The following is a 57,671-nucleotide window of genomic DNA, read 5'->3' as shown; positions in this document are numbered from 1 at the left end:
CCGATGGCCGTGGACCAGGCCTCGGTCCAGTTGTAGCCCACCGAGATCAGTCCCTGCGATGTCAGCTTGGAGCTGGAGGGGAGCCCGAAGCCGCCCACGTCGGCAAGGGCGTTGAGGAACCACTTCTCGTTGATGCGATATTGCAGGGCGAGGCCGAACACCGGATCCAGCCAGTCCTTAACGTCGGTTTCGGAAACGGACAGGATGCCGCCGAAAGAGGAGAGCGTGGTGTCGGCGGTCAGGCGCTGGTAGCGGAAGCCCGCCGTGGCGCTGAGGTCGAAGCCCGGCCCGCCGATGGGCAGGCGATAGCCGGCAGCGCCGGAGACGATGAGGAGGCGCTGCGAGAGGTCGAGCTGCGTGCCCCGGCCGTCATCGATGGACTTGCTGGCGCTCAGCTGCGACCAGAACAGGTCGGCGAACAGGGTCCAGTTGTCCTTCTTGGCGAGGAAGCTGCCCATCACCGCGCCGTCGAAATGGGACAGGATGTCGGCGAACGAGGCATCCACCGGAAAGGTCGGCAGGTCGCGGATGCCGAGGTTACCGTTGATGCCCGTGGCCCAGCCGTAAAGCACCGCCGAGAACTGCCATTTGGATTCCGGCGGCGGCGAAAATGCGGTCGCGGCCGGGGCCGGGGCGGTCGCGAGGTCGGCGGCGCGGGCGGGAGCGGCAAGCGACAGGATGGCAAGAGACAGGACCGCGCAGCAGGCGGCAGCAAGGGGGCCGGCGCGGCGGCGCGGAGGCCTTGGCGTGCGCGAAGGGGGCAGGGTCATGATCTCGGCTTCCTTATCGCTCGGGGCTGGTTCGGCAATGCTCCGCAGCTGTGGCTTCGAAAATGTCGCTTCGCAAGTCTCGCTGTCGCAAAAGTCGCTGCTCAGGTCTCGCTTCGCACGTCTCGTCTGGCCGCATGAGCGGTGGCCCGCGCACCGGAGGATATCCGGAGCGCGGGCGATGGTGGGGCGCCGGTCCGCCTATTTCGACGGGCCGTCGGCAGCCTTGGCAGCGGCGTCGCGCAGCTTGGCGATATCCTCCGGCGTCAGCTTCGGATGATCAAGCGCGAGCGTGATCTTGTTGATCTTGCCGGTGAAGGCGAACGGCACCTGGTAATCGGCATCGTCCACCGGCGTGCCGGTGTCGGAGCCCACGTCCAGATTCTCGTCCCAGGCGAGGATGAGCGGGATGGTGTGGGGCATGGACTGGGTCGCCACCACCTTGCCGTCCACGCTCAGCGTCCCGGTGCCGCTCTGGCCGAGCCCGCTGCCCGAGCCGAAGGCCAGCGTCGCCGCGCCGAGGCCGTCATACTTGAAGTCGAAAACCAGGGTGTGCTTGCCCGGCGCCAGCGGCTCGGTGCCCTGCCATTTCACCTTCTTCAGGCCCACGAGGTTCCAGGTGAAGGTGGGCTTGCCCTTGAGCAGGTAGAAGCCATAGCCGGCGAACCGCCCGCCCTGGGTGATGAGCATGCCGTCGCCGCCGCCCTCCGGCACCACCACGTCCGCGGTGAAGCGGTAGGAGGTGTTCAGCACCGACGGCGCGTCGCCATTGGGCGTGCCGGTGAGCGGAGCGGTCCAGGTGAACACGTCGCGACCCGCGGTGATGCTCGGGCGCGACGTCACCAGCCGGGTGGCGACGGTGGCGTCCAGCGGGAGCACCTGGTATTTCCTGGCCTCGGACCAGAACAGGTCCGCCATCGCCTTCACCTTGTCGGGATGCTTGGCGGCAACGTCCTCGTACTGGGTCCAGTCTTCCGAAATATTGTAGAGTTCCCACGGGTACTTGGACGGGTCGAGGCCGAGGCCGGCCTGGACCTCCCACGGCGGACGCACCACCTTGCTGCTCAGCATCCAGCCGTCGTTATAGATGGCATGGTCGCCCATCATCTCGAAATACTGGGTCTTGTGGGTGGAGGGTGCGGTCGCATTGGCCTTGTCGAAGGTATAGGTCATGCTGACCCCCTCGATGGGAGCCTGCTTGATGCCGTCCACTATATTGGGAGCCTTGATGCCGGTGGCCTCCAGGATGGTCGGCGCGATGTCGATCACATGGTGGAACTGGGAGCGGATGCCGCCCTTGTCCTTGATCACCTTGGGCCAGGAGATGGCCATGCCCTGCCGGGTGCCGCCGAAATGGGAGGCGACCTGCTTGGTCCAGGAGAAGGGGGTGGAAAAGGCCCAGGTCCAGCCCACCGCCATGTGGTTGTAGGTCTTGTCCGAGCCCCAGACATCATAGAAATACTTCAGCTGGTCTGCGACCGGCACGTCGACGCCGTTGAACATGGCGACTTCGTTGGGGGTGCCGATGAGCGTGCCTTCGGCGCTGGAGCCGTTGTCGCCGCTGATATAGATGACCAGCGTGTTGTCCAGCTTGCCCATGTCCTCGACAGCCTGGATGACGCGGCCGATCTCATGGTCCGTATACATCAGGTAGGCGGCGTAGACATCAACCTGGCGCTTGAACATCTTCTGTTCGTCGTCGGTGAGCTTGTCCCAGCGCTTCAGCAGGTCGTCCGGCCAGGGCGTCATCTTCGCGTTCTGGGGGATGACGCCGAGCTTCTTCTGGTTCTCGAAGATCTGCTCGCGCAGCGCGTTCCAGCCCTTGTCGAACAGGTGGAGCTGCGTCGCCTTCTCGATCCATTCGGGGGTGGGGTGGTGCGGGGCGTGGGTGCCGCCGGGGACGTAATAGACGAAGAACGGCTGGTCCGGCGTCAGGGTGTTGATCTTGTTCATGTAGGCGATGGCTTCGTCCGCCATGGCCGTGGTCAGGTTGAACGAAGGATTGCCCTGGAACGGATAGATATAGGTGGTGTTGCGGGCCAGGTTGTCCGGCTGCCACTGGCTGGTGTCGCCCCCCATGAACCCGTAGAAATACTCAAACCCCATGCCCGTGGGCCACTGGTCGAACGGGCCGGTGGAGATGGCCTGGAACGACGGCGTGTTGTGGTTCTTGCCGAACCACGAGGTGCGGTAGCCGTTGTCCTTCAGGATCCGGCCGATGGTGGCCTTGTCCTTGGTGATGATGCTGTCGTAGCCCGGATAGCCCGTGGCCATCTCGGACACCACTGCGAAGCCGGCGGAATGGTGGTTGCGTCCGGTGATCAGCGCCGCGCGGGTGGGCGAGCACAGGGCGGTGGAGTGGAAATTGGTGTAGCGCAGCCCGTCATTGGCGATGCGGTCGAGGCTGGGCGTGGGAATGACGCCGCCGAAGGTGGACGGCGCGCCGAAGCCCACGTCGTCGGTCATGATGAGCAGGACGTTGGGCGCGCCGGTAGGCGGCACGATCCGCGCCGGCCAGTACGGCTTGGAGTCCTGCGCCAGCTCCTTGATCACGCCCTCGAACTTCTGCGGCGGCGCCGGGATCTGGCTGCCGTCGATGACGATGCTGGCATCCGGGGCGCCGGGCACGCCGTTGATCTTCTGTGCGCCGGCGGGCGCGGCGGCGGGGATCGCGCCGAGCACGGTCAGGCTGGCCGTCAGGACCAGCGCAAAGATGCGGGACATGTCTTGTTTCCTCCGGAAAGAGGTCCACCCCTGCTTTGGGCCGGTTTTGCTGACCGTGGGTCAGTATAAGCCGGTACCGGCAGGCTTTGGATCAGTATCGGGCGCGGAGGAGCGCATATCCCACGAACCAGGTCAATGCGCGCGGTCAACCCATGGATGCAGAATTATACCGCACGCGCCACCACGTATCTGAGCCGCGTCAGGACATGGGTCGGAAGACCGGGCGCGGCCGGATCAGGCGAGAGCGATCCGCCGGGGCTTACGCCACCAGCGACACCACGGCGGCATTGAGCAGGCTTGCCGCCTCGCGCGGGTTGAGGCGCACCTGAAGGCCCCGCTGGCCGCCGTTGATGAAGACGGCATCGTGGTGCACCGCCTGCTCTTCCATGGCGGCCGGCACCTTCTTCATCTGCCCGAACGGGCTGATGCCGCCCACCTTGTAGCCGCTCATGCGCTCGGCGTCGGCCGGCTTCATCATCTGGGCGGACTTGCCGCCGAACGCAGCGGCGAGCTTCTTCATGGACACTTCGTGGTCGGATGGCACGATCACGCAGACCGCCTTGCCGTCCACCAGCGCCATCAGCGTCTTGAGCACGCGCTCCGGCGCTTCCCCCAGAGCCTCGGCGGCCTGGATGCCGATGCGGTCCGCGTCGGGATCATAATCGTAGCTGTGCACGGTGAAGGCGATCTTCGCCTGTTCCAGCATCTTGGTGGCCCGAGTCGCCTTCGACATCCCGATACATCCTGTCCCGATCCGGCGGGGACCCATGTTGGTCCGCGCCGACGGTGTTGGGAAGATGCCGGAGCCGTCACGCGGGCCGCATGCCGGTACCCTCGTGCGGCGAACCTACAGCGCCGGGGCTTCTTGTTTCACCTCCGTGAAAGTGCGGACCGCGCCCTCAAGAGCGAACAGGCGCGCCCCGCCGATGGGTGGCTTCCGTGGGGGGCCGGAAGCCGTCCATCCGCGGGGCGTGCCCGTGGGGTCCGTTGCTGGAATGCCTGCCCGGGGCGGCCTCGGGTCCGACCGCCCTGGGCAAGCCTGGCGTCAGCCGTTGCCGAGGCCGCGGTCACCCTGCTCCAGGAACAGGCGGTCCTGCTCGGTGATGGCGTGCTGGTCGTTCTTTTCCGAGAGGGAGTTGAAGGGCTGGGCAGCCCTGGTGTTCTGGTGGGTGGCCGGGGCGTAGGCGCGGGGCGCCTCCCGCGAGGTGTTCTGGCCGTTCTCCTGGGCCAGGGCGGCGGTGGAGGTGAGGGCGAGAGCCGAAACGGCGGCGATGATCAGATGACGCATGGGACTTATTCCTTATGTGATCTCAATCCGTCGAGGCAGGCTGGCTGTGGAAGCGAGTGCGCTGCCCGATGCCCAGAACCTAGGGGGCGCCTGTCGCAGAACTGTCCCCGAAAACCGCCCGGATCGTCGCCGAATGTCGCGTCCGGCCGCCTCGGGACAGGCCGTTACATTTGGGACCGGCGGGGCCTTTCGATCGGCGGTTTTCGTCCCCCTCGACGCGCAGAGGTACCGGCGGCCGCGGGGCGCGAAACCGACGCAGGCACAGGCGAAAGCGCCACGCCTGCGCGCCGCGGCACCGGCGGGATCGCAAATCCGTGAACGGTTACAGTCTGATACACTTTTGCAGTGGGCAAGGCGCGCGCTCGGCCTATGGTCCTTGAAGGAGCAGAGGAAATGGACAGCGCACCCCACATTGCCATCGTGGACGACCATCGCGACATCCGCGATCTCGTCGGCAAGTACCTGACCCAGCATGGCTATCGCACCAGCCTCGCGGACAGCGCGGCGGCCCTGCGGCGCCAGCTGGAGCGCGGTGCCGCGCCCGACCTCGTGGTGCTGGACGTGATGATGCCGGGCGAGGATGGCCTGTCCCTGTGCCGCTTCCTGCGTAGCACCACCGACCTGCCGGTAATCCTGCTCACCGCCATGGCGGAGGAGACCGACCGCATCGTGGGCCTCGAGATCGGTGCCGACGATTATGTGACCAAGCCGTTCAGCCCGCGCGAGCTCTTGGCGCGCATCAAGGCGGTGCTGCGCCGCGTCCACAGCCTGCCGCCGCAGAAGGGGCACATCGCCGCCAAGACCGTGCGCTTCGACCGCTGGCGGCTGGACGTGGGCCGCCGCGAGCTGATGGCGGAAGACGACGTGGCGGTGCCTCTGAGCACCGCCGAGTTTCGCCTGCTGTGCGCCTTCCTCGACCATCCCGGCATCGTGCTGAGCCGCGACCAACTGCTCGACCTGACCGCCGGCCGCAGCGCCGATCCGTTCGACCGCAGCATCGACAACCAGGTCAGCCGCCTGCGCAAGAAGGTGGAGGCCGATCCCAAGGTGCCGGCCCTCATCAAGACCCACTGGGGCGGGGGCTACAGCCTCGCAGCGGAGGTGGAACGCGCATGATCCGCCTGTTCCGGCGCAGCCTCGCGGCGCGCTTCATCTGTTTCACCCTGGTCATTCTCGCCCTGTCGCAGGTGGTGGCGTTCTGCATCTCGTGGGACCAGCACGGCCAGTCCCTGCGCAAGGTGGCCAAGGGCGAGATGCTGAGCCGCTGCGCCGCGCTGGTGCGGGTGCTGGAGGCGACGCCGCCGTCGCTTCAGGGCGACATCCTGCGCGCCAGCGATACCAGCCTCACCCGCTACTGGATCTCGCCGGATGCGCCCAAGCCGCCCAAAGACTGGCGCGCCGCCGCCTGGAGGGAGCTTCGCCGGCCGCTGCCGCGGGTCCAGCTGCCCATGCACAGCAGCGCGGGGGAGCCGGAGCAGCCGGTGTACCAGCTGCCGAAGGAACCCACGACGGGCGGCTCGACCGAATGGTTCCCGCTTTCGGGGGAGGCGTGGCCGCTGCCGACCCCGGCCAAGTTCATCTATCTCGATGACGAGAACGGCATGGGCATCGCGGCGCAGCTGTCCAACGGGTCATGGCTCAACGCGGCGTTCGTGAAGCCCGGCCACGAGTGGTTCTGGACCGCCCGCTCGCTCACCTTCCTGGCCGCCGCCGGCCTGTTCTTCTGTGTCCTTGCTGTGGTCGCGGCGCAGGGCATCACCCGGCCGCTGCGGCGCCTTGCCAATGCGGCGGAAGCCCTCGGCCGGGGCGAGAAGATCGAGCCTTTGCCCGAGAGCGGCCCGGATGATGTGACCGCCATCGCCTTCAACCGCATGCAGGAGCGCCTGACGCGCTTCGTCGACGACCGCACCCGCATGTTCGCGGCCCTGAGCCACGACCTGCGCACGCCGCTCACCTCCCTGCGCCTGCGCGCCGAGTTCGTCGCCGACGACGAGCTGCGGGAGAAGATGCTCGGCACCATCGCCGAGATCCAGGGCATGGCGGAGGCAAGCCTTGCCTTCGTGCGCGCCGACGCCACCGCCGAGACCACCCGCACCGTGGACCTGTCGGCGCTGGTGGAGAGCCTGTGCGACGACCTCGCCGAGATCGGCTGGGACGTGACCTTCGAGGAGTCCCCCAAGGTCGGTTGCCGCTGCCGGCCGGATGCGGTGCGCCGCGCCTGCCGCAACCTGGTGGAGAATGCCGTGCGCTACGGCAAGCGGGCGCGGGTGCGGGTGGAGCGCAGCGGGGATGCCGCGCTGATCGTGGTGGAGGACGACGGGCCGGGCATCGCCGAGGAACTGAAGGAGCAGGTGTTTGCCCCCTTCTTCCGGCTGGAAAGCTCGCGGTGCATGGAGACCGGCGGCCATGGCCTCGGCCTTGCCATCGTGCGCACGGTGGCGCGCCGCCACGGCGGCGATGTCACCCTCGCCAACCGGCCAAGCGGGCTCACCGCCATCTTCAGCCTGCCGCTCGACGGCAGCGCGCCGGTGCTGGAGGCGGAGCCTGTCGGCCGGCCGGAGCCCGAGCCGCAGGGCCTCGCCGCGACCTCGTGACCTGAGGCGGGCCGAGGCCGTTCCAAGGGGCGGCACGCCCGCCGCTTCTCCTGAAATCCCAGGCGGTTGCCGTCGGCTGTCACCGGCCTAACGGGGTGGCGGTCCGGCGGCAGCGGGGGCTTGCGAGGAGCTGCTATGGCCTGCGCGCCCTTTCCCGCGGGCGCCTGATGGCCTATTTGCGCGCACAAGCTCCCCATCTCCCCGAGATCCCCGCGCATGATACGCCTCGACAATATCGGCAAGCAGAACGGCAAGCAGATCGTCTTCATCGAAGCCTCGGCGGCGCTGCTGAAGGGCGAGAAGATCGGCCTCGTCGGCCCCAACGGCGCCGGCAAGACCACGCTGTTCCGCATGATCACCGGCGAGGAGCCCCCGGACGAGGGGCAGGTGAGCGTCGATCGCGGCATCACCATCGGCTATTTCAGCCAGGACGTGGGCGAGATGGAAGGCCGCAGCGCTCTGGCCGAGGTGATGGACGGCGCCGGCCCGGTGAGCGTCGTCGCCGCCGAGCTGAAAGAGCTGGAGACGGCCATGGCCGACCCCGAGCGCGCCGACGAGATGGACGCCATCATCGAGCGCTACGGCGAGGTGCAGGGCCGGTTCGAGGAACTGGGCGGCTATGCGTTGGAGGGCCGTGCCGCCGAGGTGCTGGCCGGCCTCGGCTTCAGCCAGGAGATGATGGACGGCGACGTGGGCAAGCTCTCCGGCGGCTGGAAGATGCGGGTGGCGCTGGCCCGCATCCTGCTCATGCGCCCCGACGTGATGCTGCTGGACGAGCCCTCCAACCATCTCGACATCGAGAGCCTGATCTGGCTGGAAGCCTTCCTGAAGGGCTTCGACGGCGCGCTGATGATGACCTCCCACGACCGCGCCTTCATGAACCGCATCGTCACCAAGATCGTGGAGATCGACGCCGGTGCCCTCACCACCTATTCGGGCGACTATGAGTTCTACGCCCAGCAGCGGGCGCTGAACGAGAAGCAGCAGCAGGCCCAGTTCGAGCGCCAGCAGGCCATGCTGGCCAAGGAGATCCAGTTCATCGAGCGGTTCAAGGCCCGCGCCTCCCATGCCGCGCAGGTGCAGAGCCGGGTCAAGAAGCTGGACAAGATCGACCGGGTGGAACCGCCCCGCCGCCGCGAGAGCGTGTCGTTCGAGTTCCAGCCGGCGCCGCGCTCCGGCGAGGACGTGGCGAGCCTGAAGGGCGTGCACAAAAGCTATGGCAGCCGCACCATCTATGAGGGGCTGGATTTCCACGTGCGCCGCCGCGAGCGCTGGTGCGTCATGGGGGTCAACGGCGCCGGCAAGTCCACCCTGCTGAAGCTGGTGACGGGCGCCACGGAGCCGGACGCCGGCACGGTGGCGGTGGGCGGCAGCGTGAAGATGGCCTATTTCGCCCAGCACGCCATGGAGGTGCTGGACGGCGAGCGTACCGTGTTCGAGACCCTGGAGGATTCATTCCCCCAGGCCGGGCAGGGTGCCCTGCGGGCGCTGGCCGGCTGCTTCGGCTTCTCGGGCGACGATGCCGACAAGCGCTGCCGGGTGCTGTCGGGCGGCGAGAAGGCACGCCTCGCCATGGCGCGGATGCTGTACGATCCGCCCAACTTCCTGGTGCTGGACGAGCCCACCAACCATCTCGACATCGCCACCAAGGAAATGCTCATCGCCGCGCTGGCGGACTACGAGGGCACCATGCTGTTCGTCTCGCACGACCGGCACTTCCTCGCCGCCTTGTCCAACCGGGTGCTGGAGCTGACCCCCGACGGTATCCACCAATATGGCGGCGGCTACACCGAATATGTGGCCCGCACCGGCCAGGAAGCGCCCGGCCTGCGGAGCTGACGCCGCGGACCGTCATGGCCGGGCTTGTCCCGGAAGTCGGCTGTTGCCGACTTCCGACTCTGAGAGCGGAACCCGCAAACATGCGGGTTCCGGCCATCCACGCGGTGCGGCCGGGACAGGTTTTCGCAAGCATTCCCAGCTGGTCAGGCGTGGATGCCCGGGTCAAGCCCGGGCATGACGGGGGATTTGCGGCAACACCCCGTGTGACCTTTCAACCCATCTCTGGGTGAAACCCGTGCGCGCCGGCTGACGGCGGGATCCCTTGGACTCAATAGCGCAGGCGCGCGTAATAGGAGGTCTGCGCCGCCGCGCGGGCCTGCCCGAGGGTGACGATGCCGCGCTGGCGCAGCAGCGGCAGCAGCTTCAGGAAGATTTCGGCGGTGGCCAGTGCGTCGCCCAGCGCCGTGTGGCGGCCGGAGACGGCGATGCCGAGGCGCGCCGCCATGGCCTCCAGTCCATGGCTGTCCTCCCCGGGATGGACGATGGCGGCGAGCAGCAGGGTGTCGAGCACCGGCTGGTCGAAGCGCACCCCGCTCGCATTTTCCTTGAGGGTCAAAAAGCGCATGTCGAAGGCCACGTTGTGGCCCACGAGAACGGTGTCGGCGGCGAAGGCGTGGAAGGCGGGGAGCACCTGGGGAAGGGTCGGCTTGCCGCGCACCATCTCCGGCCGGATGCCGTGCACCGCGATGCCGGCCTCCGGGATGGAGCGCTGCGGGTCCACCAACTGGTCGAAGCATTCGCTGGCCAGCAGCCGGCCGTTGACGATGCGGGTCGCGCCGATCTGGAGGATTTCGTCGCCGCCGGCGGGATCAAGGCCGGTGGTCTCGGTGTCGAACACCGTATAGGCGATCTCGCCCAGCGGACGGTCGTCGCTCTCGCGGCTCTGCGCGCTCGCGGCGAACAGGTCGAAATCATAATAGGCCGGGCGGCTGTCGCCGGGGGCCGGCACCGGCGCCACCGTGCCGGCGGCCACCGGCAGCAGGAAGCGGAACAGGGCCCCCGAGCCGTCGCGCGCATGCTCCAGCCACAATTCGCCGCCGTGCCGTTCCACCACGTCGCGCACCGTGAGGGGGGAGGGGGCATCCCCCGTCTGCATGGGGCGGGTCTGCCAGCCGGCGAGGTCGAGGCCAGGCCCAAGGCCGGCCCCGGTGCCCTGGAACGCGAGGTCGAGATGGGCGCGCCCGCCGGCCGGCGCGAGGCGCAGGGCGAGATTTGGGGCCTTCAGCGTCTCGGACAGGCGCGCGGCGAGGAAGGCAAGGGCCTGGATCAGGGCGAAGCTGTCCACGCTGAGCCAGAGGTCGGCGTCCACCCCAGCCGTGTCCACCGCCTGCCCGGTCTCGGTGGTGATGCGCTGGGCGGCGGCGACGGCAAGGTCGGCGCCCAGCATGTCCTGCAGTGGCCAGCGGGTCTTCATGTCGTGGGATGCGTCGGCGGCGAGCGTGGTGAGGCGCCCGCTCATGACGCCCACCTCGTCGCGCACCACGGCTTGGAAGCGCTCCCGGTCGGCGGGTTCGAGGTCCGGATAATCCAGCATGTCGAGGGCCGCCTGCATGCTGGCGAAGGAGGCCCGGCTCGCTTCCGAGAGGTCGAGCCAGCGGCGGTCCTGCCGGGAGCGCGCCTCGTATTCGTCGGTGATGTCGTCCAGCAGCAGCACGAAGCCGGTGACATCGCCCCTGTCGTCGGCCGCCGCGCGCACCGGGGCGAGCAACACCTGGATGAGATGGCCAAGCGGCGTCGTGGTCACGAAGCGCGCCGAGGCCTGGGCGTCGCCGCGGGCGATGCGCCGGGCGATGCCTTCGCGGGCATGGTCGATGAGGGCACGGTCGATGACCGCATGGATGGAGCGGCCAAGACCGATCAATTCTGCGCCGGCCACGCCCCCCGGCGCCTGCGAGAGGGTGCGAAAGAGGGCGCGGGCGCGGGCATTGTAGAGCAGGATCCGCCCTTCGAGATTGAGCACCACCACCGATTGCTCCAGCTCCGCCATCAGGGCGGCGAGCTGGTCGCGCTGGAGCGCCACGTCGCGGCTGGCCTCGGCGATGAGGCGGGCCATGTCGTCCTGTAGGGCGCGGCGCTGGCCGGCGAGGGCGTTGATGGCTTCGCCGAGCGCGCGCATGCCGGTACCGGACTGCGGGGGAAGGGGCGGGGCGGCGGCGTCGCCGGCCAGCACGCGGGTGGCATCGGCGAGACGGGCCGGCGCCTCCCCATAGATGGCATGCAGGCGCAGGGCGACGACGCCGGTGCCGAGCGCGGCCAGGAACCACCACAGCACCACCAGCATGCCGTGGCTGTCGATCAGCGGCGCGACGGTGTCGGTGACGGCGGCGCGGTCGGCGGGGCCGAGAGCCGCATAAAGCAAGCCGGCGCCGCCGAGGAGCCAGAGCCCGAGAAGTGCGCCCGGCGCCAGCACGATCAGCGCCAGGCGCCGGTCGAAGCTCATGCCGGCAGGTCCTTCGGCATTTCGCCGGCCGCCGCGTTGCTGGCCGCCACGGCCCTGGCGGCGGAATCCCGGGCCAGCATGTCCTTCACCTGCTGCACCAGATCGCGGGTGGAGAAGGGCTTGGTGACATAGGCGTCCGCTCCGGCGCCGACACCGCGCGCCATGTCGGTCTCGCGGCCCTTGGCGGTGAGCATGACGATGCAGGTGGAGCGCACGTCGGCATCGGCGCGCACCGCCTCGCACACGTCGAAGCCGGACATGCCGGGCATGGTGGCGTCGAGCAAAACGAGGCGCGGGTGCTCGCGGCGGATGGTGTCGAGCGCCTGGCGGCCGTCACGGGCCACCAGCACATCGAAGCCCTCGCGTTTCATCATGAATTCCAGCGAGACGACAATATTGGGTTCGTCGTCGGCGATGAGCACCTTGGTGCAGGCGACGGCGCCGATGGTCGGGGCGGGGCCGGATTGCGGGGTCATGGCGTTTCCTCCCTCGTGTTGCCGCCGGCCAGGGCTTTCACCTTGCCTGCGGGTTCGGATGCGGCAGGGCGAGGCCCTTCCGCTCCGGCATCTGGCTGGAAGGGCAGTCGGAACGCGAAGCATGCGCCGCTGCCGTCTTGGTTCTCCAGCCACATCCTGCCGCCGAAATGATCCACGATCCGGCGGCTGATCGGAAGCCCCAGCCCGGTGCCGGGGGGGCGGGTCAGGGCGTCGCCGCCCTGACGGAACTTCTCGAATATGGTGTCGCGCTCGGCCTCTGGCACCCCCGGGCCATTGTCTTTCACCCGAACGACGAGGCCGTCGCCCTCCACATGAAGGCTGACGTGGACGCGCCCGCCCTCGGCCGGGACGAATTTAACCGCATTGGAGATGAGGTTCAGCACCACCTGCGTCAGCCGGTCGGGGTCGGCGCGCAGCAGTGGCACCGTCTCCGGCGCCTCGAACACGATTTCCGCCCCCCGGCTGCGCGCCAGCTCGGTGGTGGCGGTGACGGCGTCGCGCACGAGGCGGCGCAGGTCCACGTCGGCATTGTGCCATTCGCCATGGCCGGATTCGAGCTTGGCCATGTCCAGCACCTGGTTGACGAGCCGGCCCAGCCGCTCGCTCTCGCCCACGATGATGGCGAGGAACTCCTGGCGCTGGGCCTCCTCCATGTCCGGGGCGTCCAGCATCAGCTCCGACAGGGCGCGGATGGCGGTGAGCGGGGTGCGCAATTCGTGGGTGACGGAGGAGACGAAATCGTCCTTCAGCTCGTCCAGAGTGCGCAACTGGGCGTTGGCGGCGGACAGTTCCGCCGACGCGATCTCCAGCGAGCGGGATTTCTCCTCCAGCGCCAGCGCATACACGCGCAGTTGCGATGCCTCGTTGAGGATCTCCAGCACATCGGCGGGGCTCAGCGGCTCCTCCTCCGCCACCGCCGCCACCAGCACCCGCGCCGAGGCGCTGCCCACGGCGCCGGCGAGGCGCCGCTCAACCTTGTCCACCAGCCGGGCGTCGGCGGTGAGGTCGGTGCCGACGGCGACGCCGCTCTCGTGGGCGTGCTCGGTGAAGATCTGTCGCGCGGCGTCGGGGCCGAGCAGGCGGCTTGCCAGCGCCATCAGGTCGGCGGGGCGGGCGCGGCCGCGCCAGAACACCGGGTCGGCTGCTCCCGCGGCGGCCGTGGCATGGCCGCGGGCGAACACGTCCACGAACAAGAGCGCCTGGCTCGCCTCCCGCCCCGAGGGCGCGCGCCACAGGGACAGGCCCACATAGAGGGCGACGTTGACCAGCAGGCTCCAGAACAGGGAGTGGGAGAGATTATCGAGGCCCTGAAGGCCGAACAGGCGCTCCGGGGCGAGGGCGGTGATGCCGAACGGGCCGTGGATAAGGAAGCCGTCGTCGATCCATCCCGATTTCGCCACCGAGGGCGCCATCAGGGTGTAGGCCCACACCAGGAAGCCGCCGCAAAGGCCGCCCAGCGCCCCGGCGCGGGTGGCCTCGCGCCAGTACATGCCGCCGAACAATGCGGGGGCGAACTGGGCCACGGCGGCAAAGCTGATGAGGCCGATGGAGACCAGCGCATAGGCCTCCCCCGCCACTTGGAAATAGAGGTAGCCCAGCAGCAGGATGGCGAGGATGGCGGCGCGGCGGATGTTGAGGATCAGCGCCGTGAGGTCGCCGCCGGCCCGGGCGCCGAAATCCCTGCGCCGCAGCAGGGCCGGCATGACGAGATCGTTGCAGACCATGGTGGAGACGGCGATGGTCTCCACGATCAGCATGCCGGTGGCGGCGGAGAGCCCGCCCACATAGGCGAACAGCGCCAGCCCCGTGGCCCCGTTCGCCAGCGGCAGCGACAGCACGAAGGTCTCCGGATCCGCGCCGTTCGGGCCCAGCAGCAGGCCGCCCAGCGCCAGCGGCAGAACGAAGATGTTGATGACGAGGAGATAGGCGGGAAACACCCAGGCGGCGCGCTTCAGGTGGCGCTCGTTCACGCACTCCACCACCATCATCTGGAACTGGCGGGGCAGCAGCAGCACCGAGAGCATGGAGAGCAGCGTCAGCGTGAACCACTGGGCATAGCCGAAGGCGCCAGCCCCGCCCGTGCCGCCAAGGCGCAGCAGGGAGGCCAGCTCCGGCACCGCCCTGGCCCGCGCCCAGATGTCAGCCATGCCATTGAACAGGCCGTAGGTGACGAACACGCCCACTGCGAGGAAGGCCACGAGCTTCACGAGGGATTCGAACGCCACCGCCGCCACCATGCCCTCGTGCCGCTCGGCGCTGTCGAGGTGGCGGGCGCCGAACAGGATGGTGAACAGGGCGAGGGCCAGCGTCACCAGAAGCGTGCCGTCCTGCCACCAGGCCGGGCTCGTTCCGCTGCCGGCGGTCCCGGAGGCGGTGAGCAGCTGGTAGCCGGCCGACACCGCCTTCAGCTGGAGCGCGATGTAGGGCACGATGCCCACCACGGTGATGAGGGTGACCAGCGCCGCCACCAGCGGGCTCTTGCCATAGCGGCTGGCGATGAAATCGGCGATGGAGGTGATGCGGTAGGTGTGGGCGATGCGGATCATCTTGCGCACCACGATCCACGCCAGAAGCATGGCCAGCATGGGCCCAAGATAGATGGGCAGGAACCAAACGCCGGTGGCGGCGGCGCGCCCGACGCTGCCGAAATAGGTCCAGGCAGTGCAATAGACCGCCAGCGACAGGGCATAGATCCAGGCGTTGCCGATGATCGAGCGGCCGGCGCGCGCGCGGGCGTCGGCGAAGGCGGCGACGGCGAACAGGAGCGCGAGGTAGACCACCGCCGCGCCCACCACTATGGGCGCGGAGATCATGGCGCCTCCGCGGGTGGCTGTTGGGCCGGGGGCTGTGGCGAACCCTCGCGCAGGGGCAGGATCGGGGGGGACGCCTTGGGCCGGCGCTCGCTGGCCACCGCGAGGGCGGCGATCAGCCCTGCCCAGATGGCGAACAGGGCCACCGGCAAGAGCGGCAGGCCGAACACGCTCACATCCGCATCCCACACCATGAGCAGCGGGAAGTTGAAGGCGAGCACGCCGGTGGCGAACAGGGCCAGCAGGAGTTGCGGGCGCGGCCCACGCTCGGACGCAGCGTGGGCCGGCGCCGCCGCGCGAGGGGCGGGGAGCGGCGGGTCGCCCGCGCTCTGGTCGTCCCCGTTCACAGGGCGTCGAACCGGTAGTGCCGGGACAGCCACTGCTTGAAGCCCCGCACGATGGCGAGGGCCTCCTTCAGCGCCTGGCGTTCCAGCGTGCCGAGGTCGGTGAGGCGGATGGCGTTGCCCGGCGGGCGGCCGTCCGCGATCTGGCGCAGGTTGTTTGCGAGCTTCAGCGAGATGAGGAAGCGCAGCGCGTCGGTGAGGTCGCGGGCGAAGCTCGCCTCCATGTGGCCGGTATCGACCAGCGCCTGAAGCCGGTCGGCGGTGCCGAGCGCGTCGATGCGATATTCCAGCGCCAGCGCCCGCACCCCGTGGACCAGCGGGAAGATGCCCAGTTTCTTGATGTCGATTTCCGCGCCCGCCCGCCCGGTGAGGCCCGGCAGCCGCGTCCACCAGCCGCCGCCCTCGCCGAAGCGCTCCACCGCCTGGGCGAAGCGGGCGAAATAGCCGGCGTCGTTCATCATCAGGAAGTCCACATGGTCCCGCGCCGCCTTCAGCAGCGCGGCGTCCCCCGCCACCGGGGCGGCATCGAGGAAGATGGCGAGATTCATGGGCCCGTCGCGGTCGCCGCCATGGATCCATTGCCGGAGCGTGTCCTTGAAGGCGGACACATTCTGGCACCACAGGGGCCGGCTCAGCATGATGCCGCCGGGGCAGGGCGGATAGCCGAAATCGATCAGCGCCGCGGTGAAGCGCGCGGTGATGTCGTCGAGGTCGTCGCAGGTGAAGCCGTCGGCCAAGAGCAAGGCGTTGTCCTGGTCGGTCTTGATGATCTGCTCGCCGCGCCCCTCCGAGCCCATCACCACGAGGCAGGAATGGGCCCGCAGGTCCTCCGGGGCCAGCATCTCCCACAGGCGGCGGAACACCTGCCGGTTCAGCTCGCCCACCAGCGCCGCGATCACCTCCACCCGCACCCCGTCGGCATCGAGCACGCCGACGAGGCTGTCGATCTGGCGGGCGGCGGCCTTCAGCTCGTCGAGGCTGGTGGCCTGCTCGGCCTCCAGGGCGATGAGGTGGGAGTGGTTGGCCACGAAGGCCATCAGGTCGAGCTGGCCCAGCACGCCGACGATGCCGGCCTCGTCCGTGCCCTCGCGCACCAGCACCCGGTGGATGCGGTGGCGCAGCATCAGGATGAGGGCCTCGAACAGCTCGGCATCGGGGCGCACCGAGCACGGCTCGAAGGTCGCCACCTCGCGGACCGGCAGGCGGGCGGGGGGTGTCTCGCTGAGCAGCGCGTCGCGCAGGTCGGTGGTGGTGAAGATGCCGATGCGGCCGCCGTCGCGCACCAGGGCCTCGCTGAGCCCGCGCTCGGACAGGGCGCGGCACAGGCTGACGAGGTCCATGGACCCGTCCACGTAGAACGGCTTGCGCAGGAATACGTCGCGCACCCGCGAGGTCATCAGCGAGACGAACTCGCGGCGCTCGCGGCTGGTGTCCCTGTTCGTGTTCCTGGGAGGTGAGGCGTTTTCATCGGCCATGGCTGAAAGCCCGCGCGGCGCCTGAGCGAGGCTCTCCCGGCCCCGGTCCGCCGGGGCCCTGGGCAGAGACGACGAAACCCGCCCGGCGACGGGCGGGTTGGGGGACGCTTGCGTGTCCGAGGGAGCGAGGGCATCCGGTCCCCGGGCCGTGTCGGCCCGGGGGGTGCTGGTCCGGCTGTCCTCGTCTGCGGTGCCGGGCGGAGGATGATCCGGCCGCGGCATCGGGAGGGCCTTTAGGTCAGTGACCCGAGGCTTCCGACGCCCCGATGCCGGTTTCGGAGCGCACCTGCTGCGCCGGGAAGCCGGCCCGGTCGATCTTCGCCCGCTGGCTGTTGTCGAGGATCGAGACCAGCCAGATGCCGATGAAGCCCAGCGTCATGGAGAACAGCGCCGGCGAGGTGTAGGGGAACGGCGCGGAACCGGCCGGGTTGCCGAGCGTGGCTTCCCACACCGAGGGCGACAGGATGGTCAGGACCACCGAGGCCGCAAGGCCCAGGAAGCCGCCGACCACGGCGCCCTTGGTGGTGCAGTCCTTCCACAGCACCGACATGAACAGCACCGGGAAGTTGGCCGAGGCCGCCACCGCGAAGGCCAGGGACACCATGAAGGCGATGTTCTGCTTCTCGAAGGCGATGCCCAGCAGCACCGCCAGGATGCCGAGGCAGATGGTGGTGGCGCGCGAGACCTTCAGCTCCGAGGCGCTGTCGGCCTTGCCCTTCTTGATCACGGTCGAATAGAGGTCATGCGACACCGCCGAGGCGCCCGAGAGCGTCAGGCCGGCCACCACCGCGAGGATGGTCGCGAACGCCACCGCCGAGATGAAGCCGAGGAAGATGTTGCCGCCGACCGCGCGGGCCAGGTGCACCGCCGCCATGTTGGAGCCGCCCACGAGGCCGCCCTTGGCATCCAGGAATTCCGGATTGGTCAGCACGAAGGTGATGGCGCCGAAGCCGATGATGAAGGTGAGCAGGTAGAAGTAGCCGATCCACCCGGTGGCCCACATCACCGACTTGCGCGCTTCCTTGGCGCTCGGCACGGTGAAGAAGCGCATCAGGATATGGGGCAGGCCGGCGGTGCCGAACATCAGCGCCATGCCGAAGGAGATGGCCGAGATCGGGTCCTTGATGAAGGTGCCCGGCCCCATGATGGACTGGCCGGCCGCGGCCGCCGCCTCGGGGGCGATGCCGGGCTTGGCCGCCGCAAGCTGCGTCTTGATGCCAACCGCCGCCGCGAACAGGTTCTCCGGGCTGAAGCCGTAGCGCCACATCACCATGATGGCCATGAAGGTGGCGCCGCCGAGCAGCAGGCACGCCTTGATGATCTGCACCCAGGTGGTGGCGGTCATGCCGCCGAACAGCACGTAGACCATCATCAGCGCGCCGACGATCACCACCGCGATCCAGTAGTCGAGGCCGAACAGCAGCTTGATGAGCTGGCCGGCGCCCACCATCTGGGCGATGAGATAGAAGGCCACCACCACCAGCGTGCCGGACGCCGCGAACACGCGCACCGGGGTCTGGGCGAAGCGGAAGGCGGCCACGTCGGCGAAGGTGAACTTGCCGAGGTTGCGCAGGCGCTCCGCCATCAGGAAGGTGAGGATGGGCCACCCGACAAGGAAGCCGATGGAGTAGATGAGGCCGTCGAAGCCGGAGCTCATCACCGCCGCGGAGATGCCGAGGAACGAGGCCGCGGACATGTAGTCGCCGGCGATGGCGAGGCCGTTCTGGAAGCCGGTGATGCCGCCGCCGGCGGTGTAGAAGTCGGCCGCCGACTTGGTCTTCGAGGCCGCCCACTTGGTGATGAAGAGGGTGCCGACCACGAAGATCGCGAACATAGCGATCGCGGTCCAGTTGGTGGCCTGCTTCTCCGAGGCGCCGATGGCCTCGGCCGCGAAGGCCGCCGTGGGGACAAGCGCAAGGGCGGCGAGGCCCGCAAGGCGCGCCGCCTTGCCGATGAAAGCATGCGTCGACATCACTTGAGCACCTGCTGCTTGATCTTCTCGGAAAGGTCGTCGAACTCGCTGTTCGCGCGGCGGACGTAGACGGCGGTGATGAGGATCGTGAAGACGATCACGCCGAAGCCGATGGGAATACCCCATGTCATCACGCCCGAGCCGATACGCGCGGCAAGAACGGCCTTGTCGAAGGCAATAAGCAGGATGAAGCCGTAGTAAACGACCAGCATCGCTAAAGTGAGAGTCCAGCCGAAGCGCGAGCGCGTCGCCTTCAGCTTCTGGTAATTGGGGTCGGCCGCAATGCGGGCGGCCAGAGATGCGTCCATCGGAGCCCCTCCCTTTGGGTCCACGGATATGCCGCGGACCTGATTGTTATCGTGGACGACGCCGGGCTTGAGCGGGCCACACGTCGCGCCTGCAATCTGGACCAGCCGCGCCGTCGGCGCTAGTTGGGGAGATACCGTACTTTCGGCGATACTCCTGCGACAGGCTCCCGCACTGCACACAGGGGCTTGTGGGGCAAAGAAGCGCTTCAAATCAGAAGTTTAGCGGTATTTGGGGCGTATTGCAGTTGCGTTCGTCCACGGCGGGAGCGGTTTTTTCCGAAGACGCCGGAAGCTTATACTTTCGGGTGACGCAACTCAACGATCCGCCGTTCGTCTTATGCCAGATCGTGACACCCCCGCGCGGTGCGGTATCCCGAGGGGGTGTCCCAGGGGAAGTCTCTGCTGTGAAGGGGCTGGGACGGCTGGCCGGGGGCCTACGCCGTGCCGTCGAGCAGGCGCATCATTTCGGCGGTGTCGCGGCCGCCGAGGCCCGCGGCCTGCAGGAGGCGGTGGATCTCGGTCACCAAGGAGGTCATGGGCAGCGGGGTGCGGGTGGCCATGGCGAAAGCCTGCACGGATTCCAGGTCCTTCAGCATGTTCTCGATGCGGCCGGTGGAGGTGTAGTCGCGCGCCGCGAACTTGGCCATGAACTCGCCGAGGATCCGCGAATCGGCCCGTCCGCCGCTCAGGGCCACGGGAATGGCGGCGGGGTCGACGCCGCCGGCCTCGGCCAGCTTCACCGCCTCCGCCACGGCCTGGAACAGCACCGCGCAGAATAGCTGGTTGACGAGCTTGGTGGTCTGCCCGGCGCCGGGACCGCCCATGCGGGTGTAGTTGGCGCAAAGATCGTCCATCACCGCGCGGGCGCGCTCCACATGGTCGGGCTCGCCCCCCGCCATCACCGTCAGTCGGCCCTCAAGGGCGCCGGGCACGCCGCCGGAGAGCGGGCAATCCACGAAGGCCATGCCGGTCTCGCGCTTCAGCCGCTCGGCCAGGCGCTTGGTGGCGCCGGGGTCGATGGACGACATGTCGATCACCATCCGCTCCGGCGCGGCCACGCAGGCGACGCCGTCCGGTCCGAACACCGCCGCTTCCACGATGTCGGCGCGGTTCAGGCTGAGGATGACGAAAGGCGCCGCGCCCGCCGCCGCCGCGACGCTGGCGTGGCCGGTGGCGCCCTTGGCCGCAAGCGCCGCCACGCGGGCGGCATCGATGTCGAACACATGGACGCCATGGCCGGTGTCCAGCAGGCGCTGGGCGATGGCGCTGCCCATGATGCCGGCGCCGATGACTGCGACGTCGGGCTTGTGCACCTGTGTCATGGCGTTTCCCTCGCGGCCTGCGTGCGGCGGGGGCCGGCAGCGGTCTTTGGTTGGTTGCCGGCCGCGGCGGCGGTCGGGCGTTTGCGTGCCTTGGCCGGTGCGGCGGTGCGCGGGGCGGTGGTTTCGCGTTCGATCAGGGTGAAGCCCACGTCCACGTTGCGCTCCACCTCGGCTTCCTGCGCGTCGCGCTTCAGCAGGGCGCGCAGCATGGTGCCGGCGGCGGCACCGATGGCGCGGGCATCCACCCCGATGGTGGTCATGGCCGGATAGCTGAGGCGGCCCACCTCGAAATTGCCGAAGCCGATCAGGGAGATCTGCCCTGGAACGTCGATGCCGCGCCGCTTCAGCTCCATCATCGCGCCGAAGGCGGCGAGGTCGGACACGGCGAACACCGCCTCCACGTCCGGCGCCCGCGCGAGCAGCGCGCCGATGGCGTTGGCGCCGTGCTCGAAGGAGGCCGGCGGCAGTCCGTGGCGCAGCACCAAAGCGTCGGAGAGGCCGGCCTCGCGCAGCATGGAGGAAAAGCCCTTCAGGCGGGTGTCGGCGCGATGGTCGCACAGGTCCGCGTCGGCCTCCGGCCCGATGGCGCCGATCTTGCGGTGGCCGAGCGCGATTAGATGGCGGGCGGCGGCGCGCCCCACCTCGAAGTTGGAGAAGCCCACGGCGCGGTCGAGAGGCTGGTCCGGCTGCTCCCAGATCTCCACCACCGGGATGCCGGCGCGGTCGAGCAGGGTGCGGGTCGCGGCCGTGTGCACCGAGCCGGCGATGACGATGGCGTCCGGGCGGCGGGGCAGCAGCGCGCGCACGAGGCGCTCTTCCTCGGCCACCTGATAGAGGGTGTAGCCGATGAGGAGCTGAGTGGCGTCGGCCTTCAGCACTTCCGCGAGGCCCTGGGCGGTGTCGCCGAAATTGGAGTTGGTCAGGGTCGGCAGGATCAGCCCGACGAAATTGGTGCGCCGCGAGGACAGGGCCCCGGCCACCAGGTCCGGCAGGTAGCCGAGCTGCTCCACCGCTTTCAGCACCCGCTCGCGGGTGGGCGCGGCCACCGTGTCCGGATCGGTGAACACCCGCGAAACGGTCATGGGGGAGACCCGCGCGAGGCGCGAGACATCCCGCATGGTGGGCTTCTGGGTTGGTCGGGACATGGCTTGGGTCCGCTCTCCTGCCGGGGAAGATCCCGCGCGGGGGCGCGCGGGATCTGTATTTCTACTTGGATTTTCGCATTTTATTCAGGTGAGCCAGGAACTGCTTCGCCCGAAAGCGCGGTTTTCCTCAACGAAATCGAGTGACGTTACCGAGGTGCCATCCGCTCATAGACGAAATGGTAGAAGCGGCCGTCGAAGAATTCGGCGAGGCGATCGGTGGCGGCCCGGCCCTCGCTACGCACCGGGGAGGCGAGCGCCTCGGCGATGGCCTCGCGCGAGGGATAGTCCACCTCCTGCACCATCACGATGGAGGGGGCGCCCGCATCGGGCTCCACCGTGCGCATCACGCGCACCGCCTGCGCGTTCGGCATGCGCTTCCAGATGGGCAGAAGCTCGTTCTCCACGATGGCGAAGAAGGCGTCTTCCTTGCCGGGATGGATGGTGCCCTCGAAGACGGCGCTGCGCGTGAACATAAGTGTCTCCAGATGAAGCGGCGCGCGGGCGTCGGACCGGCGCGGAATGCGGATGGGGCGGGTGCGTTCACACGTGCCGGTTCAAAAATGCAGATGCACCTTGATGGCGCGGCTGCGGTCGGCGGCGAGCTGGAAGGCTTCGTCCAGACGGCTCATGGGCAGGTCCGCGGACATGACCGGCTCCACATCGATGAGGCCGCGCACCAGCCAGTCCACGGCGGTGTGGAACTCGCCGGAGAAGCGGAAGGCGCCGACGAAATCGATCTCCCGCGCCATCAGCATGTTGGCCGGCACCGGCACGTCGCCGGGGGGCATCATGCCCAGCTGCACCACCCGTCCGCCCGGCCGCACCACCTTGAACAGGGAGGCAAGGGCCTGCGGCACGCCGGTGGCTTCCAGCGCGGCATCGAAGAAGCCCTTGTCCTTCTCGTAGCGGGCCAGTTTCTCGGGGGATGTTGCGACGTTGATGGTCTCGTCCACCCCGGCGGCGCGGGCCAGCTCCAGCGGCGCGTCCACGATGTCGGTGATGGCGATGAAGCTTGCCCCCACCCGCCGCGCGGCGATGGCGAGCAGCATGCCGATGGGCCCGGCCCCGGCGATGAGCACGCGCTTGCCCGCCAGCTCGCCGGCCCGGCGCACGCCGTGGATGGCAACCGACAGCGGCTCGGCCATGGCCACCCGGCGGAAGGGAATGTCGCGGGGCACGCTCACGCACTGGTCGGCGCGGCACACGAAGGTCTCGGAGAAGGCGCCCTGCACGTGGGGATAGATGGCGGCGCTGCCGAAGAAGCGCATGTTGCGACACAGGTTGCTGCGCCCGGCGCGGCAATAGTCGCATTCCAGGCACGGCCGGCTCGGGTTCACCGCCACATGGTCGCCGAGCGCCAAAGTGCTCACGGACGCGCCGAGCTTGATCACCTCGCCGGAAATCTCGTGGCCCAGCACCATGGGCTGCTTGAGGGCGAAATCGCCCACCCGGCCCTTGCCGTAATAGGACAGGTCCGAGCCGCAGATGCCGCCGGCGCGGAACGACACCAGCACCTCGTTGGCAGCCATTTCGGGCTCGGGGCACTCGTCGAGGCGCAGGTCCTTGGCGGCGTGGATGACGGCGGCCTTCATGTTTCCTCTCCTTGCAGCTCGGGCGGCGAATGTGCGGATCGCGGTCCGCTTTGCCTCTTGTCATGTTACCGATATCATGAAATACAGTTCGCGCAAGAGCGGCGCACATTTCAGATGCGCTCCGGCATGGGGAGGAGGACAGCGTGTCCCTGCAATTGTTCGACCTCAGCGGCAAGCGCGCACTGGTCACCGGATCAGGGCAGGGCATAGGCCTATCGCTGGCCGAGGGCCTGGGCCGCGCCGGCGCCCGCGTGGTCATCAATGGCCGCGACGAGGCCAAGCTCGCCAAGGCGGCGGAGCAGCTTTCCGCGCAGGGCATCGCGGTGGAACGGTCGGCCTTCGATGTGACCGATCCCAAGGCGGTGGTCGAGGCCGTGGATGTCATCGAAAAGGACCATGGCCCCATCGATATTCTCGTCAACAATGCGGGCATCCAGCGCCGCGCGCCGCTGGAGGAGTTCGAGGTGGACACCTGGCGCGAGGTGATGCGCACCAATCTCGACAGCGTGTTCTTCGTGGGCCAGGCGGTGGCCCGCCACATGATCAAGCGCGGGCGCGGCAAGATCATCAATATCGGCAGCCTCATGAGCGCGGCGGCGCGCTATTCGGTGGCGCCCTATACGGCGGCCAAGGGCGGCGTGCGCAACCTCACCTTCGGCATGTGCACCGACTGGGCCCGCCACGGCCTCCAGATTAATGCGGTGGGGCCGGGCTATTTCGCCACCCCGCTCAATCAGGCGCTGGTGGAAAACCCCGATTTCGACCGCTGGCTGAAGGCCCGCACCCCCGCCGGCCGCTGGGGCAGGGTGGAGGAATTGCAGGGCGCCGTGATCTTCCTCGCCTCGCCCGGATCCGATTTCGTCAACGGCCAGATTCTCTACGTGGACGGCGGCGTTCTGGCGACGCTTTGAGTCTCGCGCGCGGCATCCCTCATCCGGGCGCGAAGACCCGGGGATGCAGCCTTGAAGTAAAAATCGACCAAAATCGGGAGGACCTGACCCATGCGAAAGATGTTCCGCACCTTCATCGCGGCCGGGGCGCTGGCGCTTGCCGCCGCCGGCCCGCTGGCAGGCCTTGTCGCCGGCAGCGCCGACGCCACCAGCCTTTCCGACATCCAGAAGCGCGGCAAGGTGCGCATCGGCGTGCTCACCGGCGCCCCCCCCATGGGCATGGTGGACGAGCACGGCAAGCCGGCCGGCTATGACGTGGACGTGGCCAATCTCGTCGGCACCATGTTCAACCTGCCGGTGGAATTGGTGCCGGTGACGCCGCCGGCGCGCATTCCCGCGCTCCAGACCGGGCAGGTGGACTTCCTCGTGGCGACCCTTGCCCCCACCGGCGAGCGGGCCAAGACGGTGATGTTCACCACCCCCTACAGCGCCTTCAACATGGTGGTCGTGTCGGGGCCGGGGAAAGTCTACAACGTGGTCGGCGATCTCAAGGGCAAGCGCATCGCCGTCAATCGCGGCTCCTCGCAGGAAACCGCCCTGCGCCGTGCCAACGTGCCTGGCCTCGAGCTCGTGGTCTACGAGGACGACGCCACCACCGCCCAGGCCCTGCTGTCCGGCCAGGTGGACGGCACCGCGCTGCCCTCTACGGTTGCCGCCGCGCTGCTGAAGCAGATGCCGAGCGCCGGCCTGCAGGTGGGCCAGCCGTTCTTCCGCCAGGGTAATTCCATGGCGACTTTGCCCGGCGACTTCGAGCTGCTGCACTATCTCGACACCCTCATCTACTTGATGAAAGTCTCCGGCCAGCTCGACGCCATCGCGGTGAAATGGACCGGCGAGCCCTTCCCGGCGAGCCTGCCCACCTTCTGATTTCGTCGCCGCGCAGAGAGGCTTCGCCATGCCCTATGAACTCAGGCTGGAGGTGCTCGCGCAATATCGCGAGCAGCTTTTCGACGGGCTCCTGATGACCGTCTGGCTGTCGGTGGCCTCCATCGCCGCCGGGACCTTCTTCGGCGTGGTGCTCGCCTCGCTGCGCAGCGTGCGCGGGGGGGCGGTGCGCTTCCTGGTGGATGCCTATGTGGAGGTGATCCGCAACACCCCGTTCCTGGTGCAGCTGTTCATCATCTATTTCGGCCTGCCCACCCTGGGCTTCCGGGTGGGGGCGGTGACGGCGGCCCTCATCGGCATGACCATCAACCTTGCCGCCTATTCCACCGAGATCATCCGCGCCGGCATCGAATCCATCCACAAGTCGCAGATCGAGGCGGGCGAAGCTTTGGGCCTCACCCAGCTGCAGATCTACCGCGATATCATCATTCTGCCGGCGGTGGCGAAGGTCTATCCCTCCCTGTGCAGCCAGTTCGTCCTGATGATGCTGGCCTCATCCGTGTGCTCGGCCATCTCCACGCCGGAATTGACTGCCGCCGCCTCCTACGCCCAGTCGCAGAGCTATCGCTCGTTCGAGGTCTATATCGCGGTCACGCTGATCTATCTGGCGCTGGCGCTGACCTTGCGCGGCGGGCTCGCGCTCATCGGCTGGCGCCTGTTCGGGCGGCCCGGCGGGCGCGCCGTACAGCCCACCCTCAAGGTGGAGGCGGTGTGATGTTCCTGCGCAGCTTCGGCCTCAATGAATTCTACTTCCTGCTGGAAAGCCTCCAGTGGACGCTGGCCCTCACGGGGCTGGCCATGGTGGGCGGCGGCATCGCCGGCTTCCTGGTGGCGCTCATGCGCACCGCCCGCACCAGCGCTTTGCGCATCGCCGCTGGCGTCTACATCCAGGTGGTCCAGGGCATCCCGGTGCTGATGATCCTGTTCCTCAGCTATTACGGCCTCAGCCTTGCCGGCTACCAACTGCCGGCCATCGTGGCCGCCGGCCTGTCCATGTCCATCTATGCCTCGGGCTATCTGGGCGAGATCTGGCGCGGCTGCATCCAGGCGGTGCCGAAACCCCAGTGGGAGAGCGGCGAAAGCTTGGCCCTCACCATCCCGCAGCAGTATCTCTATATCATCCTGCCGCAGGCGATCCGGATTTCCCTGCCGCCCACCGTGGGCTTTCTGGTCCAATTGGTGAAGAACACTTCCATCGCCGCCCTGATCGGCTTCGTGGAACTGACGCGGGCCGGCCAGCTCATCAACAACGCCACCTTCCAGCCGTTCCGGGTGTTCCTGACCGTGGCCGCGCTCTACTTCGTCATCTGCTACCCCATGTCCCAGCTCTCGCGCTGGCTGGAAAGGAGGCTCCATGTCGGAAGTCGTCATTGACCAGGTCCACAAGAGCTTCGGCGCGGTGGAAGTCCTCAAGGGCGTCTCGCTCTCCGTCGCCCCCGGCGAGGTCACGGCGCTCATCGGCCGCTCGGGCTCGGGCAAGTCCACGCTGCTCCGCTGCATCAACGGGCTGGAGCAGTTCCAGTCGGGCGCCATCCGCGTCGCCGGCCACGATGTGACCCCCGACCGCGCCGCCCTGCGCAAGCTGCGCACCGACGTGGGCATCGTGTTCCAGAGCTACAATCTGTTCCCCCACCTCAACGTGGCGGAAAATATCATGCTCGCCCCACGCCGGGTGAAGGGCGTGGACAAGGCCACCGCCCGCAAGAAGGCCGAGGAGGTGCTGGCGCTGGTGGGCCTGTCGGAGAAGATCGAGGCCTATCCCGACCAGCTCTCCGGCGGCCAGCAGCAGCGCGTCGCCATCGCCCGCTCGCTGGCCATGCAGCCCAAGGTGATGCTGTTCGATGAGGTCACCTCGGCGCTCGATCCCGAACTCACCGGCGAGGTGCTGGCGGTGATGGAGAAGCTCGCCCGCGACGGCATGACCATGCTGCTGGTGACCCATGAGATGGGCTTCGCCCGCCGCGTCGCCAACACCACGGTGTTCATGCACCAGGGCCGCATCCATGAGGCCGGCCCCTCCCGCGACCTGTTCGAGAACCCGAAGACCCCGGAGATGCGGCAATTCTTGAAGGCCGACGTGAAGTAATCGCGGGGGCAGTGATCTGCCGGCTTAAAGGGGAGGGGTCCCACCCAGCCCCGCAGCATCGGTTCTCAGAGACTGTTCGGTTATTCACCCAAGTGGGCGCCTGCAGCGCTCACGCCCCCTAATCGCCGTCATGGCCGGGCTTGACCCGGCCATCCACGCGGCAAGGCTGGGGGCGATATTCACAAGCTGTCTCAAGCGGTTCGACGTGGATGCCCGGGTCAAGCCGGGCATGACGGGAGTCATCGCGATTATGCCTTTTTGAGTTTCCAGACGGGCTCCTAAAGCCGAGGCATCTTCCGGCCATTTGTCAGAGGACACACATGAAACCCGAGATCATCCAGTATTGCCCGCTGATGCCGGGCCTCGAGGCAGCGCTGGCCGAGCGCTTCACCGTGCATCGCTTCTTTGAGGACAAGGACCCCGAGGGCTTCCTCGCCCGCCACGCCGGTGCCATCCGCGGCTTCGTCACCGGCGGCCATCTGGGCCTGCCGCCGGACCTCGGCGCGAAGCTGCCGGCGCTGGAGATCGTGGCCATCAACGGCGTGGGCTTCGACAAGGTGGACCTCAACGAGGCCAAGCGCCGGGGCGTCCGCGTCGCCAATACGCCGGACGTGCTCACCGAGGACGTGGCGGACCTCGCCATCGGCCTGTCCATCGCCCTGCTGCGGCAGATCGTGAAGGGCGATGCCTATGTGCGCGCCGGCCAGTGGCTGGGCGGGGACCTGGCGCTGGGCGCCAAGGTCTCGCGGCGGCGCTTCGGCATTTTCGGGTTGGGCCGCATCGGCCGGGCCATCGCGCGGCGGCTGGAGGGCTTCGACGCCCAGATCGCCTACAGCGACCGGGTCAAGCTCGATGTGCCGTATGATTTTGAAGACACGCCCCAGGCGCTGGCGGCGCGCAGCGATGTGTTCGTGGTGGCGGCGGCGGCCTCCGCCGAGACGCGCAACGTCATCGACCGCTCGGTCATCGATGCCATCGGGCCGAAGGGCATCATCGTCAACGTGGCGCGCGGCTCGCTGGTGGATGAGCCGGCGCTGCTGGCGGCGCTGAAGGAGGGCCGCATCCGCGGCGCCGCGCTCGACGTGTTCGCCGACGAGCCGCGGGTACCGGACGGCTTCTTCGGCCTGCCCAACGTGGTGCTCACGCCCCACATGGCGAGCGCCACCGGCGAAACCCGGCAGGCCATGGCGGACCTTGTGCTTGCCAATCTGGTGGCGCACTTCGCCGGCGAGCCTTTGCCTACCGCGCTGGTGTAAGGCGGGGGAATCCGAACCAGCGGGACGGCCTCACTCCTCCCGCGCCAGCTTCTCGTCGCGGGCGGCTGCCACTTCCTCGGCCAGCGCCTCCAGCACCGGGTCGGGGATGCCGAGGGCGCGCAGACCTTCGCAGGTCTGGAACAGATAGTCCGCCGCCGAGCCGATGGCCCCGGAGGCGTTGGCGAGCCGGTGGATGATCTCGGCGCGGGGGAGGCGGCCGGCATATTGGCAACTGGCGCGGTCGATGGTGAAGGAGATGGCGCTGCCGAAGCGCGCGCCATCTGCATCGAAAACGTCCAGCCAGCGCGGTACATAGGCGCCTGACAGCATCTCCCGCCGCCACAGGATGGACAACTCGCGCTCCAGGATCGCATCGTCGATGCGCAGGGCGACGCCGTGGCAGACGCCGCCCTCGTCCAGGCCCAGCGTGAGGCCGGGATTGTCGGTGGTGCCGCGCCCGAGCACGGTGGTCAGGCAGAAGGCCCGGTGCCAGCCCTCGATGCGGGCGGTACGGTGTTCCTGCGCATGCACGGTGGGGTTCCAGATCAGCGAGCCATAGGCGAACAGCCAGGCGTCCCCGTCGGGGCGCGCGTCCAAGGTGGCGCGTAGCGAGGCGGCACGCTCCGCGTCGGTGAGCACGCGCAGGGCCGGGGCGTCCCGTGCCGCAATGGCATCGATGCCGCCGGATTCGATCAGTTCGCGGGTGAGCTGTTGGATCTTCATGGCGATGCGAGGATATAAGCAGGAACTGCGCCAATGCCATGGCGGCCGCCCGCCCGCCGGATGCATGGTCGCAAACGGCGATTGCGCCGCCGTCAGCCTGCGCGATTTTACCAGCTCACGGGTGCGTTTGGCTTGGCCGGAACCGTCGTGCAATGGATGGCGTTGATCGACATGGCTTACCGGTAGATTCGGCCGTGCACGGTAGAGCCTCCGCTTGCCATGCCCGCCGGGCCCACCGAGCCTAAGGTCGATGCGTACGCCGTTCATGCCCTACCGCCACCGATGCAAAGCCTGAGTTGATGGAAGACGCGACCTCCCGCCGCCTGGCCCGCTCCGATCTCGACCCTCTTACCGTGTGCGACCGCGAGCCGATCCACAGGCCGGGCGCCATCCAGCCCCACGGCCTGCTGCTGGTGGCCGATTCGCGCACCCTCAAGGTGGTCGCCGCGGCGGGCGACGTGGAGGGCCGGCTCGCCGCCGACTGGGCCGGGCGCGACCTCGGGGCGCTGCTCGGCCGCGACGTGGCCGCCCTGCTCGGTGCGGCGGCGGTGGGCACGGTGCGGGTCGGGCGGGTGGCGGGACGGGACGAGACCTTCGAGGTGCAGATCCATGCCTCCGGCCGGGGCCTGCTGGTGGAACTGGAGCCCGCCGGCGCGCCGCTGGCGGCCGCGGATATCCTCGCCGGTCTCGATGCCTCCGCCACCCGGTTCGAGCAAGCGCCCGACCTGCGCGCCCTGTGCGCGGAGGCGGCGCAGGCGTTCCGCCGGATCACCGGCTTCGACCGGGTGATGATCTACCAGTTCCGCGAGGACGAGGCCGGCGTGGTGCTGGCGGAGGCCAAGGCGCCGGAGATGGGCTCCTTCCTCAACCACCACTTCCCCGGCGGCGACGTGCCTCGGCAGGCGCGCGCGCTATATGTGCGCAACCGCGTGCGCGTCATCCCCGACGTGGCCTACGTGCCCGCGCCGCTGCGGCCCGCCGCGACCGACGGCGCTGGGCCCGACTGGAGCGATCTGGACATGAGCGACCTCGGGCTGCGCTCGGTCTCACCCATCCATGTTCAATATCTGAAGAACATGGGGGTGGGGGCCTCGGCCTCGGTGTCCATCGTGAAGGATGGGCAACTGTGGGGGCTGGTGGCCTGCCATCACCGCACGGCGCGGCTGTTGCCCTACGAGCTGCGCCTCGCCTGCCAGTCGCTGGCGGGCAACCTTGCCCGGCAGATCCGCGCCAAGGTGGACGCGGTACTCTATCGCGAGCGCATCCGGCTGCGCGCCGCCGAGGACGCGCTGGCCGACGCGCTCGCCGGTGACTTCGCGGTGGAGGAGGTGCTCGACCGGCACGGCGACGACCTGTGCCGGGCGTTGAGCGCCGACGGCTTCGCCGCCGTGGCCGGGTCCATGCTCCTGACCAAGGGCCGCTGTCCGGATGAGGAAACCGTCCGGCGCATCGCGCAGTGGGTGGAGACGCAGGCGCAGGTGCGCGCCTTCAGCACCCACGCCCTGTCCGAGCACCTGCCCGCCGATTCCGGCGCGGTGGACGCGCGGGCGAGCGGGCTGCTCGCCCTGACCGTGCCGGGCGAGGAGCCGCTGGTCCTGCTGTGGTTCCGCGCCGAGCAGGTGGAGGTGGTGAACTGGGCCGGCAACCCGCACAAGACCTCGTCCGCCGATCCGCAGGCGGAGCTGACGCCGCGCGCCTCCTTCGCGGCCTGGAGCGAGACCGTGCGCGGGCGGTCGCGCCGCTGGACGCTGGTGGAGACCGAGACCGCCCAGCGCCTCGCCCACACTTTGCTTCAGGCCCGCCAGCAGCGCCGGATCCGCGAGCTGAACCGCCAGCTCTCCGCCACCGTGGTCGAGAACGAGCGCCTGCTCCAGTACAAGGACCACCTCATGAACGAGGTGAACCACCGGGTGCAGAACAGCCTGCAACTGGTGGCCTCCTTCCTGCGGCTGCAGGCCCGCACCCTGGGCGATGCCCCCGCGCGCGACGCGCTCGCCGAGGCCGAGCGCCGCATCGCCGCCGTGGGCCTCGTCCACCGCCAGCTCTATGGCGGCGAACAGGTGGAGACGGTGGACCTGTCGCGCTACCTCACGGACCTGTCGCACGAAGTCACCAATTCCCTCGGGGCTGAGTGGCGCGCACACCTGATGCTCGACCTCGCGCCGGTGCTGATGGCCGCCGACCGCGCGGTGCGGCTCGGCCTCATCCTCACCGAGCTGGTGCTGAACACGGCCAAATATGCCTATCTGGGCGCGCCGGGGCCGCTGATCCTCGCCCTCGACCAGAACCGCGACCGCTTCCGGCTGGTGGTGGCCGACCGGGGCGCCGGCAAGACCGGAGCGCGGCAGGGCTTCGGCACCGTCATTCTCAACGCCATGGTCCAGAGCCTCAACGGCACGCTGGAGGACCTCGACAACGCCCCCGGCCTGCGCACCGTCGTCACCGCGCCCATCGGCATCGGCTAGGGCCGCCGGGATGGATGCGGTGGATGCGCCCGCCCTCGGCCGCGCGGCCCGCCTGAAGGCGGAAACGGCGGCGGTCCATGGCCGGCTCGATGCCCGGATCATGGCGGCGGGCGCGTTCACGGACCGCGCCGGCTATGCGCGCTTCCTGCTGTTTCAACGCCTGCTCCACGAGGACGGCGCGCCGTTGTACGGCCATCCGGCGCTGGCCGGGCTGCTGGCAGAGGCCGGCGTGGGTGCGCGGCTCCATCTGGTGGAGCGCGACCTCGCGGATCTCGGCCAGCCGCGCAGCCGCCCGGCCGGTGCGCCGGAGCCGGCTTTCGCGATGGGCCTGCCCGATGCCGCCACTGCGCTGGGCTGGCTCTATGTGCTGGAAGGCTCGCGCCTCGGCGGCGCCGTGCTGCTGAAGGGCGCGCAGGGGCTGGGGCTGACGGCCGCGTTCGGCGCCCGCCACCTCGCCCCGGCGCACGAGGGTGTCCTGGCCCATTGGCGCCGCTTCACCACCGGGCTGGAGGACGCGGATCTGGACGGTGTCGGCGAGCAGCAGATGATCGCGGGCGCCATCGCCGCCTTCCAGCGGGCGCATGCGCTGGCTGATTTCGCCTTCGGCTGAGCGGGGCTTTCCTCTTCGGCCCGCGCGGCACCTGAGCGAGGCCCTCCTTCTCAGACTGCGTGGCCGATGAGTGCGCCGATGGCGGCAGTGACGGCCATGGCGAAGGCCCCCCAGAAGGTGACGCGCACCGTGGGCTTCAGCAGATCGGCGCCGCCGACGCGGGCGCCCACCGCGCCGAGCAAGGCGAGGCAGGCCAGGGAGCCGCCCGCCACCACCAGCGGGATCGACCCCTGCGGGGCCACGGCGGTGAGCACCAGCGGCAGGGCGGCGCCGGCGGCAAAGGTGCCGGCGGAGGTGAGCGCCGCCTGGATTGGCCGCGCCACCATGTGCTCGGACAGGCCCAGCTCGTCGCGGGCGTGGGCGGCGAAGGCATCCTTCGCCATCATCTGCTCGGCCACCTTGAGGGCGAGCGCCTTCTCGACGCCGCGCTCCACATAGATCTGCGCCAGCTCGGCGAGTTCCGCCCGGGGCTGCTCGGCCAGCTCCTTGCGCTCGCGGGCCATGTCCGCCGCCTCGGTGTCGGCCTGGGAGCTGACCGAGACATATTCCCCCGCCGCCATGGACATGGCGCCCGCCACCAGCCCGGCGACGCCTGCCACCAGGGGCTCGCTGGCCGTGGCGGAGGCGGCGGCAACGCCGATCACGAGGCTCGCCGTGGAGATGATGCCGTCATTGGCGCCGAGCACCGCCGCCCGCAGCCAGCCGATGCGGGAGATGAGGTGGTTTTCGCGATGCATGGCGTTGCTCCCTGCGTCCGGCGCCGATTCTGCCGGGATCACAGCCTGCATACGCCTTTGAATGCAACTGGATATGACGCAGTTCATATACCTTCAGGAAAAGGCGCGCGCCCCTCCTCAGGCCGCGAACACGGTCGGGCGGCCGGGCTCCAGCGGGACGAGGCGCTCGGCGATGCCGAGGGTGGCGAAGGCGGCGGCCAGCTCCGTGGCGCTCTCCTTGAAATGCACCCAGCCGTCGGTGTGGGCGGCGACCAGCGTGGCATCGGGAAAGGCGTTCGCGGTTTCCAGCGCGTCGTTGGCATCCATGGTCATGTGGAAGCGGCCGCGCGGCTCCGCCGAGCCGGCGAAGACGATGACCACCCTGGGCGCGAACCGCCGCGCCACCTCGGCCACGCCTTCGTAGAACACCGTGTCGCCGGTGACATAGAGGAGGTCCCCCGGCGCGTCGCGGCCGAGGAGGAAGCCCACCACATCGCCGGAAATGGGTTCGATCCCCGGCGGGCCATGGCGCGCCGGGGCGGCGGTGACGAACAGCCGGCCCTTGCCCGGCACGTCGAGGGTGGTGGTTTCGAACGGGGCGAGACCGAGGACATTTTCGCCGCCCAGCCGGGTGGCGCCGGCCTGCGTGGTGAAGACGGTGCCCACCTTGGGCAGCAATGCGCGGCCGGCGTGGTCGAGATTGTCGAGGTGCTGGTCGTGGCTCAGCAGCACCGCGTCGAGCGGCAGCACCGCCTCGGCCTCAATGGCGGGGCCGACGGTCTTCTCGAAATGCACTGGCGCGGTCTGGTAGAGGCGGGGCGGATCAAAGGTGGGATCGGTGACGAGGCGCAGGCCTAAGGTCTCGATCAGGACGGTGGGGCCGCCGATCAGGGTGAGGGTGAGGTCGCCGGACGGGCTGGTCATGGGAAGGCTCCTGTTTCGCGACGACCATGGCGCGCTTCAGGCTCCGCGAAAATCCGCTATTGTTGCGCAATGGCTGATCGAAATCGCACAGGGCCGGACTGGGAAGACGCCCGCTTCTTCGCGGCGCTGGCACGGCATGGCAGCCTGTCCGCGACGGCGCGGGCGCTGGGCGTCAACCACGCCACCGTGGCCCGGCGCGTCGCCGCCATGGAACAGGCGCTCGGCGAAAAGCTGTTCGAGCGCCGGCCGGACGGCTATGCGCTCACCGCCGCCGGCACCCGCGCTCTGGAGGCGGCCGACGCCATGGAGAAGGCGGCCCGCCGCCTGCTGCGGGCGCAGGAGGAGCGGCCGCTGGGCGGCCTCGTGCGCATCGCCGCCACGCCGAGCCTCGCCGACCTCTATCTGATGCCGCGCCTCGTTGCCCTCGCGCAGCGCCATCCGGCCATCGACATCGAGATCGTTTCCGAGCGGCGGCTGGCGAGCCTCGCCCGCCGCGAGGCCGACATCGCCCTGCGCCTCGGCGCCCCCAAGGATGCGCGGGGGTTGGATGCGGACGTGATCGCAAGGCGCCTCGCCACCCTCGCCTTCGGCTATTACGGCACGGCGGACTGGCGCGACAGGATCGCGGCGGGGGCGGCGCCGGTCTTCGTGGGCTTCGACGAAGCCAACGCCCATCTGCCGGAGGCGGCGTTCCTCGCCCGGCATTTTCCCCGCGCGCGGCTGGCGGTGCGGGCCAATACCCAGTCCACCCAGGCCATCGCGGCCCGCGCCGGCCATGGCATTGCGCTTCTGCCGCACTTCATTGCGGCGGAGGAGGGCGTGCTGGTCGCCGTGCCCCTCGTCCCTCTGCCGCCGACGCGCGACCTGTTCCTGCTCACCAACCGCCTGAGCGCGGACGACGGGGCAGTGCGCGCGGTGCGGGATTTTCTCGCCGAGCTGTTTCACGCGGACGCTGCGTTGTTTTCCGGTCTGGACGATTGAGACGCGGGCACGCCTTTTACCGCGGCTCCCGCCTCCCTATCTGAAGGACGGGGCGATCCGCTGGAGCACGCGCCGGCACGCTTGCGGGGCGGGCCGGGCAACGCGCGCTCTTTCCTGAAGTCTGGTGCCGGGCGCGGCGCCAGCGCGGTTGAGGCAGGGTCTCATGGTGCAGCTTTCCATTCTCGATCTGGTGCGGGTGCGGCAGGGGTCCAGCCCCCGCGATGCCCTCGACAATGCCCGCGATCTGGCGGCCCACGCGGAAGAGTGGGGCTATCGCCGCTTCTGGGTGGCCGAGCATCACAACATGCAGGGCATCGCCAGCGCCGCGACCTCCGTGGTCATCGCCCATGTGGCCGCCGGCTCCCGCCACATCCGGGTGGGGGCGGGGGGCATCATGCTGCCCAACCACGCGCCCATGGTCATCGCCGAGCAGTTCGGCACGCTGGCGCAACTGTTCCCCGGCCGCATCGACCTCGGCCTCGGCCGCGCGCCGGGCACCGACCAGAACACCATGCGGGCGCTGCGCCGCTCGCTGACCAATTCCGACCATTTCCCCAATGACGTGATCGAGCTTCAGGCCTATCTGGGCGATGCCGAGCCGGGCCAGTCCCTGTTCGCGGTGCCGGCCACCGGCACCAACGTGCCCCTGTGGATCCTCGGATCGAGTACGTATGGGGCGCAGCTGGCGGCGGCGCTGGGCCTGCCCTATGCGTTCGCCTCCCATTTCGCGCCGGCGGACCTGATCCCGGCGCTGGAGCTGTATCGTGCCCGCTTCCAGCCCTCGGCGCAGCTTTCCCGGCCCTATGCCATGGCCGGCCTCAACGTGATCGCCGCCGAGACGGACGAGGAGGCGCGCCACCTCGCCACCACCCAGCAGATGTCGGTGGCGGACATTTTCCGTGGCGCCCGCGGCCTCAGCCAGCCGCCTATCGCCGATATCGAGACCTATTGGTCCCCCATGGAGAAGGCGCAGGCCGCCCGCTTCCTCTCCCGCTCCGTGGTGGGCAGTCCGCAGACCGTGCGCGCCGGCATCGAGGCCTTCGTGGCCGAGACCTTGGTGGACGAGGTGATGATCGTGTCCGATGTGTTCGACCACCACAAGCGCCTCGCCTCCTATCGCATGATCGCCGACGCGGTACCTCACGCCGCCGACTGGGAGAAATCGGCGGCGTGAGTGCTGAGGGCTGACCCTCAGGTCTTCAGCGTGGCGTTGAGGCTGATGGCGGCGCGGATCACCTTGGAGAGGGGGCAGTTGGCCTTGGCAGTGTCCGCCAGTTCCGCGAACTGCTCCGGGGTGGCGCCGGGGACGGTGCCTGTGAGGGTGAGGTCCACGGCGGTGATCTCGTAGCCCGCCTCCTTCTTCTCCAGCGACACCTTGGCAGAGGTCTGGAGGTCGGTGGCGGTTAGGCCGGCCCCGCCGAGGATGAGCGAGAGCGCCATGGTGAAGCAGGCGGCGTGGGCGGCGCCCAAAAGCTCCTCCGGGTTCGAGCCCTTCTGGTTCTCAAAGCGGCTGGCGAAGCCGTAGGGATAGGCGGACAGCGCGCCGCTCTCGGTGGAGATCGCGCCCTTGCCGTCCTTGATGCCGCCGCTCCACTGGGCCGAGCCGGTGCGGATGATCGCCATGTTCGTCTCCTTGTTGGTCCGGGGGGCCTGTCGCGGCCGAGGGCCGTGCCCATCGGCTTCGGCGCCCGACCTTGGGCTCAACAATCGGGCGGGCAAATCGTTCACTTCCGGTTGGCGCTTTTTTGTCCACGCGGGGGCCGCCGCGCGCGTTCCGGCCCCAGGCGGAAACGTTCGGATACGGACGGAAAACAAACGATGCGCCCGGGTCCTATTGCGGTCACCTCGACCGTGACACTGGGGCCATGAACCGGCCCACCCCCTCGACCCCTTCCGCTCCCGCCTCTGTGCGCCGGGACGTCCCGGCATGGCGTCCATGACGCATCGGGTGTTGGCGCGGGTTCGGGCGCAGGTTCCGACGCGGATTCTGGCACGGGTGGCGGCCGGGCTGCTGGCGGCGCTGGTCCTGTCGGGCTGCGCCGTGGGGCCGGACTACGAGACACCGCAACTCGCCATGCCCGACCACTGGGGCAGCGGGCGCGGCGAGAGGGCGGAGGCCGCTCCGCAGCTCCAGCGCTGGTGGCGGCGGCTGGGCGATGGCGTGCTCGACGGGCTGATGGAGGAAGCGGTGGCCGGCAATCTCGACGTGGCGACCGCCAAGGCCAAGGTGCGTGCGGCCCGTGCCACCTATCGCGAGCAGGTGGGCGCCCTGTTTCCGCAGGTCACCGGCAACGCCTCCGCCACACGGGGCGACAATGGCGGCAACGTGGGGTCGGGGGGCGATGTCACCGTCGCCAGCACCTATGGCCAGTATCAGGCGGGGCTCGACGCCAGCTGGGAAATCGACCTGTTCGGCGCCAACCGTCGGGGCGTGGAGGCCGCTGCCTACGGCTCGGATGCAGCGGTGGACGATCTCGACGCCGCCCTCGTCACCCTCGTGGGCGACGTGGCCACCAATTATATCGACGCGCGCGGATATCAGGCGCGCATCGCGCTCGCCCGCCGCACCGCGAGCGCCCAGCGCGAGACCGCCGCGCTGACCAGGCGCAAGCTCGACGCCGGCGGCGCTTCCGCCTTGGACGCGGCCAATGCGGCCGGGCAGGCGGCCAGTACCGAGGCGGACATTCCAGAGCTTGAAGCGGCCTATGCCCAGAGCGTGCATCGCCTGTCCGTGCTCACGGGGCGGGAGCCGGCGGCGCTCACCGGACGGCTGGAGCGTCCGCGCGCGGTACCGGCACCGCGCCTGCCGGTGCCCAAGGGCATTCCAGCGCAGGTGCTCACCGCCCGCCCGGACGTGCGCGCCGCCGAGCGGCGGCTGGGCCAGTCCACGGCGCTGGTGGGGCAGGCGACGGCCAACCGCTATCCTTCCATCAGCCTCGCCGGCACGCTCAACACCACCGGAACGCAACTGGGGGATCTGGCGCGCGGCTCCTCCATCAGCTGGTCGCTCGGGCCGACACTGACGGTGCCGATCTTCACCGGCGGGCAGCTCAAGGCGGCGCAGGAACTGGCGGAGGCAGAGCGCGACCAGTCGTTCCTCGCCTATCGCGCGGCGGTGCTCACCGCGCTGGAGGATGTGGAGAATGCCTCCGTCTCCCTCGGCCAGCAGCGCCTCAAGACCGGCCGGCTCACCGCCTCCGCCGCCTCCTACCGCGAGGCGGCGCGGCTCTCCCACGCGCTCTATGGGGCGGGCTCGTCGAGCTTCCTTGACGTGCTCACCGCCGAGCGCTCGCTCTATGCGGCCGAGACGGCGCTGATCGAGAGCCGGGTGGCGGTGGCGACCTATTATGTGGCGCTCAACAAGGCGCTGGGCGGCGGCTGGGACGGGGCGGTGGACACGACGATGCCGGTGGTCGTGGACGACAATACCGGCCCCCATTTCGCGCGCCTGCCGGCGTCGGCAATCCAGTGAGGCCGCCGGCATGAACGCGCTTCCGCCCTTCGATCCGGCGCCGGCCGCCACCCACCGCGACCCCGCGCCCAGGCTGCCCGCGCGCCCGTCGCGCCGGCTCTGGCGTTGGGGGGCGCTCGCGGTGCTGCTTGCGGTCGCGGCCTATGGCTATTCCCGATTCACCGCGCCCGATCCCGGCAGCGCGCTGATGACTGCTGTCGTCACCCGGGGCGACGTGGCCGAGACCGTGCTCGCCAGCGGCACGCTGAAGCCGTCGCGTCTGGTGGCGGTGGGCGCGCAGGCGTCCGGCCGCATCACTTCGGTCAAGGTGCGGCTGGGGCAGAAGGTGACGGCCGGCGACCTCGTGGCCGAGATCGATTCCGTCACCCAGCAGAACGCGCTCGGCACGGCGGAGGCGTCGCTCGCCAATGTCCGCGCCCAGAAGGCGGAGAAGGAGGCGACCCTTACCCTCAACGAGCAGGCGCTGGCCCGCCAGCGCACCATGGTGGCGCAGAAGGCGGTGTCGCAGGCCGACTTCGAGACCGCCGAGGCCGCCGTGAAGGTCACCCGCGCCCAGCTCGCGGCGCTGGAGGCGCAGATCGTGGAGGCCGCCATCGCGGTGGAGACGGCCCGCGCCAACCTCGGCTACACCCGCATCACCGCCCCCATCGACGGCACCGTGCTCGCTCTGGTGGCCCAGGAGGGCCAGACGGTGAACGCGACCCAGTCGGCGCCCACCATCGTCATCCTCGGCGCCCTCGACGTGATGACGGTGCGGGCGGAAATCTCCGAAGCCGACATCGTGAAGGTGGCACCAAGCATGTCCCTGTGGTTCACCATCCTCGGCGCCCCGGACATCCGCTATGACGGCAAGCTCGCGTTCATCGAGCCGGCGCCGGAATCGATCAAGACCGACAGCAGCTTCACCACCACGAGCACGTCTTCTTCTTCGTCGTCTTCTTCCTCGTCCAGTTCTTCCTCAGCCATCTACTACATGGGCCTGTTCGACGTGCCGAACCCGGAGGGGCGGCTGCGCACCTACATGACGGCGGAGGTGCACATCGTCCTCGGCGAGGCCAAAGGGGTGCTCACCGTTCCCGCCACCGCGCTCGAGCGCGACGGGGCGGGCGACAGCGTGCGCGTGGTGGAGCCGGACGGCACGCTGGCGCGGCGCAAGGTGGAGGTGGGTCTCAACGACAAGATCACCGCCGAGATCCGCTCCGGGCTGACGGCGGGCGAACGGGTGGTGACTGGCGAGAAGGTGCAGGGCGCCGCCACGGCCTCGCGCGTGCCCGGCCCGCCGCCCATGGGGTTCTAGCCATGCGCATGGAGCGAGTGCCTCTCATTGAACTTTGCGGCCTCAGCCGCGCCTATCCGGCCGGCGAAGGCACCATCACGGTGCTGAAGGACATCACCCTTGCCATCGCCGAGGGGGAGATGGTGGCCATCGTCGGCGCCTCGGGCTCCGGCAAGTCCACCCTCATGAACATCCTCGGCTGCCTCGACCGGCCCACGCGCGGGGCCTACCGCATCGCCGGGCAGGAGACCTCGGACCTTGATGCCGATGCGCTGGCGGCGCTGCGCCGGGAGCATTTCGGCTTCATCTTCCAGCGCTATCACCTGCTCTCGGAATTGACCGCGCTGGGCAATGTGGAGATCCCGGCCATCTATTCGGGGACGCAGGCCGAGGCGCGGCGGACGCGGGCGAGCGGCCTGCTGGCGCGGCTCGGCATGGCGGACCGTACCACCCACCGGCCGGGCCAGCTCTCCGGCGGCCAGCAGCAGCGGGTCTCCATTGCCCGCGCGCTGATGAACGGGGCGCAGGTGATCCTCGCCGACGAGCCCACCGGCGCGCTGGACAGCAAGAGCGGCGCGGAGGTGCTGCGCATCCTCGACGAGCTGCACGCCGAGGGCCGCACCATCATCATCGTCACCCACGACATGGGCGTGGCCGAGCGGGCGCAGCGCATCATCGAGATCCGCGACGGCGAGATCGTCGCCGACCGTCCCGGCAAGGGCGGTGCGCGTGTCGACACCGCCCATATGGACACCGCCCTTTCCGATCGCTTCGGGCGCCCACCGCCCGAGCGGGCGCCGGGATCTGCGCGGGGGCAGGTTCCGGCGCCAATTTCCCGCGCCGCGCGGGCCCCCGCCTATGCCGGGCGCCTCAAGGAGGCGTTACGCATGGCGCTCCTCGCCATGGCAGCGCACCGGTTGCGCACCTTCCTGACCATGCTCGGCATCATCATCGGCATCGCCTCGGTGGTGTGCGTGGTGGCGCTGGGCGAGGGCTCGCGCCAAAGGGTGCTGGCCGACATCTCCGGCCTCGGCACCAACACGCTGGAGATCTTCGCCGGCCGCAGCTTCGGCGACACCCGCTCCGGCCGCATCACCACGCTGGTGGTGGCGGATGCCGATGCGCTGGCCCGCCAGCCCTATGTGGCGGCGGTGACGCCCACCGTCTCCACCCAGAGCACGGTGCGCTTCGGCGCCATTGAGGCCAACGCGCTGGTGAACGGGGTGGGGCAGGGCTATTTCGCCGCCCGCGGCACCAAGCTCGCGCAGGGCCGCTTCTTCGACCGCGACAGCGTGCGCGCCCTCGCCCTCGATGCAGTGATCGACGAGAACACCCGCAAGGCCCTGTTCAAGGATGTGGACCCCATCGGGCAGGTGATGCTGGTGGGCAGCGTGTTCTGCCGGGTGGTGGGCGTCACCGCGCCCCAGCAGGGCGGGTTCGGCGGCAGCCAGAACCTGTCCATCTACCTGCCCTACACCACGGTGCAGGCCCGCTTCCTCGGCAGCACGTCCCTGCGCTCCATCACGGTGCGGGTGGCCGACGACACCGATGTGGCCCTCGCCGAGCAGCAGGTGACGCGGTTCCTCACCCAGCGTCATGGCATGAAGGACTTCTTCATCCTCAACACCGACGACATCCGCAAGACCATCACCGCCACCACCCAGACCATGACGGCGCTGATCGCGGCCATCGCCGTCATCTCGCTGCTGGTGGGCGGCATCGGGGTCATGAACATAATGCTGGTGTCGGTGTCCGAGCGGGTGGGCGAGATCGGCGTGCGCATGGCGGTGGGGGCGCGGCAGGCCGACATCCTCCAGCAATTCCTCATCGAGGCGGTGCTGGTGTGCGTCGTGGGCGGCATCGCCGGCATCGCGCTGGCGCTGGGCTTCGGCGCGCTGTTCGCGCTCACGGGCTCCAATTTCCAGCTGGTCTATTCGGCCGCATCCATCGTCGCCGCGGTGGCGTGCGCGAGCCTCATCGGGGTGGCCTTCGGCTATCTGCCGGCCCGCAACGCCGCGCGGCTCGATCCGGTGGCGGCGCTGGCGCGGGACTGAAGCGGTTTCGAGGACCGGGCGGGCCTCACATCCATTGGGCGGCACAGCAGTTGCTTTATAGAATTGAAAGGCGAACCGTCATGACCCAACCCTGCGCCAGAACCGCCGCCGCCCCCGTTGTGGCCCCCGCCAGCCGTGAGGCCGACACGCGCAGTGCCGACCGCGCGCGCTCCGGCCGCGCGCGCTGGCGGCTGTGGCTGATGCGGGCGCTGGCGGTAGGCGGTATCGTCGGCCTGTGCCTGGTGTTGTGGAATCGCATCCCCCTGCACACCCGCATGATCTGGAAAAGCTACCGCGTGGCGCTGATGACGGGCGCGCCGGTGCTGGCCCTCGGCGACAGCATCACCTTCCAGGCCGCGCCTTCCCACCTGTGCGGGACCAAGGTGCTGAATTCCGGCATCCCGGGCGACCAGATCGACGATCTTCTCGCCCGCGCGCCCATGTTCAGCCGGCTGGCGACGCCCCGGCAGGTGGTGGTGGCCATCGGCGTCAACGACGCCCGCACCGGCCACATGGACATCGGGACCTGGGCCGCCAAGTACCGCACCCTGCTGGGCTATTTCCCCAAGAGCGAGCTGGTGCTGGTGGAGGTCAATCCGGTCGACCTCGGCAATCCGCACTATCTGCCGGTGCATGACCGGGACTTCATCGCCAGCCAGAACGCTGCCATTCGCGTTCTGGCGGGCGAGACCGGCGCCCGCGTGGTGACAGCGCCGGCCGCCTCTCCCACCATGGATGGGCTCCACCCCGACAAGACCGGCGTGGTCCTGTGGCAGCAGCGGCTGGCGGCGGTCGCCTGCGCGGGGTGACGCTTGTGGGTTGATCGGGGTGGCCGTGGCAGGCCGCCCGGCCGCTGCGACATGGCGCGCCGGATCAAGCCCGGCGGCAGGTGGGGTTCCGCTTTCCGGCCTGAGGCCCCTATAAGGGCCACCGCCCGCGCGCGAGCCGGTGCGTGACCCACTCAGGAAGCCGCAGCCCGGGAAACCGCATCTCATGAGTTCCATTCTGGCGAGCCTGCTCGCGCTCTTCGCCATCTGCGGCAGCGCGGTTATCGGCCTCTGGCTGGCCCCCAAGCTGCCGGAGCACCACCTGACCGGGGAAACCGGCACCGCCGTGTCCGTATCCATGGCGGTGGTGGGCACGCTGGCGGCGCTGGTGCTGGGGCTGATGGTGAACAGCGCCTCGTCCTCCTACAGCGCTCGCACCACGGCCATCGAGGCGCTGGCCGCCGACATCATCAAGCTCAACCGCGTGCTGCTCGGCTACGGCGCCGAGACCGCGGGCATCCGCGACGGGCTCGCCGCCTATGCCCGCGCCAAGGCGAACGAGATTTCGAGGCCCGCCTCCACCACCGACGAGGTGGGGGTGACCACCCTGCACGAACTGGAAGCCCTCAACGACGAGGTGCTGCGGCTGGAGCCGAAGACCGACCGCGAGCGGCACATCCAGGCCCGCGCCGCCAGCATCCTGGAAAACATGGTGGATGCGCGCTGGACGCTGGTGGAGAAGTCCAAGATGGTGATGCCCGCCCCGTTCTTCGTGATGCTGGTGGCGTGGCTGTCGCTGCTGTTCGCGAGCTTTGGCCTGTTCGCGCCGCGCAATGCCACCGTCATGGCCTTCCTGCTGCTGGGCGCTTCCGCCATCGCCGGCTGCGTGTTCATCATCCTGGAGCTGGGGGCACCCTCGCAGGGGCTGATCCGGCCCTCGGCGGACCCGCTCTACCAGGTGGTGCGGGAACTCCAGATCACCATCGTGCGCCCCGTCCATGGGCCGGCCTGAACCTGCCCGGGACGACAGGGTGGCACCAAGGTAAGGCATGCTGCCCTTGTGGTGCTGAAATCCTGCCGCAACGCAGCAAGAGCCCTTGAGCGGCCTGGCTTTTCACGCTTACTCTCGGCGTGAGGGGCATGCCATGCAGATGAACCGACACGTCCGTTCCGTGATGCGCCGCAGCACCCGCGCTGGGAGGGCCTGAGCCATGCGGCTCATCTGCCTGCCCCATGCCGGTGCCTCGGCGGCGCTGTTCCGGCCCTGGAAGGTCACGCTCTCCGGCATCGCCACCGTGGACAGCCCGGAGCTGCCGGGCCGCGGCACCCGCTACGGCGCCCCCTTCGCCACCGACATGGCGGCACTGGCGGACGATCTTGCCGACACCCTGGCCCAGCGCACCGTGCCGCTGGTGCTCTATGGCCATTCCATGGGCGCGCTTTTGGCCTTCGAGGTGGCGCGATCGCTGGCCCGGCAGGGGGTGAGCGTGGCCGGGCTGGTGCTGTCGGGCCGCGCCGCGCCGCATCTCGACGGCCCGCCCCGCGCCCGCCACACCATGACCGACGCCGAACTGGTGGCCGAGCTGACCGCCATCGGCGGCACCTCGAAGGAGGTGCTGGCCCAGCCGGACCTGCTCGCCATGACCCTGCCCGCCGTGCGTGCCGACTTCCGCATGGTGGACACCTACGCCTTCAAGCCCGGCCCGGCGCTGGCGGTGCCCGCCATCATCCTCGGCGGCTCCCAGGATGCCGCGACCCCGCCGGAAACCCTCCACGCCTGGAGCGCGCTGATCAGCGGCCCGCTCACGGTGGAGCTGTGGCCCGGCGGCCATTTCTTCGTGCGCGACCAGGAAGCGCGGCTGCTCGCCCTGCTGGCCAAGGTCATCCCCGCCTGGCGCGCCGCCCGCGCCGCTGTCGTCTGAGCGAGACGGGTCAGGCCCTTGAATATCCAGCTCCACACCCTCACGTACCCATCTGTGAAAACGTTTCCAGACCCCGCCGGCCTGCCGCTCCCCGGTCCCGGTGACAGCCTGGTGGTGCTGGCGCGGGTGGCGGACCTTGCCGCATGGCCGGGCCTCGGCTTCGCCTTGCCCGAGGCCGAGGAGGCGCGTATCGCCCGTCTCCTGAAGGCGGAGGACCGCGCCGTCCGCCGCGCCGCCTGGCAGCTCGCGCGCCTGCTGCTCGGTGCGGCGCTGGACTGTGCGCCGGCCGCCGTGCGGGTGACGCGCGCGAACAACGGCCGCCCCCGGCTCGAGGAGGCGGGCGACGTTCCGCGCGATCTGGACTTCAACCTTGCCCATTGCTCCGGCGCGGTGGCGGTGGGCCTTGCGCGCGGCGGGTGCATTGGCGTGGACGTGGAAGACCCGCGCCCGCTGGACGTGTGGACCGACATCGCCCGCGACATGTTCGATCCCGCCGATCACGTCTCCTGGCGCGCGATGCCGAAGGAGGCCCGCGCCGCTGCCGCCCTCGCCGTATGGTGTGGCAAGGAAGCGGTGCTCAAGGCGACGGGCGAGGGCCTCGCCGGCGACCCGCGCACGGTGAAGTTGGGGCCGTCCGGCTCGCCGTCCGCCATCCAGCGCGGAGAGCGGCGCCTGCTGCTGGCGGCCGGGCCGGTGCTGGCCCCCACCGGCTTCGCCTGTGCGGTGGAGAGCGATCGCCCGCCCGCCGTCGTCGTGCTGGCCCCGGACGGCTGGCGAACTGCGGATCCCTGAGGGCGGATCCGATCGCCTGTGGGGAGGAGGCCCGAGCCGCAGCCTCGCGCCTGCGGTCCGGCGCGGCGCTCCGGCGACGCCTTCTCCCGCCGATCAAGCGGATGTGCCCCCGCCCGCCAACCTGTCGCGTTGGGACCGCTCCACCGCCGTGCTATGCGAGCGACCGGGGCAGAGCGCGGGAGATCCCCGCGGGAGATCACCAGCCGTGAGCGACGCCAACGCGCGCGACGACAAGCGCCTGTCCGCCTTCCTCTCCCGGCTACGCGCGCCGGCGCGGCGGGACCTGTCCCGGGCCTATGTCTTCGCCTTCGTCGCCGGCCTGTGCGTCATCGTCCAGGCGGCGCTGGCGGCGCGGCTGGTGGATCAGGTCATCTTCGCCCATCGACCGCTGACGCAGGCCGGCGCCGAAATCGCCGGCTTCCTCGCCGCCATCGCCCTGCGGGCCCTGTGCGGCTGGGCGGCGGAGCGGGCCGGCTTTGCCGCCGCGGCGCGGGTGATGCGCACCCTGCGGACCGACCTGCTGGACCATGTGGCGCGGCTCGGCCCCGCCGGCCTCTCCGCCCTGCGGACGGGGGAGACCGTGGCGGCGCTGTCCGCCGGCATCCGGGCGGTGGAGCCCTATTACACCCGCTACCTGCCCGCCTCCATGATGGCGGTGGTGCTGCCGCTGGCCATCCTCGTCGCGGTGTTCCCCCTCGATTGGGTGTCCGGCCTCATCTTCCTTGCCACCGCCCCGCTCATCCCGCTGTTCATGATCCTCATCGGCAAGGGGGCGGAGGCGCTGAACCAGCGCCAGTGGCGCGCGCTCGCCCGCATGTCCGGTCATCTTTTGGATGCGGTGCAGGGCCTTGCCACGCTGAAGGCCTTCAATGCCACGGCGCGCATGGCGCAGCGGGTGGGCGAGGTGGCCGACGCCTATCGGCGTGACACCATGACGGTGCTGCGCGTCGCCTTCCTGTCGTCGCTGGTGCTGGAATTCTTCGCCACCGTCTCCATCGCGCTCGCCGCCATCTTCATCGGCTTCCGGCTGCTGTGGGGCGGCATGGATTTCTTCAACGGCCTGTTCATCCTGCTGCTGGCGCCGGAATTCTACCAGCCGCTGCGGGCCATGGGCACGGCCTACCACGCCAAGATGGAAGCCATCGGCGCCGCCGAGCGCATCGTCGCGCTGGCCGACGCGCCGGCCGTCGCCGAGCCGGGCGGCAGCGGGCCGGTGCCGGGCATCCACGCTGAGCCGCCTGCAACATCTTTCGGAAGGTCTTCCCAGCCCCCCGGCGTGGATGGCCGGGACAAGCCCGGCCATGACGATGCTCTCACCCCAACTCCCCCCATCGCCCTGCGCTTCGAGGATGTGACCCTCGTCTTCCCGGACGGCCGCCGCGCCCTTGATGGCATCACGCTGGAGGTGCCCGCCGGCGCGCGCGTGGCGCTGGTGGGGGCGTCGGGCGCGGGGAAGTCCTCGCTCCTCCATCTGGCTCTGGGCTTCGTGCGGCCGACCTCCGGCCGGGTGCTGGTGAATGGCGCGCCCCTCGCCGACCTGAACATGGCCGAGTGGCGCCGGCACGTGGCCTATGCCGGCCAGCGCCCGCGTCTGTTTGCCGGGACGCTCGCCGACAATATCGCCCCCGGCGAGGCCGCGCCCGATCCCGCCCGCCTCTCCGCCGCCCTTGAGGCCGCCGGGCTCGGCCCGGCGGTGGCGCGGCTGCCCGGTGGCCTGATGGCGCGGGTGGGGGAGGGCGGCTCCGGCCTTTCCGGCGGCGAGGCCCACCGGCTGGCGCTGGCCCGCGCCTTCTATCGCTCCGCGCCCTTCATCGCGCTGGACGAGCCCACCGCTCATCTCGACCGCGCCACCGAGGCCGAGGTGAATGCCGCCCTCTCCCGCCTCATGGCCGGCCGCACCGCCTTGTTCGCCGTCCATCGCCTGGCCCAGGCGGCGGAGGCCGACCTGGTGGCGGTGCTGGACGGCGGTCGCATCATCGAGCGCGGCCCGCCCGCCGATCTCCTCGCCCAGGGCGGGGCCTATGCCCGCCTCGCCCGTACCGGGCCGGACGTGGCCATGGAGGCGCTGGCATGAACACCTTCCTGCGGCTGCTTTCCCTCATGCGCCGGGAGGCGGGCTGGATGGCCCTCGCCGTGCTGCTGTCGGCTGCAGCGAGCCTCTCCCATGTGGGGCTCATGGCGGCCTCGGGCTGGTTCATCACCGCCATGGCGCTGGCCGGCGCGGCGGGGGAAGCCATGAACCCGTTTACCGCCTCTGCCGCCATCCGCGCCTTCGCCCTCACCCGCACCGGTGCGCGCTATGGCGAGCGGCTGGTGGGCCACGACGCCACCCTGCGCTTCCTCGCCCGGCTGCGGCCGTGGTTCTTCACCCGGCTGGTGCCGCTGGCCCCGGCGGCGCTGGAGGCGGAACGCTCCGGCGATCTCCTCGCCCGCCTGCGCACCGATATCGACCGGCTGGAATTTGCCTTCCTGCGCATTCTCTCGCCGGTGCTGGCGGCGCTGGTGGTGGTCGTGGTGGCGGTCGCCTTCATGGCCGCTTATGACGGCTCCATCGCCTTGCTGCTGCTCGCGCTGGCGCTGGTGGCCGGGGCCGGGGTGCCGGCGCTGGTCCATGCTCTGGGCTCCGGCGCCTCCCGCCGCCTCGCCGCCGGCACCGGGGCCTATGAGGCGGCGCTGGTGGATCATCTGGAAGGCGCGGCGGAGCTTGCCATCTACGATCCGGCGGGCCGCCATCGCCTGCTGATCGAGGTGCAGGGCGATGCGCTGCTCGCCGACGAGGGCCGCCTCGCCAGCCTCGCAGGCGCCGCCGGGGCCGGGGTGGGGCTGGTGGCGCAGGTGGCCTTCCTCGGCGTGCTGCTCGTGGGCGCCCCGGCGGTGCTCGGCGGTACGCTGGGGGCCTCCGACTGGGCTATGCTGGCGCTGGCCGCCCTCGCCGTGTTCGACGCCCTGGCGCCGCTGCCGCTGGCCATGCAGGCTTTGCCGGTGACGCTGGCCAGCGCCCGGCGCATCTTCGCCCTGGTGGACCGGCCGGCCCCGGTGAACGAGGCTGGCGCGCCGGCCCCGGCCGAGGGCGCGCTGGTGTTCGCCGGCGTCGGCCTCACCTATCCCGGCGCGGCGCGGCCGGCGCTCTCGGACATCGACCTTGAGCTGGCACCGGGCCGCCATGTGGCGGTGGTGGGCCCCAGCGGCTCCGGCAAGTCGAGCCTGATCGCCCTCGCCCTGCGCTTCCGCGCGCCCGACCATGGGCGCATCACCTATGGCGGCGTCCCGGTGGTGACCATCGACGCCGATGCCCTGCGCGGCCGCCTCGGCGTGCTGCAGCAGGACGACCATGTGTTCGCCGACACCCTCATGGACAATCTGCGGGTGGCAGACCCGGATGCGTCGCCCGCGCGGTGCGCCGCCGCCTGCGCGACGGCGGGCATTCTGGGCTTTGTCGAAGCGCAGCCGTTGAAGTTCGAGACCTTCGTGGGCGCCCATGGCACCAGCCTGTCCGGCGGAGAGGCGCGGCGGCTGGCTTTCGCGCGCACCCTGCTGAAGGACGCGCCGATATTGATGTGTGACGAACCTCTTGAAGGTCTGGATGCAAACACCGCCCGGGAGGTGATGGCGGCGGTATTGGATGCCGCCCGCGGCCGGGCGCTGCTGCTGGTCACCCACAGCCGGGTCGGGCTGTCGCGCATGGACGAGATCGTGGTGCTGGAGGCCGGCCGCATCACCCGGCGCGGGCCGCCGGGCGAGGTCCTGCCGTTTCTGGATAATCCTGATCTGATAGAGGGTTAGACCTTCGTCTTTCGTTCCCGCTCGTCCCAGCCGCCGAATTCCTCGCTGGCGGGCGGGGCCTCGTGGCGCGGGGTTCCGGCAAGGCGCAGGGTGCGGTCCAGCAGCACCTCGTAGATGGGCTTGCCGCCCAGCGCCTCGGCCACCAGATTGGCGGTCACGCAGGTCAAAATCACTGGAACAAGAAGGTCATAGGCGCCGGTAAGTTCAGCCACCAGCACCATTCCCACCAGCGGCGCCCGCACCGTGGCCGAGAACAACCCGCCCATGGCGGCGACCCCGAACGCCGCCACCGCATCGGGAGGCATCGGCACCGCCAGCGCCAGCAGGGTCGCGAACAGGACCCCAACGGCGGTCGCCAACGCCAGGATCGGGGCGAAGATTCCGCCTGGAATTCCAGTGGAATAGCTCGCCATGGTCATGGCGAAGCGGATGATGACGATGCCCGCCAGCGTCAGCGCCGGCAGGCCGAGGCCGGGCAGGGACACCGCCAGTTGCTCGCCGCCGAAGGTCGCCTCCGGCCGCAGCAGGATAAGTGGCCCCACCGCCGCCCCCACCAGCACCGGCAGCAGATAGGGCGAGACCTTCAGCGCGAGCCGCCGCGCCGCATCCAGCGACGCCACCAGCGCGTGGTTGAAGGCCACCCCCACCGCCCCCAGCACCGCCCCCAGAACCAGGAAGGCGGGCAGCAGCAGGAGCGGCATGTCCGGTACCGCGAGCTTCATGTCCGGACCGGAGCCGTTGATGGCCTCGGCCATCACAGCGCTGGCCACCGAACAAAGGATGACGGCGCTATAGGTGCGCAGGCCATAGGGAAATTGGCGCCGCGTCTCCTCAATCACGAACAGGATGGCGGCCAGCGGGGCGTTGAAGGCGGCGGCCAGCCCGGCCGCCGCGCCGGCGGCAAGCAGGCCGCGCGTATCCCGGGTGCCGAGCCCGACCGCGTCCGACAGGGCCTTGGTGATGGCGGCGCCCATGTGGATGGTCGGCCCCTCCCGTCCGGCCACCAGGCCTGAGCCCAGCGCCAGCACGCCACCCACGAACTTCACCGGCAGCACCCGCTTCCAGCGCACCGGCCGCAGGCCTTCCAGCGCCCCCTCGATCTCCTGTACGCCAGACCCGGCCGCCTCGGGCGCGAAGGCGCGCACCAAGGCCACCGCCGCCGCCACCATCACCGCCGCCACCGCCGACATGGCGAGATAGAGCAGGGGACCGTCGAGATGTGCGCGCACAAGGTCCGGCCACCGGGAAATCCCATCCACGGCCATGTGGAAGACCGTGCCCACCGCGCCCACCACGAGCCCGGACCCGGCGGCGAGGGCGTAATAAACGGCGTCGCGCGGCGTTCGGCGGGGATCGACAGGCGCGGAGGGAATCACGCAAGGCCTCGGGAGCAAGAGGGAGCAACGGTGCTCCCTTAAGGCTTAGCGGAGGCAGGTGCGCCGGGGCAAGCAACTCCGTCTCAGGTGGAGTGGAAGTCTCAGGTCGGGTGGAAATCTCAGGTGGCGTGGAACATGGGGGCGGAGGCCGGCCGCAACGTACGGGGCGTCTCCTCGCCATGCAGGTGCAGCACCCGGTCGTGCAGGTCGGCGAGGCTGGAGCGGTGCCCGATGGAAATGAAGGTGGCGTTCGGGAGCCGGTCCTGCAGCAGCGCGTAGAGCGCCGCCTCGGACGGCTCGTCCAGCGCCGAGGTGGCCTCGTCCAGCAGCAGCACGTCAGGGGCGTCGAGCAGCGCGCGGGCGATGGCGAGGCGCTGCTGTTCCCCCAGCGACAGTTCGTGGGGCCACAGCGCCTCCTCCTCCAGCCGGCCGGCGAGGGCGGGCAGGCCCACGGCGGTGAGGATCTCGGCGAGGCGGTCCTTCGGCACCATGTCCACCGGCCGCGGATAGGTGAGGGCGACGTCGAGCCGGCCTACGGGCACGTAGGGCTTCTGCGGCAGGACCAGCAGGCGCTGGTCCTCGTTGCGGTGCACCGTGCCCGAGCCGAACGGCCAGATGCCGGCGATGGCGCGCAGCAGCGTGGTCTTGCCTGCGCCCGACGGGCCGGTGATCAGCACCCGCTCGCCGCGGCCGATGGCGATCTCGCCGGTGCGGATGAGCGGGCCGCCGCCGGGCAGGCGCACGTCGAGGTCGCGCAGGGTGAGGCCGTGGGCGCTGGCCGCGCCCGTGGTGGCGAAGGCCGGCACGTCCGCGCCGACGCGGGCCTTGGTGATGGCTGCCTCGAAGCCGGTGAGGCGGTGCACCACCGAGGTCCACTCGGCGAGCGTGACATAGCTGGAGATGAAGAAGGAGAAGGAGCCCTGTACCGAGCCAAAGGCGCTTGCCGTCTGCATCAATTGCCCGAGCTGGATCTGGCCGGCGAAATAGGCGGGGGCCACCACCACGTAGGGGAAGATGGTGGAGATCTGGTTGTAGCCGGCGGTGAACCAGGTGAGGCGCTTCTGCGCCTTCATGAGATCCACGAAATTACCGAAGATGCGGGAGAAGCGGCCATCGAGCTTGCGATCCTCCGCCGGAGAGCCGTTCAGCAGGGCGATCTGCTCGCCATTCTCGCGCACCCGCACCAGATCGACACGGAAGTCGGCCTCGTAGCGCTGCTGGTCGAAATTGAGCTTCACCAGCGGCCGGCCAATGAAGTGGGCGATGAGCGTGCCCACTGCCGCATAGATCAGCGCCGCGAAGAACAGATAGCCGGGAATATTGATCTCGTGGCCAAAGAGCTTCAGTCCCAGCGGTCCGGACAGGTTCCACAGGATGACGCTGAAGGAGAACAGCGAGACGACGGTGCCCAGAAGCCCCACGCCGACCGAGATGGTGCGGTTGACGAAGATTTGCACGTCCTCGGCGATGCGCTGGTCCGGATTGTCGGCGGCATCGCCCGACAGGCGCAGGCGATAGTGCACGTCGTCGGAGAGCCAGGCGTCGAGATAGCGCTTGGTGAGCCAGCGCCGCCAGCGGATCTCAAGCCCCTGTTTCAGGTAGACCTGATACACCGCCACCACGATGGCACCGGCGGCGAGGCCGCAGAAGATCAGGATCTGATGCTGGAACGCCGGGAAGTCCTTGTCCTGGATGGCGTTGTAGAAGGCCACGTTCCACTCGTTGAGCAGCACGGTGGCGAACACCCAGGCGAGTTCCAGGGCGACGACGGCGGCGAGCAGGCCGATGGCGGTCCACCGCTCCTCGCTCCTGAAATAGGGTAGGGCGAGGCGGCGGATGTCGCCGACGAGGGTGAAAAGCGCGCGCACGAAGGACCTCTCCCGACACGAAGTGCGCGCAGCTTTGCCGGCTGCCGCATGACCGCACCATGGCCGCCGCATGAACGATTGGAAAGGTGCCGAAGGGGAAGTGGGCGCAGGGCGGAGGGCCCAGGAGGAGGGCCCAGGCGGAGGGGCGGGTTACAGACAGGATTGAAAAGCATGTCTGTAACCCAGCGCCCGAATCCGTGAAGCGCGCGAACGCGCTCAGGCCTTTTTCACGAACTCCGTGCGCAGCACGAGGCCCTTGACCTTCTCGACCTTGCAGTCGATCTCCTCCGGGTCGTCGGTGAGGCGGATGCCCTTCACCAGCGTGCCCCGCTTCAAGGTGACGGACGTGCCCTTCACCTTGAGATCCTTGATGAGGGTCACGTTGTCGCCATCCTTCAGGATGGCGCCGTTCGCGTCCTTGACGTCCACTCAGACCTCCTTGGCCATCTCGCGCAGCCGGAACTTCTGGATCTTGCCGGTCGACGTCTTCGGGATCTCCTCGAAGACGATGTGGCGCGGGCACTTATAAGCCGCCAGATGGGTCCGGCAATGGGCGATCAGGTCCTCCGCCGTCGCGCTCGCGCCCTCGCGCAGCTCGACGAAGGCGACCGGGGTCTCGCCCCACTTCTCGTCGGGCTTGGCCACCACCGCCGCCGCACTCACCGCCGGGTGCTTGTAGAGGGCGTCCTCCACCTCGATGGAGGAGATGTTCTCGCCGCCTGAGATGATGATGTCCTTGGAGCGGTCCTTCAGCTGGATATAGCCGTCGGGATGCTTCACCCCGAGGTCGCCGGAATGGAACCAGCCGCCGGCGAACGCGGCGTCGGTGGCCGTGGGATTCTTGAGATAGCCCTTCATCACCACATTGCCGCGGAACATCACCTCGCCCAGCGTCTCGCCATCGGCGGGCACCGGCACCATGGTGTCGGGATCCAGCACGTCGAGCGCTTCCAGCGCGCCGTAGCGCACGCCCTGGCGCGCCTTCTTGATGGCGCGCTCCTGCGCGGGAAGGGCGTCCCACTCGGCGTGCCACTCGTTGACCACGGAGGGGCCGTAGACCTCGGTGAGGCCGTACACATGCACCACGTTGAAGCCCGCCTCCTGCATGGCGGCGAGCACCGCTTCCGGTGGCGGGGCGGCGGCGGTGATGAACTCCACCTTGTGGGGCAGGGGCCGCTTGTCGGCGTCCGGCGTGTTGAGCAGCGTGGACATGACGATGGGGGCGCCGCACATGTGCGTCACCTTGTAGTCGGCGATGGCGTCGAAGATGGGCTTGGCGCGTACCTGGCGCAGGCACACATGGGTGCCGGCGGCCAGCGTGATGGACCAGGGGAAGCACCAGCCGTTGCAGTGGAACATGGGCAGCGTCCACAGATAGACCGGATGCTTGCCGAGGCTGCAGGTGACCACGTTGCCCACCGCCAGCAAATGCGCACCGCGATGGTGATAGACCACGCCCTTGGGATCGCCGGTGGTGCCGGAGGTGTAGTTGAGCGCAATAGCGTCCCACTCGTCGTCGGGCGTTTTCCAGGCGAAGTCGGCGTCGCCGGTGGCCAGGAAATCCTCGTATTCGATGGTGCCGATGCGCTCGCCCTTGCCGGTGAATTCCGGGTCGTCATAGTCGATGACCACGGGCTTGCGCGTCGCCATGGCCAGAGCAGCCTTCATGACGGGGGAGAATTCCCGGTCGGTGATGAGCACCTTGGCCTCGCCATGGTCGAGGGTGAAGGCGAGGATGGCGGCGTCGAGGCGGGTATTGAGGGAGTTCAGGATCGCGCCCGTCATGGGCACGCCGTAGTGGGCCTCCAGCATGGCCGGCGCGTTGGGCAGCATCACCGCGACCGTGTCGCCCTTGCCGACGCCCAGCTTGGCGAGGGCCGAGGCGAGCCGCCGGCTGCGCGCATAGAAATCGCGATAGTTGCGACGCAGCGCGCCGTGGATGATGGCCGTGTGGTCCGGGAACACGCCGGCCGCCCGCTCCAGGAAGCCGAGCGGCGTCAGCGGCTGGAAGTTCGCGGGATTGCGGTCGAGATGCAGGTCATAGATGCCGCCGGCCATCGGTCCCCCCTTAGTCTAGGCTTTTAGGGCGCGGCGGTGTCGGCGCGCCGAAATTTCGGTTGTATTCGGGCCGCGACCGTAGCCGAGGCAGGCGATCAGGTGCAATCTCGCCAACGCGCGACGAAAGTCTCACCGGTGTCCGCCATATGGCTGTCGCGGATTGCGATCTGCTGATTCGGGTCAATTTATTGGACCAGGTGAACTGTGTGGTCCAAGAATTTTCCCGACCAAGGTCTTACGCATTTGTGCGAACTTGCGTCGTGGATAGGTGACCGGCAGTAACCAACCCCAACAAGAGGGTCGAATGGGAGGCGTCCATGTCCGAAGTCGGAACGAGCGGATACGCTGAAGCCTATGCCAGCTGGCGTGCGGATCCTTCCGCTTTCTGGGGCGCGGCGGCGCAGTCGCTGGAGTGGTCCAAGGCGCCGGAGAAGATGTTCGATCCCGAGGCCGGCGTCTATGGCCGCTGGTTCCCCGACGCCGTGGGCAACATCTGCCACAACGCCCTCGACCGCCACGTGGCGGCCGGCCGTGGCGACCAGGCGGCGTTGATCTATGACAGCCCGGTCACCGGCGCCAAGCGCACCCTCACTTATGCGCAATTGCTCAAAGAGGTGAGCACGCTCGGCGCGGTGCTGCAGGATCTCGGCGTCGGCAAGGGCGACCGGGTGCTGATCTATATGCCCATGGTGCCCGAGGCCATCGGCGCCATGCTGGCCTGCGCCCGCATCGGCGCCATCCATTCGGTGGTGTTCGGCGGGTTCGCGGCGAAGGAACTGGCGACCCGCATCGAGGATGCCGAGCCGAAGGTGATCCTCGCCGCCTCCTGCGGCATCGAGCCCAACCGCGTGGTGGCCTACAAGCCGCTGCTCGACCTTGCCATTTCCATGTCGGCGGTCAAGCCCCAGCGCTGCCTCGTGCTCCAGCGTCCCGAGGGGCCCGGCGCCCTGACCGAGGGTCGCGACCTCGACTGGGCGGTGGCCTGCGCGGCAGCGGCCGATGCCGGCAAGAGCGCGCCCTGCGCGGACATGGCGGCCACCGACCCGCTCTACATCCTCTATACCTCCGGTACCACGGGCAAGCCCAAGGGCGTCGTGCGCGACGTGGGTGGCTACATGGTGGCGCTCGACTGGAGCATGAAGAACCTCTACGGCATCGCGCCCGGCGAGGTGTTCTGGACCGCCTCCGACATCGGCTGGGTGGTGGGGCATTCCTACATCGTCTACGGCCCGCTGATCCATGGCGCGACCACTCTCGTCTACGAGGGCAAGCCGGTGGGTACGCCGGACCCCGGCGCGTTCTGGCGGGTGATCGAGGAGCACAAGGTGGTGGCGCTGTTCACCGCGCCCACCGCCCTGCGTGCCATCAAGAAGGAGGATCCCGACTGCCTGCTGAAGCAGGGTCGCGACCTCTCCCGTTTCCGCACCCTGTTCCTCGCCGGCGAGCGCGCCGATCCCGATACGGTGATCTGGGCGCAGCAGCAGCTGAAGGTCCCGGTGGTGGACCACTGGTGGCAGACCGAGACCGGCTGGGCCATCGCCGCCAATCCGGTGGGCCTCGGTCTTCTGCCGACCAAGCTCGGCTCGCCCACCGTGCCCATGCCGGGCTATGACGTGGAGATCGTGGACGAGGCCGCCAAGCCGGTGCCGGCGGGCACCATGGGCTCCATCGTGGTGAAGCTGCCGCTGCCTCCCGGCTGCCTGCCCACACTGTGGCAGCAGGACGACCGCTTCGCCGAGGGCTACCTCGCCGACTATCCCGGCTACTACAAGACCTCCGATGCCGGCTTCCTGGACGATGACGGCTACGTCTTCGTCATGGGCCGCACCGACGACATCATCAACGTCGCCGGCCATCGTCTGTCCACCGGCGGCATGGAGGAGGTTCTGGCCTCCCATCCGGACGTGGCCGAGTGCGCGGTGATCGGCGTCAAGGACGAGCTGAAGGGCGAGGTGCCCTGCGGCTTCGTGGTGCTGAAGGCCGGCGAACGGCGCGCGCCCGACGTGATCGAGAAGGAACTGGTGGGCCTCGTGCGCGACCGCATCGGCCCGGTGGCAGCCTTCAAGCTGGCGGTAACTGTAAACCGCCTGCCCAAGACCCGCTCGGGCAAGATCCTGCGCGGCACAATGAAGAAGATCGCGGATCACGACGAATGGTCGGTTCCGGCCACCATCGACGACGCCGGCGTGCTCGAGGAGATCGAAGACGTGCTGAAGGCCCGCGGCATCGCCTGAGTTCGTATGGGAGAAGCGCCTGGACGCAGCAATTGCGTGCCTGCGTCCAGGCCCCAGACACCGATCCGCAACAGCGATCCGGCAAATGCTGCCGGTCCGTCGCCGGGGGCGAGAGGCCCGTCCAGCCTCCCTGTCAGTCGTCAGCGGCTATAGCTGCCCCCACGGAACGGCTCAAAGCAGCTATAGCCGATGAAGCACTGGGGATTGTCCTTTGTCGGCACCCATTCCGGCCTGGTGTCCTGATCGTAGAGGCAGAAGCTCCGGTCGCGCACATAGCGATCGTAGAGCGTTCGGGAGGTCGCCAGTACGGCAGACCCCCGCGTGTTGATCAGCGCCGCCGCTTCCGCGCACGTCATGGTGATGCTCGGGGTCTGGGCAACAGCGTGGCCGGTGCCGGCCAAAAGCGCGAGGCCCGCGAGAAGCCCGGGACCGGCCAACAGCGCGAACGTGCCGATGGCAAGGGGCAATCGTCTCATCTTCGACCTTTCCGTTCGGAATGTCCGTCGGGCTGACACCCTACAGCTGGTGCGCGGCGGTCCGATCCTCAAGGGTGTCCCGCCTGCGGAGCGGGTCTCGTGAAGCGGCTCCTGCCGAAACCGCGCTTGCCGAATCGGCGCCTGCGCGGCCGTCACCGGCCCATGCCGTTGTCGCGACTCGGCACGTAGCACGTATATCCCACAAAGCACTGTGGATTATCCCGCGTCTTCACCCACTCCGCCTTGAGCTGCTCGGCACCCGAGCAGTAGCGAATCTGGCTGACATAGCGGTCGTAGATGTTGGGACCGGTGCCGAGCACGATGGCGCCGCTCCTCGTCACCAGGCCGGCGGCCTCCTGGCAGGACAGGGCAAGGGTGTCCGGGCGCGCCTGGGCCTCGACCGGGCCGGCGGCGAGGGTGGCGAGGAGGAGCGCGGCCGCCAGCGGTGGGACTCGGGAAAGTTGCATCGCAAGGCTCCTCTTTCGGGGATCGGACCAGCTCAAATCCCACATTCTCCCTCCTTGCCTGAATGAGGGCTGAAGACATTGTGTTTACTTTCTTTTTACCGTTTGGCCACGGAACCGACGGCCTCGCGCTCCGGAAGCCCCGCAAATTGCGCTAAGGGACGGTACCCCAATATAATTTAGGCAATTGGTTGTGCTGATTTGGGTTCGGTGTGGCAGGAATGTAACGGCTTTCGGAGAGGGCCTCTGCTAGATAGGTGCCACTGGACGAAGTGACTCGTGTTCCGCGTCTGTAACGAAACGAATTTGCGTAACACCCAACAAGGGGGTTGGTCATGAAGAAGTTCCTTCTCGCCACTGTCGCGCTGGCGGCGCTTTCGGCTCCGGCCATGGCTGCTGACCTGGCGACGAAGTAC

The 57,671-nt window shown here is 69.3% G+C and carries 48 protein-coding genes (1 of these 48 running past the window's edge); 23 read left to right on the top strand and 25 right to left on the bottom strand.

Annotated features, from left to right (window positions below):
• The 4 genes from V5F66_RS15805 to V5F66_RS15790 form a co-directional block, all read right to left on the bottom strand.
• Positions 1-770, bottom strand: the 5' portion of a protein-coding gene (locus V5F66_RS15805) for a hypothetical protein (RefSeq protein WP_012114438.1). Its footprint begins 109 nt before the window's first position; the window shows 770 of its 879 coding nt (coding positions 1-770); its start codon is at positions 768-770; its stop codon lies beyond the left edge, outside the window.
• 198 nt (positions 771-968) lie between these two features.
• Positions 969-3,491 carry an arylsulfatase gene (locus V5F66_RS15800; protein WP_394094222.1) on the bottom strand — a complete coding sequence of 841 codons (2,523 nt, stop codon included), beginning with the start codon at positions 3,489-3,491 and terminating at the stop codon, positions 969-971.
• Between the two features lie 259 nt (positions 3,492-3,750).
• Positions 3,751-4,224 (bottom strand): Cys-tRNA(Pro) deacylase, encoded by a 474-nt coding sequence (ybaK, locus tag V5F66_RS15795; protein ID WP_012114440.1) that lies wholly within the window; start codon positions 4,222-4,224, stop codon positions 3,751-3,753.
• A 312-nt stretch (positions 4,225-4,536) separates the two neighbouring features.
• Entirely contained in the window at positions 4,537-4,779 is a 243-nt protein-coding gene (locus tag V5F66_RS15790) for a hypothetical protein (RefSeq protein ID WP_012114441.1), read from the bottom strand.
• Positions 4,780-5,172: 393 nt separating this feature from the next.
• Here V5F66_RS15790 and V5F66_RS15785 point away from each other — a divergent pair, with 393 nt between their 5' ends.
• From V5F66_RS15785 to V5F66_RS15775, 3 genes are all read left to right on the top strand, one after another.
• Positions 5,173-5,895: a response regulator gene (locus V5F66_RS15785; RefSeq protein WP_012114442.1), complete on the top strand. Its 723-nt coding sequence runs from the start codon at positions 5,173-5,175 to the stop codon at positions 5,893-5,895.
• Positions 5,892-7,373 carry an ATP-binding protein gene (locus V5F66_RS15780; RefSeq protein WP_394094221.1) on the top strand — a complete coding sequence of 494 codons (1,482 nt, stop codon included), beginning with the start codon at positions 5,892-5,894 and terminating at the stop codon, positions 7,371-7,373. Before V5F66_RS15785 ends, V5F66_RS15780 begins: the two co-directional genes overlap by 4 nt.
• Before the next feature lie 216 nt (positions 7,374-7,589).
• Positions 7,590-9,212, top strand: coding sequence for an ABC-F family ATP-binding cassette domain-containing protein (locus V5F66_RS15775; protein ID WP_012114444.1), 1,623 nt, complete (start codon positions 7,590-7,592; stop codon positions 9,210-9,212).
• A gap of 268 nt (positions 9,213-9,480) precedes the next feature.
• Here V5F66_RS15775 and V5F66_RS15770 read toward each other — a convergent pair whose 3' ends face one another.
• The 11 genes from V5F66_RS15770 to V5F66_RS15720 all read right to left on the bottom strand — a co-directional run bounded on the left by V5F66_RS15770 (position 9,481) and on the right by V5F66_RS15720 (position 23,117).
• Positions 9,481-11,652, bottom strand: coding sequence for a 3'-5' exonuclease (locus tag V5F66_RS15770; protein ID WP_394094220.1), 2,172 nt, complete (start codon positions 11,650-11,652; stop codon positions 9,481-9,483).
• Entirely contained in the window at positions 11,649-12,128 is a 480-nt protein-coding gene (locus tag V5F66_RS15765) for a response regulator transcription factor (protein ID WP_394052522.1), read from the bottom strand. The genes V5F66_RS15770 and V5F66_RS15765 overlap by 4 nt, the downstream gene beginning before the upstream one ends.
• Complete coding sequence (locus V5F66_RS15760; protein ID WP_394094219.1) at positions 12,125-14,962, bottom strand: ATP-binding protein; 2,838 nt, start codon at positions 14,960-14,962, stop codon at positions 12,125-12,127. Before V5F66_RS15760 ends, V5F66_RS15765 begins: the two co-directional genes overlap by 4 nt.
• A complete protein-coding gene (locus V5F66_RS15755; protein ID WP_012114448.1) occupies positions 14,959-15,306 on the bottom strand; it encodes a hypothetical protein in 348 nt (115 codons plus the stop codon). Before V5F66_RS15755 ends, V5F66_RS15760 begins: the two co-directional genes overlap by 4 nt.
• Positions 15,303-16,778 (bottom strand): putative nucleotidyltransferase substrate binding domain-containing protein, encoded by a 1,476-nt coding sequence (locus V5F66_RS15750; protein ID WP_393999557.1) that lies wholly within the window; start codon positions 16,776-16,778, stop codon positions 15,303-15,305. The genes V5F66_RS15755 and V5F66_RS15750 overlap by 4 nt, the downstream gene beginning before the upstream one ends.
• Before the next feature lie 238 nt (positions 16,779-17,016).
• The gene (locus V5F66_RS15745) at positions 17,017-18,750 is read right to left on the bottom strand and encodes a cation acetate symporter (protein WP_394052526.1); all 1,734 of its coding nucleotides are present in this window, start codon (positions 18,748-18,750) and stop codon (positions 17,017-17,019) included.
• Positions 18,750-19,058, bottom strand: coding sequence for a DUF485 domain-containing protein (locus V5F66_RS15740; protein WP_012114451.1), 309 nt, complete (start codon positions 19,056-19,058; stop codon positions 18,750-18,752). The genes V5F66_RS15745 and V5F66_RS15740 overlap by 1 nt, the downstream gene beginning before the upstream one ends.
• 434 nt (positions 19,059-19,492) lie before the next feature.
• A complete protein-coding gene (locus V5F66_RS15735) occupies positions 19,493-20,380 on the bottom strand; it encodes an NAD(P)-dependent oxidoreductase (protein ID WP_394094218.1) in 888 nt (295 codons plus the stop codon).
• Positions 20,377-21,525, bottom strand: a complete 1,149-nt coding sequence (locus V5F66_RS15730; protein WP_394094217.1) for a LacI family DNA-binding transcriptional regulator — start codon at positions 21,523-21,525, stop codon at positions 20,377-20,379. The genes V5F66_RS15735 and V5F66_RS15730 overlap by 4 nt, the downstream gene beginning before the upstream one ends.
• Positions 21,526-21,671: 146 nt before the next feature.
• Positions 21,672-21,998 (bottom strand): hypothetical protein, encoded by a 327-nt coding sequence (locus tag V5F66_RS15725; protein WP_012114454.1) that lies wholly within the window; start codon positions 21,996-21,998, stop codon positions 21,672-21,674.
• An 81-nt stretch (positions 21,999-22,079) separates the two neighbouring features.
• Entirely contained in the window at positions 22,080-23,117 is a 1,038-nt protein-coding gene (locus tag V5F66_RS15720; protein WP_394094216.1) for an L-idonate 5-dehydrogenase, read from the bottom strand.
• A gap of 143 nt (positions 23,118-23,260) precedes the next feature.
• Here V5F66_RS15720 and V5F66_RS15715 point away from each other — a divergent pair, with 143 nt between their 5' ends.
• The 6 genes from V5F66_RS15715 (at position 23,261) to V5F66_RS15690 (ending at position 28,294) form a co-directional block, all read left to right on the top strand.
• Positions 23,261-24,028, top strand: coding sequence for an SDR family NAD(P)-dependent oxidoreductase (locus V5F66_RS15715; protein ID WP_394094215.1), 768 nt, complete (start codon positions 23,261-23,263; stop codon positions 24,026-24,028).
• 90 nt (positions 24,029-24,118) lie between these two features.
• Positions 24,119-24,934 (top strand): transporter substrate-binding domain-containing protein, encoded by an 816-nt coding sequence (locus V5F66_RS15710; RefSeq protein ID WP_012114457.1) that lies wholly within the window; start codon positions 24,119-24,121, stop codon positions 24,932-24,934.
• Between the two features lie 28 nt (positions 24,935-24,962).
• A complete protein-coding gene (locus V5F66_RS15705; protein ID WP_393999561.1) occupies positions 24,963-25,667 on the top strand; it encodes an amino acid ABC transporter permease in 705 nt (234 codons plus the stop codon).
• Positions 25,667-26,326, top strand: a complete 660-nt coding sequence (locus tag V5F66_RS15700) for an amino acid ABC transporter permease (protein WP_012114459.1) — start codon at positions 25,667-25,669, stop codon at positions 26,324-26,326. Before V5F66_RS15705 ends, V5F66_RS15700 begins: the two co-directional genes overlap by 1 nt.
• The gene (locus V5F66_RS15695) at positions 26,307-27,038 is read left to right on the top strand and encodes an amino acid ABC transporter ATP-binding protein (protein ID WP_012114460.1); all 732 of its coding nucleotides are present in this window, start codon (positions 26,307-26,309) and stop codon (positions 27,036-27,038) included. Before V5F66_RS15700 ends, V5F66_RS15695 begins: the two co-directional genes overlap by 20 nt.
• Before the next feature lie 320 nt (positions 27,039-27,358).
• Positions 27,359-28,294 carry a 2-hydroxyacid dehydrogenase gene (locus V5F66_RS15690; protein WP_394094214.1) on the top strand — a complete coding sequence of 312 codons (936 nt, stop codon included), beginning with the start codon at positions 27,359-27,361 and terminating at the stop codon, positions 28,292-28,294.
• Between the two features lie 30 nt (positions 28,295-28,324).
• On the opposite strand, the gene V5F66_RS15685 is transcribed toward V5F66_RS15690, so the two are convergent.
• The gene (locus V5F66_RS15685) at positions 28,325-29,017 is read right to left on the bottom strand and encodes a gamma-glutamylcyclotransferase (protein WP_041575483.1); all 693 of its coding nucleotides are present in this window, start codon (positions 29,015-29,017) and stop codon (positions 28,325-28,327) included.
• 299 nt (positions 29,018-29,316) lie between these two features.
• Here V5F66_RS15685 and V5F66_RS15680 point away from each other — a divergent pair, with 299 nt between their 5' ends.
• Together V5F66_RS15680 and V5F66_RS15675 are read left to right on the top strand one after the other, a co-directional pair.
• Positions 29,317-31,482 carry a histidine kinase dimerization/phosphoacceptor domain -containing protein gene (locus V5F66_RS15680; protein ID WP_394094213.1) on the top strand — a complete coding sequence of 722 codons (2,166 nt, stop codon included), beginning with the start codon at positions 29,317-29,319 and terminating at the stop codon, positions 31,480-31,482.
• Positions 31,483-31,501: 19 nt separating this feature from the next.
• Entirely contained in the window at positions 31,502-32,092 is a 591-nt protein-coding gene (locus tag V5F66_RS15675) for a biliverdin-producing heme oxygenase (protein ID WP_394094212.1), read from the top strand.
• A 50-nt stretch (positions 32,093-32,142) separates the two neighbouring features.
• Here V5F66_RS15675 and V5F66_RS15670 read toward each other — a convergent pair whose 3' ends face one another.
• The gene (locus tag V5F66_RS15670; RefSeq protein WP_012114465.1) at positions 32,143-32,829 is read right to left on the bottom strand and encodes a VIT1/CCC1 transporter family protein; all 687 of its coding nucleotides are present in this window, start codon (positions 32,827-32,829) and stop codon (positions 32,143-32,145) included.
• Between the two features lie 117 nt (positions 32,830-32,946).
• Positions 32,947-33,732 carry an MBL fold metallo-hydrolase gene (locus V5F66_RS15665; protein ID WP_394094211.1) on the bottom strand — a complete coding sequence of 262 codons (786 nt, stop codon included), beginning with the start codon at positions 33,730-33,732 and terminating at the stop codon, positions 32,947-32,949.
• Between the two features lie 69 nt (positions 33,733-33,801).
• On the opposite strand from V5F66_RS15665, the gene V5F66_RS15660 reads away from it, so the two are divergent.
• Together V5F66_RS15660 and V5F66_RS15655 are read left to right on the top strand one after the other, a co-directional pair.
• Positions 33,802-34,713, top strand: a complete 912-nt coding sequence (locus V5F66_RS15660; protein WP_394094210.1) for a LysR family transcriptional regulator — start codon at positions 33,802-33,804, stop codon at positions 34,711-34,713.
• A gap of 163 nt (positions 34,714-34,876) precedes the next feature.
• Entirely contained in the window at positions 34,877-35,887 is a 1,011-nt protein-coding gene (locus tag V5F66_RS15655) for an LLM class flavin-dependent oxidoreductase (RefSeq protein WP_012114468.1), read from the top strand.
• Positions 35,888-35,904: 17 nt separating this feature from the next.
• Here V5F66_RS15655 and V5F66_RS15650 read toward each other — a convergent pair whose 3' ends face one another.
• Positions 35,905-36,336, bottom strand: coding sequence for an OsmC family protein (locus tag V5F66_RS15650; RefSeq protein ID WP_394094209.1), 432 nt, complete (start codon positions 36,334-36,336; stop codon positions 35,905-35,907).
• Positions 36,337-36,640: 304 nt separating this feature from the next.
• On the opposite strand from V5F66_RS15650, the gene V5F66_RS15645 reads away from it, so the two are divergent.
• The 9 genes from V5F66_RS15645 (at position 36,641) to cydC (ending at position 48,779) form a co-directional block, all read left to right on the top strand.
• Positions 36,641-38,185, top strand: coding sequence for an efflux transporter outer membrane subunit (locus V5F66_RS15645; RefSeq protein ID WP_394094208.1), 1,545 nt, complete (start codon positions 36,641-36,643; stop codon positions 38,183-38,185).
• 10 nt (positions 38,186-38,195) lie between these two features.
• Positions 38,196-39,482 (top strand): efflux RND transporter periplasmic adaptor subunit, encoded by a 1,287-nt coding sequence (locus V5F66_RS15640; protein ID WP_394094207.1) that lies wholly within the window; start codon positions 38,196-38,198, stop codon positions 39,480-39,482.
• A 2-nt stretch (positions 39,483-39,484) separates the two neighbouring features.
• The gene (locus tag V5F66_RS15635; protein WP_394094206.1) at positions 39,485-41,515 is read left to right on the top strand and encodes a MacB family efflux pump subunit; all 2,031 of its coding nucleotides are present in this window, start codon (positions 39,485-39,487) and stop codon (positions 41,513-41,515) included.
• Positions 41,516-41,595: 80 nt separating this feature from the next.
• Positions 41,596-42,324: an SGNH/GDSL hydrolase family protein gene (locus tag V5F66_RS15630; protein WP_394007443.1), complete on the top strand. Its 729-nt coding sequence runs from the start codon at positions 41,596-41,598 to the stop codon at positions 42,322-42,324.
• A 184-nt stretch (positions 42,325-42,508) separates the two neighbouring features.
• Positions 42,509-43,294, top strand: coding sequence for a bestrophin-like domain (locus V5F66_RS15625; protein WP_394052556.1), 786 nt, complete (start codon positions 42,509-42,511; stop codon positions 43,292-43,294).
• A gap of 199 nt (positions 43,295-43,493) precedes the next feature.
• Complete coding sequence (locus V5F66_RS15620; protein WP_393999574.1) at positions 43,494-44,204, top strand: thioesterase II family protein; 711 nt, start codon at positions 43,494-43,496, stop codon at positions 44,202-44,204.
• Between the two features lie 54 nt (positions 44,205-44,258).
• On the top strand, positions 44,259-44,996 hold the full coding sequence (locus V5F66_RS15615) for a 4'-phosphopantetheinyl transferase family protein (RefSeq protein ID WP_394094205.1): 738 nt from the start codon (positions 44,259-44,261) through the stop codon (positions 44,994-44,996).
• A gap of 205 nt (positions 44,997-45,201) precedes the next feature.
• On the top strand, positions 45,202-47,070 hold the full coding sequence (gene cydD, locus V5F66_RS15610; RefSeq protein ID WP_394094204.1) for a thiol reductant ABC exporter subunit CydD: 1,869 nt from the start codon (positions 45,202-45,204) through the stop codon (positions 47,068-47,070).
• Positions 47,067-48,779, top strand: coding sequence for a thiol reductant ABC exporter subunit CydC (cydC, locus tag V5F66_RS15605; RefSeq protein ID WP_394094203.1), 1,713 nt, complete (start codon positions 47,067-47,069; stop codon positions 48,777-48,779). Before cydD ends, cydC begins: the two co-directional genes overlap by 4 nt.
• Here cydC and clcA read toward each other — a convergent pair.
• From clcA to V5F66_RS15585, 4 genes are all read right to left on the bottom strand, one after another.
• A complete protein-coding gene (gene clcA, locus V5F66_RS15600; protein ID WP_394094202.1) occupies positions 48,776-50,155 on the bottom strand; it encodes a H(+)/Cl(-) exchange transporter ClcA in 1,380 nt (459 codons plus the stop codon). The genes cydC and clcA overlap by 4 nt on opposite strands.
• Before the next feature lie 119 nt (positions 50,156-50,274).
• Positions 50,275-52,023, bottom strand: coding sequence for an ABC transporter ATP-binding protein/permease (locus V5F66_RS15595; RefSeq protein ID WP_394094201.1), 1,749 nt, complete (start codon positions 52,021-52,023; stop codon positions 50,275-50,277).
• Between the two features lie 216 nt (positions 52,024-52,239).
• Positions 52,240-52,452 (bottom strand): alkylphosphonate utilization protein, encoded by a 213-nt coding sequence (locus tag V5F66_RS15590; RefSeq protein WP_012114481.1) that lies wholly within the window; start codon positions 52,450-52,452, stop codon positions 52,240-52,242.
• Entirely contained in the window at positions 52,453-54,081 is a 1,629-nt protein-coding gene (locus V5F66_RS15585; protein ID WP_394094200.1) for an acyl-CoA synthetase, read from the bottom strand. It lies immediately after the preceding gene.
• A 317-nt stretch (positions 54,082-54,398) separates the two neighbouring features.
• Here V5F66_RS15585 and V5F66_RS15580 point away from each other — a divergent pair, with 317 nt between their 5' ends.
• Positions 54,399-56,315 (top strand): propionyl-CoA synthetase, encoded by a 1,917-nt coding sequence (locus V5F66_RS15580; protein WP_012114483.1) that lies wholly within the window; start codon positions 54,399-54,401, stop codon positions 56,313-56,315.
• A 140-nt stretch (positions 56,316-56,455) separates the two neighbouring features.
• Here V5F66_RS15580 and V5F66_RS15575 read toward each other — a convergent pair whose 3' ends face one another.
• Together V5F66_RS15575 and V5F66_RS15570 are read right to left on the bottom strand one after the other, a co-directional pair.
• Positions 56,456-56,791: a hypothetical protein gene (locus V5F66_RS15575; RefSeq protein ID WP_012114484.1), complete on the bottom strand. Its 336-nt coding sequence runs from the start codon at positions 56,789-56,791 to the stop codon at positions 56,456-56,458.
• Between the two features lie 152 nt (positions 56,792-56,943).
• A complete protein-coding gene (locus tag V5F66_RS15570; protein ID WP_394052569.1) occupies positions 56,944-57,258 on the bottom strand; it encodes a hypothetical protein in 315 nt (104 codons plus the stop codon).
• Positions 57,259-57,671: the final 413 nt, after the last annotated feature.

The organism is Xanthobacter versatilis (assembly GCF_043193975.1).
Classification (GTDB): Bacteria; Pseudomonadota; Alphaproteobacteria; order Rhizobiales; family Xanthobacteraceae; genus Xanthobacter; species Xanthobacter autotrophicus_E.
Note: the sequence above shows the minus strand (reverse complement) of the source record. Positions and strands in the feature narration are given on the sequence as shown.

Bases quoted from the DNA above. Each gene is read 5' to 3' on its own strand.
- V5F66_RS15800 (WP_394094222.1), bottom strand. From the start codon at position 3,491: ATGTCCCGCATCTTTGCGCTGGTCCTGACGGCCAGCCTGACCGTGCTC.
- ybaK (WP_012114440.1), bottom strand. From the start codon at position 4,224: ATGTCGAAGGCGACTCGGGCCACCAAGATGCTGGAACAGGCGAAGATC.
- V5F66_RS15790 (WP_012114441.1), bottom strand. From the start codon at position 4,779: ATGCGTCATCTGATCATCGCCGCCGTTTCGGCTCTCGCCCTCACCTCC.
- V5F66_RS15785 (WP_012114442.1), top strand. From the start codon at position 5,173: ATGGACAGCGCACCCCACATTGCCATCGTGGACGACCATCGCGACATC.
- V5F66_RS15780 (WP_394094221.1), top strand. From the start codon at position 5,892: ATGATCCGCCTGTTCCGGCGCAGCCTCGCGGCGCGCTTCATCTGTTTC.
- V5F66_RS15775 (WP_012114444.1), top strand. From the start codon at position 7,590: ATGATACGCCTCGACAATATCGGCAAGCAGAACGGCAAGCAGATCGTC.
- V5F66_RS15770 (WP_394094220.1), bottom strand. From the start codon at position 11,652: ATGAGCTTCGACCGGCGCCTGGCGCTGATCGTGCTGGCGCCGGGCGCA.
- V5F66_RS15765 (WP_394052522.1), bottom strand. From the start codon at position 12,128: ATGACCCCGCAATCCGGCCCCGCCCCGACCATCGGCGCCGTCGCCTGC.
- V5F66_RS15760 (WP_394094219.1), bottom strand. From the start codon at position 14,962: ATGATCTCCGCGCCCATAGTGGTGGGCGCGGCGGTGGTCTACCTCGCG.
- V5F66_RS15750 (WP_393999557.1), bottom strand. From the start codon at position 16,778: ATGGCCGATGAAAACGCCTCACCTCCCAGGAACACGAACAGGGACACC.
- V5F66_RS15745 (WP_394052526.1), bottom strand. From the start codon at position 18,750: ATGTCGACGCATGCTTTCATCGGCAAGGCGGCGCGCCTTGCGGGCCTC.
- V5F66_RS15740 (WP_012114451.1), bottom strand. From the start codon at position 19,058: ATGGACGCATCTCTGGCCGCCCGCATTGCGGCCGACCCCAATTACCAG.
- V5F66_RS15735 (WP_394094218.1), bottom strand. From the start codon at position 20,380: ATGACACAGGTGCACAAGCCCGACGTCGCAGTCATCGGCGCCGGCATC.
- V5F66_RS15730 (WP_394094217.1), bottom strand. From the start codon at position 21,525: ATGTCCCGACCAACCCAGAAGCCCACCATGCGGGATGTCTCGCGCCTC.
- V5F66_RS15725 (WP_012114454.1), bottom strand. From the start codon at position 21,998: ATGTTCACGCGCAGCGCCGTCTTCGAGGGCACCATCCATCCCGGCAAG.
- V5F66_RS15720 (WP_394094216.1), bottom strand. From the start codon at position 23,117: ATGAAGGCCGCCGTCATCCACGCCGCCAAGGACCTGCGCCTCGACGAG.
- V5F66_RS15710 (WP_012114457.1), top strand. From the start codon at position 24,119: ATGCGAAAGATGTTCCGCACCTTCATCGCGGCCGGGGCGCTGGCGCTT.
- V5F66_RS15705 (WP_393999561.1), top strand. From the start codon at position 24,963: ATGCCCTATGAACTCAGGCTGGAGGTGCTCGCGCAATATCGCGAGCAG.
- V5F66_RS15700 (WP_012114459.1), top strand. From the start codon at position 25,667: ATGTTCCTGCGCAGCTTCGGCCTCAATGAATTCTACTTCCTGCTGGAA.
- V5F66_RS15695 (WP_012114460.1), top strand. From the start codon at position 26,307: ATGTCGGAAGTCGTCATTGACCAGGTCCACAAGAGCTTCGGCGCGGTG.
- V5F66_RS15690 (WP_394094214.1), top strand. From the start codon at position 27,359: ATGAAACCCGAGATCATCCAGTATTGCCCGCTGATGCCGGGCCTCGAG.
- V5F66_RS15685 (WP_041575483.1), bottom strand. From the start codon at position 29,017: ATGAAGATCCAACAGCTCACCCGCGAACTGATCGAATCCGGCGGCATC.
- V5F66_RS15680 (WP_394094213.1), top strand. From the start codon at position 29,317: ATGGAAGACGCGACCTCCCGCCGCCTGGCCCGCTCCGATCTCGACCCT.
- V5F66_RS15670 (WP_012114465.1), bottom strand. From the start codon at position 32,829: ATGCATCGCGAAAACCACCTCATCTCCCGCATCGGCTGGCTGCGGGCG.
- V5F66_RS15665 (WP_394094211.1), bottom strand. From the start codon at position 33,732: ATGACCAGCCCGTCCGGCGACCTCACCCTCACCCTGATCGGCGGCCCC.
- V5F66_RS15660 (WP_394094210.1), top strand. From the start codon at position 33,802: ATGGCTGATCGAAATCGCACAGGGCCGGACTGGGAAGACGCCCGCTTC.
- V5F66_RS15655 (WP_012114468.1), top strand. From the start codon at position 34,877: ATGGTGCAGCTTTCCATTCTCGATCTGGTGCGGGTGCGGCAGGGGTCC.
- V5F66_RS15650 (WP_394094209.1), bottom strand. From the start codon at position 36,336: ATGGCGATCATCCGCACCGGCTCGGCCCAGTGGAGCGGCGGCATCAAG.
- V5F66_RS15645 (WP_394094208.1), top strand. From the start codon at position 36,641: ATGGCGTCCATGACGCATCGGGTGTTGGCGCGGGTTCGGGCGCAGGTT.
- V5F66_RS15640 (WP_394094207.1), top strand. From the start codon at position 38,196: ATGAACGCGCTTCCGCCCTTCGATCCGGCGCCGGCCGCCACCCACCGC.
- V5F66_RS15635 (WP_394094206.1), top strand. From the start codon at position 39,485: ATGCGCATGGAGCGAGTGCCTCTCATTGAACTTTGCGGCCTCAGCCGC.
- V5F66_RS15630 (WP_394007443.1), top strand. From the start codon at position 41,596: ATGACCCAACCCTGCGCCAGAACCGCCGCCGCCCCCGTTGTGGCCCCC.
- V5F66_RS15625 (WP_394052556.1), top strand. From the start codon at position 42,509: ATGAGTTCCATTCTGGCGAGCCTGCTCGCGCTCTTCGCCATCTGCGGC.
- V5F66_RS15620 (WP_393999574.1), top strand. From the start codon at position 43,494: ATGCGGCTCATCTGCCTGCCCCATGCCGGTGCCTCGGCGGCGCTGTTC.
- cydC (WP_394094203.1), top strand. From the start codon at position 47,067: ATGAACACCTTCCTGCGGCTGCTTTCCCTCATGCGCCGGGAGGCGGGC.
- V5F66_RS15585 (WP_394094200.1), bottom strand. From the start codon at position 54,081: ATGGCCGGCGGCATCTATGACCTGCATCTCGACCGCAATCCCGCGAAC.
- V5F66_RS15580 (WP_012114483.1), top strand. From the start codon at position 54,399: ATGTCCGAAGTCGGAACGAGCGGATACGCTGAAGCCTATGCCAGCTGG.
- V5F66_RS15575 (WP_012114484.1), bottom strand. From the start codon at position 56,791: ATGAGACGATTGCCCCTTGCCATCGGCACGTTCGCGCTGTTGGCCGGT.
- V5F66_RS15570 (WP_394052569.1), bottom strand. From the start codon at position 57,258: ATGCAACTTTCCCGAGTCCCACCGCTGGCGGCCGCGCTCCTCCTCGCC.